This window comes from Herbivorax alkaliphila, from assembly GCF_030848475.1.
Classification (GTDB): Bacteria; Bacillota; Clostridia; order Acetivibrionales; family Acetivibrionaceae; genus Herbivorax.
The window spans coordinates 1-42,377 of the sequence record NZ_JAVDDS010000034.1 but is presented as its reverse complement, the minus strand read 5'-3'; the positions used below and the strand labels follow the sequence as shown (position 1 = coordinate 42,377).

Here is a 42,377-nt window from a genome sequence, read left to right as displayed (position 1 = left end):
TATCTTTTTAGAAATTATGCATATAACTAATATTCACCTTTATAAATTTGAACCTTTTTTTATAATCTGATATAATTGTAAATGTATTTAAAAGCACTACACGCTCTATTTCACATTGCTTTATATTAAAACTTCCAAATCTATTTTGTGTATTTTATTAAAAAAAGATATATTTTATTAATTTATATATTTTTTAACAATTTTAAGGAGGGATTTTTATATGAAAAAAATCTGTTTAACACTTACTATTTTCACAATGTTATTTGCATCAATTTTTTCTATTTTTAATGTATCTGCCACAGAAAATTTTGATTATTCTACTGCACTAGAGTATTCAATTTACTTTTATGATGCAAATAAATGTGGGCCTGAAGCAGGAGATGACAATTTCTTTGACTGGAGGGGGGCTTGTCATACAACAGATGGAAGCGAAGCTGGACTAGATCTTACAGGAGGTTTTCACGATGCAGGAGATCATCTAAAATTTGGTTTGCCTCAGGCATATTCAGCTTCCATTTTAGCTTGGTCACTATATGAATACAGGGATGTCTTTGATGCTACAGGAAATACTGAAAAACTTCTATCTACATTAAAGCATTTCACCGACTATTTTCTTAAGTGCTATCCTGAATCTGGAACTTTTTATTATCAAGTAGGCTCTGGAGAAATAGACCATACATACTGGGGTGCACCTGAAGAACAAACAGGCCCTCGACCTGTTCCCTATGTTGCAGATGAATCCAATCCAGCATCAGACGTTTTAGGACTTACATCAGCTGCCCTGTCAAAAATGTATTTAATTTATAAAGATGTTGATGCAGATTATGCAAATGAGTGCTTGCAAGTTGCAAAAGAACTATACGAAATGTGTAAAAATAATCCAGGTGAATACGAACTGGGGGCATATTACAGTTCAAGTTCATTTTGGGATGATTTGGCATGGGCTGCTACTTGGCTCTACGTTATAGAAAATGACGACTCATATCTTACAGAAATAGACTACTATCTTTCCCACAACACATTCCTAGGTGAAAGTCCTTTTGAAAACAAATGGACAATGTGCTGGGATGATATGTATATGGCAGTATTCTGTAAGCTGGCAGAATTGACAGGAGATCAAAAGTATATAGACGCAATGGACTATAATCTGGATTACTGGATGAATTCCCTTACAACAACACCTGATGGACTAAGACATTTAGATGTTTGGGGTGCATTAAGATATGCATCTGCCGAATCCATGCTTGCTATGTTGTACTATGAACAAACAGGGGATGAATCATTAAAAGAATTTGCCAAATCTCAAATAGATTATGCATTAGGAGATAATCAAAATAACATGTCCTACCTTATAGGTTTTGGAGAAAATTACCCTGAATGTCCCCACCACAGAGCCGCAAATGGTTATACATATGCAGGAGGAGAAAATTCAAATCCCGCCAAACACTTGCTTGTGGGAGCACTAGTTGGAGGGCCTGATGCACAGGGGAATTATGTTGATGATGTAAACCTCTTTCAACACACAGAAGTTGCAATTGACTACAATGCTGCCTTTGTTGGAGCTACCGCAGCTATAGTAAGATACTATGGCGATTTAACCCCTCCTGAGCCTACGCCTGAGCCCGACTTGGTAAGGTATGACGTTGGTGATATAAACCTTGACGGTAATATTGATACTACAGATTTAACTTTAATGAAAAGATATATTTTAGAAATAATTGATGAATTCCCTTATGAAGATGTTGATAACTTAAAAATTCCTATAGCAGATGTTAATGGGGATGGATTTATAGACACTACCGACTATATGTTAATGCAAAGATATGTACTAGAACTAATATCTGAGTTTCCAGTAGAATATGACATTTATGGCAATGTAGTTGAAAGATAAACACGTAAAAACGAGGTCAGGCTTGAATAATTACTTATTCAAGCCTGACCTCGTTTTTGAGCAAATCTATAAGCCGGGTTCTGTATCTGACAGTCATCTATCTAGGCCTTGCATTTCTGCAAAGCTCAAGCCACCTACCCGGGACTGGCGGGCAACCATAATGTCCCACTATACGGTGTTGCTCCAGATGGGGTTTACATAGCCGGCAAGTCGCCATGCCGCTGGTGAGCTCTTACCTCACCTTTCCACCCTTACCCTCCTGAAAGTTGGAAGTTAGAGGTTGGACGTTAGAAAAAACGCATCTTCCAACTTCTAACCTCCAACTTCCAACCTCCAAAAAGGCGGTATATCTCTGTTGCACTTTCCTTAAAGTCACCTTCACCGGGAGTTACCCGGCACCCTGCCCTATGGAGCCCGGACTTTCCTCATGTACGGTCTTTCGACACTGCACATGCAACCGTCTGACTTACTCAAATAAATCAGTATCCTTTATTATATATTCATTTTAAATACATGTCAATATATTATAAATGGATCTTCTTCCACACTATTACTCAAAATGTCCAGATTTTCAAATTGTTTTTTTAACATATCCACCAATTTGGGAACAATAATTCTTTCTGTACCAAAGTGACCTGCATCAATAACACACATTCCCATTTCAACCATATCTACAGCACTATGATATTTAACATCCCCAGTCACCAAAACATCAGCCTTTGACATTACAATTTTATTTAAGCTTTCATCGTAACTTCCACAAAAGACAGCTGCTTTTTCTATTTTTTTATCTACACTACCTATTACACGTACATTTTTTGTGTTAAGTTTTTCTTTTACAGTGTTTATAAAACCATCTAATGTTTTTGGATTTTTAAGAATCCCTATCTTTCCTAATCCATATTCTTTTCCCTCCATATTAAGAGGATATACATCATATGCCACTTCCTCATAAGGATGGGATTTAACCATTTTATCTATTACATTACGAAGTTTTTCCTGAGAAACTATGGTTTCAATTTTTACTTCATTAACATATTCAAGCTCCCCTGTAAATCCTATGTATGGGTTGGTTCCTTCTAGAGGCTTAAATGTTCCTGTACCCTTTGTCATAAAAGAACATTCACTGTAATTACCTATACATCCTGCTCCTTTACTGCTCATTGCCTCTCTTACCTTATCAACGCTTTCTTTCGGTACAAAAACTACAACCTTATAAAGCTTTAATGATTTATGCTTTTTTAAGTTTTGTAGGTTAATAAGATCTAAAGTCTCTGCAAGATGTTCATTTACTCCCCCGTCCACTACATCTAAATTTGTGTGGGCACTAAAAACGCCAATATCATTTTTAATCAGTTTGTATATAACTTTACCCTTTATATCCTCCTCATTTATCCTTTTAAGTCCTTTAAATATAGTTGGGTGGTGAGATATGATTAAGTCCACAGATTTGTTTACAGCCTCATCTACGACCTTTGAAGTAACATCAAGGCAAACCATTATACGCTTTACTTCACTTTTCTCATTTCCTACAATGAGCCCTACATTATCATAGCTCTCCGCAAGCCTTTCAGGTGCGATATTCTCCATATATTTTATGATTTCTCCAAGTCTAATGCACATGTTAAACTCAACTCCTTTTATAATTTTAAGACTGCTCATTCTATAAGTTGGAGCCTCTCTTATACTCTTTAACATTTAGCTTTAGCTAAACGAGTTCACGAGCTTTTTTATACTTTTCTTTAAGTATAATACACTCTTTTCTTTTTATTGAATCTCTTTGCTTCATATTTTCCATTTCATTTATAATTTTGTCAAGCTGTCTTATTTTATTTTCAATATGAGTTTTTAAAAGAGGGTCTTTTTTTTCAAATAGTTTTTCTCCAATATGGTAATATAAATTATCCTTTCTTTTAATTTTTCCTGTCCATTTCGCATTTATAACATCATATATTTTATAACCTTCTTTAGTCAACTCTTCATCATAAACTTCAAAACCATTATCACAAAGCCACTCATGGACAACCTCTATAGCATACATAGGTTGAATTATTAATGCTCTGGCTTTTTTAGCCTTACTTTTGCCTCTTTCTAAAATTTCTTTTATAATAAGGCCTCCCATACCTGCAATAATTATTACATCTGTTTCATTTTCTTTTATCGAATCAAGTCCATCTCCAACCCTTGTTTCAATGCTATCTAAAAGATTATACTCACCTATGTTTCTTTTTGCAATATGTATAGGCCCTAATCTAACATCAGATGCAATTGCTTTTTCACACTTTTTATTATTTATCAAATAAACAGGTATATATGCATGATCTGTTCCAATATCACAGACAATATTACACTCAGGCACCATTTGAGCAATCAACTTTAGACGCCCCGACAATTCCATCTTATTTTCCCCTTCCATTTTTCTTTAAAGAATATTAGTACAACAAATAGTATACACTAAATTGACTATAAAAAACAAACTACAAAAGCTACTTATTTTAAAGGAAATCAAAGGAACAAGAGCATGAAAATAACTTTGAAGCATCTCAAGAAAAAAAGTTTTAAAAAAACAAGAAGTCCAGTTAACTGGACTTCTTGTTTTTTGTGGTGGGCCTTCAGGGACTTGAACCCCGGACCTACCGGTTATGAGCCGGTTGCTCTAGCCAGCTGAGCTAAAAGCCCTCTTGGCTCCTCAAGTTGGACTCGAACCAACGACCCTGCGGTTAACAGCCGCATGCTCTACCAACTGAGCTATTGAGGATTATCGTGTCTTAGATATCTTGCATCAAACACAAGTAATATTATACATACCTACTCATAACAGGTCAAGAATAATATTAAGTGAATTATTAAATATTATCCTGCTATTTCATCAATTTTTATAAAAATGCTTCATTTTTCATGCCAATACTATATTTTTTATAGAAATATCATTTCATATGCATGCACTTATTAATTTGTATTTTTTAAAGTTTTATTTCTTATATTGCAAAAGTAATTCCCTAAGTTCTGTTGCATGCAATCCCTCTTCCTCTGCAAATCTTTTAAAAGTTTCCTTAACTTTTTCATCTTCAATCCTCTTTGAATACATTTCATAATCTCTTACCATTTCCATAGAATTTTCCCAAGCTCTTAACAATCGATCATAGGTAGTATATTCCACTGCATTATTATTCATTTCAGCCATTAATTATCATCTCCCATTTTATTTTTACTTTATTTTATAGTTTATCTAATTTGAATTATTTATTCACAAAATATACTATTTTTTGTCCAACATGCTGTATACTTTTAAGCTAATGTTTAAACATGTTAAACGTGAGTTTAAAATACTACCTCAAAACATATTGCTTTTTCTCTCTATTTATTTTAATATACAGTTAGTATATTTATTATACTCCCCTAGGTCCCGTAATTTAGCTTGCCGCTAAATGTACGGGATGCTTTTTATCCGTATGAACAGTATAAGACAGACATGTGGACGGTTTGGTTGTAAAGAGCAACCAAACCGTCCACATGTCTGTTTGTCACTAAAAAGATAAAATCAGCGAAAAGTGTCTTAATTCATAATAGATAAAAAACCCGATTTTAATCGAGTTTTAATCTAAATAATCCTTTAATTTTTTGCTTCTGCTTGGATGCCTTAATTTTCTCAATGCCTTAGCTTCTATCTGACGTATTCGCTCTCTGGTCACATTAAACTCTCTACCAACTTCTTCTAGAGTTCTTGCTCTTCCATCATCAAGACCAAACCTCAATCTTAAAACCTTTTCCTCCCTCGGTGTCAAAGTATCTAAAACATTTATAAGCTGCTCCTTTAATAGTGTAAATGCTGCCGCATCTGATGGTGCAGGAACATCATCATCAGGGATAAAGTCACCTAAATGACTGTCTTCCTCTTCTCCTATGGGAGTTTCCAGGGATACAGGTTCCTGAGAAATTTTCATAATATCTCGAACTTTGTCTACCGGCATATTCATCTCTCTTGCAATTTCCTCTGGCTGCGGCTCTTTACCAAGTTCCTGTAAAAGCTGTCTAGACACTCTTATAAGCTTATTAATTGTCTCTACCATGTGAACTGGTATTCTTATGGTTCTTGCCTGGTCTGCAATAGCCCTTGTAATTGCCTGTCTTATCCACCATGTTGCATATGTGCTAAACTTAAATCCTTTTCCGTAATCAAATTTCTCAACTGCTTTTATAAGACCTAAATTTCCTTCCTGTATCAAGTCTAAAAAAAGCATACCTCTCCCTACATATCTTTTAGCTATACTTACAACAAGCCTCAAATTTGCCTCTGCAAGCTTTCTTTTTGCCTCAGCATCTCCTTCTTCCATCCTTTGAGCCAAATTAATCTCTTCTTCAGCACTCAAAAGAGGAACCTTACCTATTTCCTTTAAATACATTCGAACAGGATCATCTATACTCACACCTTCCGGCACAGTAATTTCAAGATCCTCTTCTGTCAGCTGAATTTCTTCAAGCTCTTCTTCAATATCACCTACTACATCTACGCCCATATTCTCTAATGTCTCGTAAACTTTTTCTATATGCTCAGGCCCTATCTCAATTTCTTCAAAAGCATCCATTATTTCCTTATAGGTCAACATTCCCTTTTGTTTGCCTTTTTCAATCAACTCAAGTAAAATTGCTTTTTTAACATCATTATTGGGTTTCACTTACTGCCCCTCCGTTCATTAAAATGTACCTCTATATACTCTTCTTTTTGTATAATATTTGCTGCAACTCTAGCTTCATATTTTTCACTTCTTCAGCTGTTTGATTTTTTGAAGTAGATATTGCTTTCAAAATCTCTCTTTCTCTTTTTATTAGCTTAAATAGTTCCATTTTCTTAATTATATCCATTATTGCCTTTTTATTATCCTCAAAATTGCATTCCTCCTGTAATAATCTTGTAAATATATTTGAAATTTTATTATCAGCTAAATTTATAAGCTCCGCCGGCACCAATTCCTTTTTATTATCAAGTCTTTCAAAAATAACCTTTGCCAGCTCTCTATTATCCTCATCTTCAAAACTTTCCAGTGAAAGTTCGTCCTTAACCAAACTATACAGTGAGTTATCAATACTAATTAGTGAGAGTAAAATTCTCTCATAGGTTATAACTCGCTGATGTTCATCTTTATCCCTGCTCTTTTTAAACTTAGTCTTATTGTCAATACCAGTAACAACTGCCTTAAAACCTTTTTTTGGTTTTATCCTCTTTAAAACCTCTGCAAATATAGATTCCTGACTAATTTCATATTCCTTTGCTATCTTTTTGATGTACATCTCTCTTTCCATATCATTGTCCATTTTAGAAAGTACATCTGCAGTTTTGTTTAAAAAAAGAACTTTTCCCTCTGTATTATTTGTATCAATTTCACTTTTTAAAGCTTTTATTTTATATTCAACAAGTGAAAGTGATTTTTTTATCAAGCTATTAAAAGCCTCTGCTCCATTTTTTTTAATAAATTCGTCTGGATCTTTTCCATTTGGTATTTCCAATACCTTTACATTACATCCAATATTATTTAGCAAATCAAGTCCTCTCATAGTAGCTGCCTTGCCTGCTGTATCTGAATCAAATGAAATAACTATTTCTTCTGTGTACTTTTTAAGTAATTTCCCTTGACTTTGGGTTAATGCAGTGCCAAGAGATGCAACTGTATTTATTATCCCAAACTGGCAAAGAGATATTACGTCCATATAACCTTCAACTACTATTATTCTCCTATGGGATGAACTTTTAGCAAAGTTAAGACTGTATAAATGCTTTCTCTTGTTATAAACAATTGTTTCTGGAGAATTCATGTATTTAGGCTCTGAGTTATCTAACACTCTTCCACCAAACCCCAAAACATTTCCTCTTAAATCAAAAATAGGAAATATGATTCTCCCCCTGAATCTATCATAACAGGTATTGTTTTTACTTTTTAAAATCAATCCACTCTCTAAAAGAACCTCCTCATTATATCCTTTACTTTTCAAATACTTGTACAATACATCCCATTCATTTAGGGAATATCCTATTCCAAATTTTCTTGAAATATTTTTCTTTATTCCTCTTGATGCTAAGTATTCTCTTGCTTTGCTGTTTTTTTCATCCTTAAACTGCTCATAAAAAAATCTTGCCGCTTCTATATTAACTTTTAAAATCAGTTTTTTCTTTTTTGCTATTTCCTTGTATTCACCCTCTTTACCTTCAGGCAACAATATTTTTGCCTTGTCTGCTAAAAGTTTTATTGCCTCAACATAATCAAGATTTTCAACTCCCATTATAAACTGAATGACACTCCCACCATTACCACAACCAAAACAATAGTATAGTTGCTTTAAGGGATCAACATAAAATGATGGAGTCTTTTCATTATGAAAAGGACAAAGCCCAAAATATCCTTTACCCTTTCTTTTTAGTTGAATATACTCTCCAACAACACTTATAATGTCATTACTAATTCTTATTTCTTCAATCAATTCATCTGGATATAATCTCTCCATTTTATTATTCTCTTAAAACACAACTCCTTTTAAAATCAATTATGAAATTAATTTTCATACTCAATATTTCTAGCAACATTAAGTAGTTCTTCGACATATTTATCAATAATCCTTCTTTTATTCACTAAAATGATTTAATTTGTTTTAGCAACCTATGTATTTATAACTTAGATATAGTTCTACACAAAAATCAAATTTCCTTCTAAAATAAAACAAATATTTTTATCTGTTTGTTTTTCACATATATTTTTCTGTATAAAATCTCAAAAGTATTCTTTCATGTTTCTTGCCAATTTATACATCCTATTTTCATTAATGCCACGACTCAGGTATAAAAATTTCATGGAATTTTTTCACTGCATATCTATCTGTCATTCCTGCTATATAATCGCATACCACCCTGTCAACAGAAGAAACTTTAAGTTTTTTTTCAACTTCTTTGGATAAATATTCTGGTTCGTTTTTCAGGTAAATATAGAGTTCTTTTATTATATTCTTTGCTTTTATCTCCTCTTTTTTTGCTTTAGATCCTATATAAACATTTTTAAACATAAACTCTCTTAGTTCATTTTTTGCTTCTTGAAAACCTATGTCCATTTTTATAGTGTCTGAATTTTTACTTTCTTTAATTATATTTGTAATCATATTGTTTATTCTTTGACTTGAAGTTTGACCTAAAACTTTTACACATTCTTTAGGTAGACTTTCCTCACTAATTATCCCTCCTCTGATTGCATCATCAATATCATGATTAATATATGCAATTCTATCAGCAAATCTTATTATTTGTCCTTCTAAAGTTTTTGGTGTGGTGTCCCCAGTATGATTTTTTATACCATCTTTAACTTCCCATGTTAGATTTAAGCCATTCTCCCTTTCTAAAACATCTACCACTCTCAAACTCTGTTCATTGTGCTTAAAGCCAAATGGACAAATATCATCTAAAACCTTCTCTCCTGCATGACCAAATGGAGTATGACCTAAATCATGACCTAAAGAAATTGCTTCTGTAAGATCTTCATTTAGTCTGAGACTTCTTGCTATGGTTCTGGCAATCTGGGAAACTTCCAAAGTGTGAGTAAGTCTTGTTCTGTAATGATCACCTTCTGGAGAAATAAAAACCTGTGTTTTATGCTTTAGCCTTCTAAATGCTTTAGAGTATATAATCCTGTCCTTGTCTCTTTGAAAACAAGTTCTTACATCACATTGAGGCTCTAAAAACTTTCTTCCTTTTGATTTAGAACTAATTTTAGCATATGGGGAAAGTAGTCTTTCTTCAGTCAACTCATATTCCTGTCGAATTAACATTTTCGCCACTCCTTAAAGTAAGTTTCATATCACATACTTTATTTTTATATTTTTTTCTATTACTAAGTCAATATACTTTTCATCAACTTTTATAATTGGCTTTGATACATGCCTAGGATTAATATATACAATTTCAGCTATTTTACCATTATCCAGCTCTACATAGTCACCTACATAATAAGATGCTATGTTATTTAAAAAAGCAGAAACAACTTTTACATCTAATTGTCTTAAAGTCTTTTCTTCCATTAACTCAAAGACTTCAAATGGACTTTCTCTTTCCTTATATACCCTTTCTGAAGTCATAGCATCATAAATATCAGCAACAGCAATGATTTTTGCAAAATCATGAATAAGATTAGATTTTGCTCCTGTAGGATAGCCGCTTCCATCCTCTCTTTCATGGTGCAATAGTACACCTAAACAAACATCCTTACTAATAGCCTTTTCTTTTTCTAACATTCTATAACCATATATTGAATGTTTTTTTATCTCCTCATATTCTGAATCTGTCACTTTTCCCGGTTTATTAATTATCTCTGGTGGTACTTTTATTTTTCCAATATCGTGAAGTAATGCTGCCTGAACAAGCATTTGAAGCTTTTTATCATTATATCTAAGCCACCTACCTATAAGCATTGACAACATTGCTACATTCATACTATGAGTATATATATATTCATCTGAACTCTTTATTTGATTCATACATCTAATCAAGTCCATTTTTTCATCTGTCATAGAAATAACGGAATCAATAACATTTGCCACATTTTTTAGGTTAACACCTTTTTCAGATAAAAGATCTGATATAATTTCCTTTACTTCATAGATACCTCCATTGTAGGTGTTTTGAAAAGCGTCTTTGACTTTTGTGACAGGTATATCAATTTTTTCTTCTTTGCTTTTTTCTTTTTCTACAAAAATTCTAACTTTAAGAAGCTTTTGATTTTGAAGTTTTTTAATTAAGTGTTCATCTAGTATTGTGTTTTCTGATATAATTATGGAACCAAAGTCATTTAATATTGTTTGTGCTACTTTCATACCTGGTACTAAATTGCTTGGATTGACTACCTTTTTCATCACATTATCACCTGACTTTTTTTAGATTTTTTACTTGCTTAGAAATAATAAAAATCTCTAGCTTCAAAATGTATTTTTTATTATTGTATCATACCTTAATAAAATTATATCATATTTTAAATAAAAATGTATTTTTTTGATATAAATTTTTAGACTAAAGTGAACCTCCTTCACCTAAGCTTATTTAAAGCAAGTGAGGTTAGAAGTAAGTTTTTACATTGATGTGCTTTTTGTTTTATGTTAACATATGTGATAGTATCTTTTAAATTTTATATCCATTTTATAACCACTATACCTACAGCAACAGCATTTAACTAAATCAAACTACTATTTTTAAAAACTTCAATTTTTTAAAAATTCATTAATAGTTAGTATAATTTATTCAAAAACCAAATTAGAAAGGAATCTATAAAAAATGGAGACAAACAAAAACATCAAAAAAATAGCACAGGAATTTAACAAGATTAATAAATATTCAAAAGCAATTATTAAATATGGAACTCAAATATCATTAGGTTTACTTTTAGCAGGTACCCTTATAATTGTTTTAAACAACAGATTAATACCATATAATAGTAACTTAAGATTTATAGGTACACAGATAACAAGAAATAGTTTTATCATACTTGCACAGGTAATAATAGGAGGACTTTTAATGGATTATATATCTAAAAGAAAATAGGAATTGTTTTTAAATCAATTCCTATTTCCGTGTTTTTCTTTTGCTTTTACTTCAACAATTTTATTTTTATCATCCAAAAAAATAACTTTAGGAGTATGTTTTTTTGCCTCGTTCATTTCAAGCATTCCATAAGAAATTATAATAACTATATCACCAGGGTGAACAAGCCTTGCAGCGGCTCCATTTAAACATATAATTTTACTCCCTCTCTCTCCGGATATTACATAAGTCTCAAACCTTTTGCCATTATTGTTATTTACTATCTGAACTTTTTCATTTTCAATTATATCAGCAGCATCCATTAAGTCTTCATCTATTGTTATACTTCCTATATAGTTAAGATCAGCTTCTGTGACAACTGCTCTGTGAATTTTTGACTTTAAAACATTAATAAACAATTTTTACACCTCCTTATTCACAATCTAAAATTACATTGTCTATAAGTCTTGTTTCTCCAAATTTTGCAGCAATAGCTATTAACACTTCTTCTTCTAATACCTCTATAGCTTCTAAAGTATCAGCCTTAACTGCTTCTACATAATCAATTTTAGCATCAGTTTCAGATTTTATTCTATCTATAATATACTCAACTATTTTTCCTCTGTCTTTTTCTCCATTTTGTATCATCTCTTTAGCTTCAAACAAAGATTTAGATAAAATAACAGCTGATTTTCTGTCTTTCTCACTTAAATATACATTCCTTGAACTCATCGCAAGACCATCGTCCTCTCGAATAATAGGACAAATAACCACCTCTACATTTAAATTAAGGTCTTTCACCATTTTTTTTATAACCAGAGCCTGCTGAGCATCTTTTTGGCCAAAATAAGCTTTGTCAGGTTCAACTATATTAAACAATTTATTAACAATTGTGGTAACTCCTCTAAAATGACTTGGTCTAGATTTTCCGCAAAGTGAATCTGTCATATCTTCAACATCCACATAAGTCATGTATCCATTTGGATACATTTCTTCTTTTTGGGGAATAAATACAACATCAACACCCGCAGATTCAGCTTTCCTAAAGTCCCCTTCCATATCCCTAGGATACCTTTCAAAGTCCTCATCAGGACCAAACTGAGTTGGGTTTACAAATATACTCATAATTGTATAGTCATTATGACGTAATGATGTGTCTACTAATGATAGATGTCCTCTGTGAAGGTACCCCATAGTAGGAACAAAGCCAATAGTCTTTCCTTCTCTTTTTTGTGCTCTTATTATAGTTTTTAAATCTCCAATCTTTTCAACAACTCTCATAAATTTATTTCCCCTTTAGTCATTTTCCAAAGCTTCTATAACTTCATCATCAACAATAAATGAATTTTCCAAACTAGGAAAAACAGCTTTATCAACTTCATCTATATACTTGCTTACAATCTCTTTATATAAACTTCCTATATTAGAATATTTTTTTGCATGCTTAGGATTAAAATCTTCATCCAAGCCCAAAGCATCCTGTGTCACCAGCACCTGTCCATCACAATGAGATCCTGAACCTATGCCTATTACAGGAATATCAAGCTTCTTTGCAATAAAACCAGCTACTTTATAAGGAACACATTCTAAAACTATTGAAAATACTCCAGCCCTCTGCAATGCCAGTGCATCTTTATATATCTTTCTTGCCACTTCAAGTGTTTTCCCCTGTGCTTTGTGTCCTCCAAATATATTAATTGACTGAGGTGTGTATCCTAAATGCCCAATAACAGGTATACCTGCTTTTATAATAGCTTCTATATTTTCTGAAAATTCTTCTCCACCTTCAAGCTTTATTGCTTTGCATCCACCTTCCTGTACCAGTCGCCCAGCATTTTTAACACTGTCATTTATTCCTGTATGATAAGATAAAAAGGGCATATCTCCAATCAAAAATGATCTTTTAGTTGCTCTCTCCACAGCCTTTATATGATGTATCATATCTTCAATTGTAACTTTAATTGTGTCCTCATAACCTAAAACAACTGTTCCAAGAGAATCTCCTACAAGAATGGAATGAACTCCTGCATCATCTAAAATTTTAGCTGTAGGATAATCATATGCAGTCAGCATACTTATTTTTTTACCTTTTTCTTTAAATTCTTGAAAGCTTGATACTGTAAATTTTTTATTCATAAATCGGCACCTTCTTTATAATGATTTCTCCCTACTACTTTCAAAAAAACAAGTTTGTTTTAGTTAACAAACTTGTTTTTTAGACCTAAAATAAAATCTTTCGCTCCAAGACTTTATACAAAAGCTTAGGGACTTTTAAAAGCCCCTTAAGCTTTAAGTTCTATTTAGCACCTAAGCATTTGAAGGTTTTTGAGAAGCCTTCTTTCTCTGGTGAGCCTTGTTCCAATTTACCCATAGTGGACTTGCTATGAAAATGGAAGAGTAAGTTCCACTTGCAAGACCAATTATAAGAGGGAATGAAAATTCCTGTAATGAAGATATCCCATTTATTGATGCAAATATAAAAACAGTCGTAACACATGCCAATGTAGTTATTGAAGTGTTAATTGATCTTCTTAAAGACTGATTTATACTCTTGTTTACAAGTCCTTCTACAGTATCTTTTCTAGATGCCTTACTGTTTTCTCTTATCCTGTCATATATAACTATGGTGTCATTCATAGAATAACCCAGTATAGTCAACACCGCAGCAATAAAGGTTTCATTCAGCGGTATTCCAAAAACCACATATACCGATAACATTATAGCTGCATCGTGAATAAGTGCTACAACAGCAGTCAATCCTGCAAACAGACCTGACATTATATTAAATCTTATCCAGATATAAAGAAGCATTAATATTGACGCTAATATTACAGCTAAAATACCTTTACTTCTTAATTCTCTACTTATTGAAGTACTAACACTGTTCACATCCATTTGAGCATCTTCTTTAATGTTAAACTCGTCTCTTAATTCAGAAACTAAATCTCTTTGCTCAGAATCACTTAGCATCTCTTCACCTGTTGCAACGCCGATAACTAAAAAATCCATCCTTCCATCGCCTTCTGCTGAACCCAGACTATGTGTGTGCCTAACCATAATTCTTCTGTCTACAGTATTTAATGCAACTTCTTCAGCTCTAATTATATCATCATTAGGATCTTCAACATTAAAGTCAGAATCGTTTACTTCAAGTTGTATTTCTGTACCACCTTGAAATTGAATGTCCAGAGCAAATCCACCATTAACAAAAAAGAATATCAAGCCTGTTAAAATTAACAATAGCGACATTGTAAAAAATATTTTTCTCTTACCATAAAAATCAAGCATTTGATGACCCTCCTTTAACTCCATATAACCAATGGGATTTTTTAGGGCCTGTACCTGCAACTGTACGAAGCAGAACTCTAGTTATAAACACTGCTGTAAGAAAGTTAAATATAACTCCTGCTCCCAGTGTAAAAGCAAAGGACTTGATAGTACCTGTTCCAAGCATAAAAAGAACCACTGCTGCAATTAACGTAGTAATATTTCCGTCTAATACTGCTGTAATTGCCCTTTTAAATCCAATGTCGATAGAAGCCTGCATAGTCTTACCAGCTCTTATCTCTTCTTTTATTCTTTCAAAAATTATTACATTAGCGTCTACACTCATACCAACGGTCAGTATAATACCTCCAATACCTGCAATAGTCAAAGGTATATTTGAGGCTGCTACAATTAAGAGTAAAAATACAACCTGACCTAAAAGAGCTATGCTAGATATAACTCCAGGAATTCTATATACTAAAATCATAAATAACCATATAAAAAGTATAGCAAACATTCCTGCTGTAACACTTACCTCTAAGGCTCTTTCACCTAATTCAGGACTTATTGACCTTACTTCACCTTGATCAGTAGTTAAACTAAATGGAAGGGCACCAGCTGAAATTAAAGCTGAAAGCCTGTTAGCCTCTTCTCTAGTCTCTTCTCTAAAACCGCTTAATGTAATTCTTGCCTCAGTACCTGCTGGAATTACAGAACCAACCACAGGAGCACTAATAAACTCGTCATCTAAAAATATGGCTATAGGCTCATTCATAAGTCTTTCTGTTGCTTCTTGAAACGCTTCTCCTGCTTCCCTATTCAATTCCAAAGCAACATCCATTCTACCATCTTCCCCAAAGGCAGGTCTTGCTCCTTCAACATCATCTCCCTCGATTACAATTCTTCCAGTAGGAAGATAGTCTCCTGTCTCTGGATCAACTGAGTCCTCATCAACTTCCTGAAATGTCAAAAGTGCTGTGTCCCCAAGTTCTTCCACTGCACTGTGAGGATCAAAACTAGTTTCACCTCTACTCCAAGGAATCTCAACAATAACTCTCCCTGTAGCTCTTTCAGTGGTAACTGTCCTATCTAAGATTTGCCTATTATCCAACCTTAGTTCCATAATTCTTACTACGCTGTCCATCTCTTCATCTGTTGGCACAACATCCTCAGGTGGAACAAGAATGGCACGAACACCACCCCTAATATCAATACCAAATCTCATACTTTCTTCAACATTATCCAATTTAAGATTAAGTGCCGGAATAGAAATTCCCGCAACTGCTATATAAGTTAAAAGAACGATTACTATAACAATCAAGACACTTTTAACTTTATCGCCTGCTTTCATCTGTAAAATTCCCCCTTTTTAATCTTGTCCACATGAAGTTATTATATAACCATACCAATGTATAAGTCAATATATATAATAAGTTATGTGTGTAGCATTTTAAGGCTTTATAGTAAATGTATTCCATTTATTAAAAGCTTAAATTTTAACTTCAAAAACTCTGCTGCCCTTCTATTCATAGTCATTCTACCTAAAAATATTTCAAAATAATCCATTACAGGACATATATCTGTATCTATCTGAAGCTCTAATATTGCGTGCATTTTACACTTGTCAACATAAATCTTTGAGTTCTCTACAGCATAATTTACCCTGTCATGAATATCAAACGTTGGAATATCCTTATTTCTCACTCTTGTGCGATGAACATCAGATTTATCTGCTAAAATTAAAGCAGCTGATATTACACTTACAGCAGTACCAGTATTTTCATCATGATTGCCTATAGCAAGCATAATTTCTCCTGCTTCACGATAATTCATCCCCATCTTAGTCAGGATATTATATGCAAGTATGGCTCCTGAATGGGCATGATCAATTCTATTTACTGCATTTCCAATATCATGAAGATACCCTGCAATTCTTGCAAGTTCAACTTTTCTTTCTTCAAAACCTAGAGTTTTCAATATTTCCCCTGCAGCACAAGCTACAAGTCCAACATGCCTGTATGAGTGCTCTGTATAGCCTAAGCCTTCCAGCTGCTTATCTGCTATTTCAAGAAAAGTAATAACCTCTTCACATTTTTTTATTTCTTCTAACGTCAAAAACCCCATAAACCCTCCTTTTTGAAGTGATGTTATTTTCTTCAGATAAACCAACTCCTTCCAAAAGCTTATACATCCCTATTCCTACTCCATAATTTCCTGAGCTTTTATCCAAAGAGCACATTCAACCCTTTTTTTCTCAAGCTCGCATCCTATTTTGTAGGGAATATTTATATCACTGTGAAACTGATATGAATTAGCAGCACATCCACCGCTACAGTAAAACTTTGCCCAGCAATTTTTACACTCATCTTTTGTATAGACATTAGAGCTTTTAAAATATTTTTGAATGGTGTTATTGTAAATTTTTTCATTTTTTACATTGCCAATTTTAAACTCTTCATTTCCTACAAATTGATGACATGGATATATATCTCCTGTAGGGGTTATTGCTAAGTATTCATGCCCTGCTCCACAGCCAGTAATCCTTTTTATTATACATGGTCCTTGAGATAAATCTATCATAAAGTGAAAAAAGTTAAACCATCTGCCATCTTTTCTTCTCTTTACATACTCAAAGGCTAATTTTTCATATTCAGAAAAAGCTTTAGACAAGTGTTTTTCTTTTAAATCTAAACCTGTCTCTTTCCCTGCAACTACAGGCTCTATAGATATCTGCTCAAAACCTTCATCTGCTAAATGCAAAACATCATTTGAAAAGTCAATGTTTTCACTTGTAAAAGTTCCTCTTACATAGTAATTATCCTGTTTTCGCATTTTTGCAAGCTTTTTAAAACTTGGCATTATATCATCATAACAGCCAGTACCATCGACTCTTAAACGCATTTTATCATTAACTTCTTTTCTTCCATCAACACTTAAAACAACATTATGCATATTTTCATCTATATATTGCATATTATTCTCATCTAGTGTAAGACCATTTGTTGTCAGGGTAAATCTGAAATTTTTATTATACTCTTTTTCCTTTTTTCTTCCATAAGCCACAATTTCTTTAACAACGTCAAAATTAATCATTGGCTCCCCACCAAAAAAATCAACTTCAAGATTTTTTCGATTCTTTGAATTTTTAATCAAAAAATCAATGGCCTTTATACCAACTTCTTTGCTCATCATACTTCGATCTCCACCAAAATCTCCAGTAGAAGCAAAACAATACTTACACCTTAAATTACAGTCATGGCTTATATGAAGGCACAGAGCCTTTACAACAGACTCACTATCAAAAGAAGGTGCATACTTTTCATATGGATCTTTTGAATAGAGAAGTCCATTAGACTTTAGCTCATCAACTTCATATAAAGCTTCTTTAATTTCTTTTTCATCATACTTATGTGATAGCTTTTCAACAATCTCATTACTTAAACATTCATTATAATAATCTAAAATATCAAATGAAATATCATCAAAAACATGTACTGCACCACTGTTAACGTCAAGAACCATGTTGCTGCCATGCATTTTATATTTGTGAATCATATCTTTTTTATCTCCCTCTAATATACCTTGTCCCCTAAAAACAACATATAGAAAAATATTTTATGAATGCTTAGTAATTGCTAAGCACCCTCTCTTAAAATATTGAACCCACAATACCAATTAAATAATTTGCGGGTTCAATACAGTGTCTATGGAAAATTTAAATTTTTACAAAAAAAATTATCTTTTTTCACAACTTTGATTTGCCACTGTACATGATGTTTTACAAGCTGATTGACAGGATGTCTGGCACTCGCCACATCCTCCCTTTTTCATGCTCTCTTTCAATATACCTTTGTTTATAACTTTAATATGTTTCATTTTATACCTCCTATATTTTTAATTAACAGTATTTACTCTAATTTTAGTACACTTAAATACCTATGTAAGTTCATACTGTGACACATTTACAGATAGCATTATAGCATAAATTCTAACTCTTGAAAAGAATTATAATATAAGTTTTACAACAAATTCATAAACTAATTTTTTCTTTTGTAAGATTTTTCGAGATGTGTATGAATATTATAAAAAAGTCGGCTTCACCGATTTAAGGCTAGGGCAATTTTTTAAAGTACAGCCTTTCGGTAGACTTTTTTAATGGATAAGAAAGCAATTCACTTTCTTATCCATTAAAAAAATTAGATGAATAAAAAATTACTATTCATCTAATTCATCGTCTAATTCAGCTATTTCTTCAATAGGATATTTGTCACCACGTATGTCAAAATACTCCATTCTTCTATCCTCTACAGTTATTTCAAACAAAGCTTCCATTGGCTCTTCTGCACTAAATAAAATTTCAATACCTTCATCTTGTATTGGTCTTATATTAGTTCCTCTATGATTTCCTTCAAAAATTCCATTTATATAAACATAATAAACTGTTGTTTTACGATCTTCTACATTTTTTATTAAATATATATTTCCTTCTTCTTTTAAGTCAAGAGACTCTATCCACCTCTTTAAACTTTCATCAGCCTCATTAATATCAATTTTATTTGTTGAGTATTGAATAAGTGGTCTAAAAGGGTTGCAACTCATTAAGGTGAAAAGAAAAATTGATATTAATACTATTGTTATTATTTGTTTGTATTTAATCATAATAAACCTAGTCACTCCTAACAAAAAATTATTTAAAATATACAATAAATATCTTAGAATTTATTATATAATAAATTCTAAGATATTTATATGTTTTATTTAATTTAATTATTTAAATTTACGTATAAATCATCTTCTCCCGCTTCTTGCATTGTCATGGAAAAAGAAATTCCAATTGCAGGTGATTGTGAAAAAGTAACACTAGGTGATATAGTTATTGTTGAGTGACCATATTTAGCTAAAACAGCTATTTCAGGCACATAAGCTTGTTTATGGATTCTCAAAAGCATCGCTCCGTTTTTTAAATAATGAAAGTCTTCAGGCTTAGGATTCCATACGCTCCCTGTGTTTTTGGATATTTTTTCTCTAACATATGCACCAGCATTTAATTCTGCAGTAAGTTCTTTAGTTGAATAATCCATATATACATCATCAATTTCTCTATGCCAATAAAACCATTCTCTGGTATTATTTGTATTTGATGTATCACAATACATACCATCACTCCAACTTACTGCTATTATATCTGTAAATCCCCACAGTGGAGTAGAATCCCAAGTCCAATAAACCCCTAAATCAACAAAAGAAAAATTACTTGAGCTATACGAATTTTCTTCATAAAGAACAAAAGTTAATTGGGCACTTCCACTCCTGATGCTTGCTTCTGTGCCATCAAAACTTTTTATAGCATCAATCCTATCACTTGAATATCCTAAAGATTTTAGTTCTTTTTCGTCAAGCTGTGCTTTCTTTTCTATTTCTTCAGAATAATCAAATTCTCTAAGACTTTTTATTTGATCAGTTGTATATCCAGCTTCCCTTAACTCTGAATCAGTTTTTTCTACTAAATCCAAATACAAATCATACTCTGAAACTGTTGCCACATCTTCACTATTGAGCCTTGTTTCTATCCTATCTTTAATCAATAAAGCTTCTTTTTGTTCCTCTAAGTCTATACTATTTGTAAAGGTATAACCACTCATTAAAGAAGTACACAATATCATTGCTGTAACTAAAAGTACTTTAATAGTTTTCATTATATGACCTCCATTTTTTAAATTTACAATTCTCACAAAAATGCCCGGGAATCTTCATTAGAGATTGTTATATGAAAAGACTCTTTGATAACTATTTAATATAAAGTTATCATTTAGCCTTTAGCACAGAATAATTTTTAAATTGTTTAGTATTTAAAACCTTTAATGGTTACAATTATATATATATAATTAATGTCAATAGTTTTTTATCTTTTTTTGTCAAAACTATCTTGGATTTTAGATTTTTCACAGCTAAATAATATATAAATTTTGCAGAAGCCTTAAAAACAGGGCTTTTTTATTTTAAAAATCAATACATCAACAGAAAATGTTTTTTAAGGTTGAGAAATTTTGAACTGTTGCTGAGTTTTAAACACAAACTTTTTAAAAAAATCAATTAAAAAACTATCTAAAAATAAAAATTTATTGCTTCACAAATTTATCCTTTAATTTTTTCTATCAATTGACTAAAATAAGGCGGCAGTGGAGCTTCAAACTCCATGTATTTATTTTTTGAAGGATGTACAAACCCCAATACTTTTGCATGAAGTGTCTGACCCTCTATTTCATATTTTTCATTTTTCTTTCCATAAACCCTGTCACCTATAATTGGATACCCGACATGGGACATATGTACACGTATCTGATGTGTCCTTCCAGTTTCTAATGTAACCTGAATATAAGTTGACTCTTTAAATCTCTCTAAAACCTTAAAATGCGTAATAGCACCTCTACCATTTTTAGTGTTTACAGCCATCTTTTTTCTGTCAACAGGATGTCTTCCAATAGGTGCATCTATTCTTCCTTTATCTTCTCTTATGATTCCATGTACAACTGCTTCATAAACTCTTTTTATGTCATGGTTTTTTAGCTTTTCTGAAAGCATTTCATGGGACTTATTATTTTTAGCCACAACAAGAACCCCGGAGGTTTCCTTGTCAATTCTATGAACTATCCCCGGGCGTATCACTCCGTTAATATCAGATAAATCATCTCCACAATGAGCCATCAATGCATTGACCAGTGTACCCGAGTAATTTCCCGCTGCTGGATGAACAACCATACCCTTTGGTTTGTTAACAACAAGTATATCTTCATCCTCATACAATACTTGAATGTCTATATCCTCTGCCACAACGTCAAGAACCTGAGGTTTGGGGATTTTTAGTATTATATGGTCACCTTCTGCTATCTTATAATTTGGCTTTACAGCATTTCCGTTTACCAAAACATTTTTATCTTTCAAAAGTTTTTGAATATATGACCTTGAATACTCACTCAGATTCTTAGAGAGCCAAGCATCAATTCTTATTCCATTTTCTTGTGAATCAAAAATTATTTCTTTCATAACACTCCATTCCAAAGCTATAAGTTGTTACGCTTCAACTTCTTTATAGATAAAAAGTATATAAATTCCCAAAATAATAGTTCCAACAGTAATGAAAGTATCTGCTACATTAAATGCAGGAAAATTATATGAAAAAATATAGAAATTTAAAAAATCAACTACACCTTCTGGCCTCAACACTCTGTCAATAAGATTTCCAATCGCCCCTCCAAGTATCATAGAAAGGGAAATTCTCAATACTTTATTATTATTTTTGTACATGTAAAACACCAAAAATATTGAGATAAGTATAGTCATTACGATTAAAATAATGGTTCTATCCTGCATAATTCCCCATGCAGCACCTTTATTTCTCCAATGTACAAGATAGAAAAATTTCTCTATCATTGTAATGCTAGCTCCTATTTCAATATTGTTTATTACCAGATACTTTGTAAATTGATCAAGTGCAATAACAAATATAATTATTAAAATCCAAGTCATATCATCCATATCCTCTCTTTAGTGTCATTAAGATTATATATGTCCAAAGGCTCTATGTCAATGCTAAGACATTGCTAAATTATAATATCAATTTAAAAAGGTATATACCATTTAGAATAATCCTCATATTTTGTCCATATGCTTGGATTTAAATTTCCTCGTATTCTTCTATTATATAAAGCTGCATCATTATAAAAATATAATCCTAAATAAGGCACGTCCTGATTTATTACGTTTCTCAAATTTATAAAAAACGCTTTCTTTCTGGAATAATCACTCTCTTTTAAAATCAGTTCTAAATAACTATCCACAGCTTCCCTACTGTATCCTGCTATATTTAAACCATCTTCTATTTCTTCAGATGAGTACAAAAAAGAAAGATCTGCTACCGGCGTTATATTACAGCCAATAAAAACCATATCAAAATTCCCATTTTCAATTCGTTTATTTAACTCATCCCACTTTACTCTATTTATTTCGATAATAATGCCTGCATTTTTAAGTTGATTTTTTATTTCCTCTGCTACTTTTAGCCTAGTATCATTATCATCATTTACAAGAAGTTCTAGCTCTAAAGGAGTATCCCTCCATCCTATTGTTTTTGAAAAAAAACCATCATCATTTTCTTCCCATCCACTTTCTAAAATAAGCTCTCTAGCTTTTTTTACATTTACTTCATTAGAAATAACATTTGAATCATACATCCACGTATCGGGTATAACAGGAAATTCTGAAGCTACAGCCTCTCCTAGCATAATATCATTTATTATCTTAGCTCTATCTACTGTATAAGATATTGCCTTTCTTATTTTAGCTTCCTCTAAGATATCATTTGAAAGGTTAAAAGCAATAAATTCAAATTCATTACTAGGATACCTTTTAAGTGATATATCCATTCTACCATTATATCTAATCCACGCATTTCTGTTCATATGAACAACGTCAACCTGATTAGATTGAAATGCATCACCTACCGAGCTGTTTTTTTCAAATATTTTTATGTTAACTTGTGAAATATATGGAAGATCTTCCCCATCTTCACCTTTCTCTATTCCCATCCACCACTTTTCATTGTTTTCTAACAATATGTGGTCATTTTTTTTGTACTCAGAAAAAACATATGGTCCTGTACCTATTGGACTGAAATTTTTATCAGTTGTCAATATATCCTCTTCATAGTAATAATGCTTTGGTATAATAGGAAAGGACATCCTTTCTGGTGTAAATGAATCAGGCTTATACAGTTTTACTTTAAAAGTTTTGAAATCCTCAGCATAATAGGACTCTACATTCTCAAGATTGTTTTTGTAGTGACTGTCAACATCATCGTCTAAAATTACACTAAACGTGAATTCCACATCATCTGCCGTAAAAGGTATGTTGTCATGCCAACGTACATCATCTCTTAAATAAAACGTCCACATAAGCCCATCTTCTGATACTTCCCAGTTTTCTGCCAATAAAGGAGTCGGCTTTTGTTTCTTGTCTAAATCCACTAAACTTTCAAAAACAAACTCCGAGTAATCAACGATGTAGGCATTTTTTGTTAATATTGGATTTAATGTATCAGGAGGAGTAGAAAATAAATTTATTTGCCCCCCTTTAACAGGTCCTTCATCTACTACATCATCTACAACAAAGTCCAATTGCTCATCACTGTCTAAATCTTCATAAAAACCATCCATATAAAAATCACATGATGTAAACTGTATATTTAATATAATCAATATAATAACAAGCATCGTCTTTTTCAATAGTACCACCCTTTTACTTTTAATTTATCTGCATCATAGCTGTTAATGTTCCTGTTTTACCTTTATCTCCTCTATGGGAAAAAAATAAATCTTTATTACATTTTGTACACACACCACTGTTTAAAATATTTTCCTCTCTTATTCCTTCTAGAATCAAAGAATTTTTCACAACAGCTTGAAGATTTATATACCACTTTGATTTAACCTTTTTAGAATATAAAGTACTCCAACTAATCTCTTTTTCAAACTCTTCAAACACCTTTTGGTCAACCTCAAAACAACACTTTGCTATGGAAGGTCCAATAACCACTTCAATATCTTCATAATTGCTTTCAAAATATTGTCTCATTTTTTTCACTGCCACTTTGGATATTTCTCTCACTGTACCACGCCATCCTGAATGAACCAATGCAATTACACTTTTTACAGGATCATATAAGAACACTGGAACACAGTCTGCAAAAAAAGTAACCAATGCTACATTTTTTACATTTGTAATAAGACCATCAAATCCAATAATATCACTTTCCCTTGCTATTCCCTTACCTCTGTCTTTTTCATTAACTATTTTTATTTTACTATCATGAACTTGATTTGAAAACACCATATTTTCAATATCAATATCAATTGCTTCTGACACCCTTTTAAAATTTTCTAGCACATATTTTTTATTATCATTTTTATTAAATGCCATATTTAAAGATTTGTATTCATTTTTACTTACTCCCCCATTTCTTGTTGTAAAGCAATGGGTAATGTTCTTATGTTTTAGAAGATTTTTAAACTGTATCAGTTCAACTCCATTTTTTTCTTTATAAATAATGCTGTCATTTTTGCTAAATCTATTATCCACTCTAATCTCCTCCATACACAAATCAAAGGTACAACTATTTTTTATCTTATTCTAAAACTCCACCTGAAGCCTCGATGCTTAGCTTTAGCTAAACCAGTTCATTAAAACTCACATCAGAGAAAGGTTAATACTTTCTTCTTTTATACACAAACCACCTATTTTTGCATATATTTTTCGTTATCCTAAAGCTTCATGACAATCTTTAAGCTGCTTTCTAATTTGTATTTTTTGTGGACATTTAGTTTCACATGCACCACACTGATTACATGCATCAGCTCTTTTTCCTTCAATCCAAGGATTTGTTCCTATCTTTGCATACTCATCTTTTGAATAGTCTATAATTCCATAGACTCTATAGTAATTCATCATCTTAAAAATATGAGGTATATTTACGCCTTTAGGACATGGCATACAATACCCACACCCAGTACAGTAAAGCTTTGAAAGCTTTTCATTTTCTTTCATCATTTTATTTATGGCATCCACTTCATCTTTTGACAAAGTCTCTGCATTAGATGCAGTGGTTGCATTTTCTTCAACCATGTTAATATCACCCATTCCTGATAGGGCACAATGGATGTTGTCATTTGCAAAAACAAATCTTAATGCTAATTCTGCATTACTGTTGACTTTAAGTCCAAGCTTATGTGCAACATTTTTAGGAAGTCCTGATACTCTCCCTCCTCCTACTGGACTCATTACAACCACTCCAAGTCCTTTTTCCTTTGCATATCGTATAGAATCTTCACAACTTCTATCAATTACATTATACTGACACAAAACAGATTCAAATACATTTAAATCAATAAGTTTTTTCATTTCTTCCGGCTTGTCATGAAAAGAAAAAGAAATATGTTTTATCAATCCCTCTTGTTTTGCTTTAATTGCTTCATCTAGCCAGTTTGATTTTTTATCTATTTCAATAAAACTTTGATACCCTATTCCGTGAAAATGATAAAAATCAATAACTTCCACATCAAGTTTTCTAAGCTGTTCTTCGAGCATTCTTCTATAGTCACCCTCTTTTTTTATAAGGTGACTTGGACTTTTAGAGGATAAATAAATTTTATCACGTATTCCTTTTAAGGCTCTTCCTAAAGCATTCTCTCCTAAATTATTGCAATAAAAATAGGCTGTATCATAATAATTCACACCTAATTCATACGCTCTTTTAATCATTTCTATCGTTTTATCTTCATCAACTACATCTTTATCATTAATCTTTATCATGGGAAATCTCATACATCCAAATCCCAATTTAGAAATATTTACTCCGGTATCTCCAAATTTAGTGTATCTCACTATAGAGCCCTCCCTATTTTAATTTCACAAAACCATTTTAGCACTTTCTACTCTATAAGTAAAATAACATAAATTACCACCACTAATAATACTCTAAAAAAATTGACACTTAAAACTTTAGGTGAACCCTAAGGGTTCACCTAAATCATTATCTTACCTGATATTAAAACCTCCATAATAACGGTTGTATTTCATTAATTACTTTCTACAGGAAATTCGCCTATTATTTCTAGCAGATACCTACTTAGAAGCATTTGATCGGTAGAATTTATTTCACCATCACCATTTAAATCAGCTACTTCTATTGGAACAGAAAGTTGATCACTTATTTCAAGAATATATCTTGACAACAAAACAGCATCTGTTGAATCTACAATACCATCACCATTTAAATCTCCATATATAAACTCTGGTTCATCTAAATCTTCATCTTCATCCTCATCCTCATCCTCTGGATCTGTTCCTTCAGGAGTGGTTCCATCTGGTTCAATACCTCCTACAAGAACGCCATCATCATAAACACAGATATAGTCTGTTCTCTCCGGTACGCCTTCAAAATTACAATCTTCAATTTTTAAGTCTTGATAACTCCAGTCATTAGTTGGATCCCAATAATTTCCCCATGCATAGGTGCCAAGAGCAAACTGGAATATTTTATTTGAATTTGCAATTACAAAACCATCCCAAACTGCTTCCACATAATATATATCCCCATCATAATGATGTGGTCCTGTAAACTCAGCTTCATAATTTGTTTCTGCTGCTGTCTGATCATAAAGTATTCTCATTTCAATATCATTTTGCTCAAGAGAGGTCATTTCACTGGCATCAAAATAATATCTAACTGAAATACTGTCAGAAGTCTGTCTTGCATTTGTACCAACATAGAAAGAAACTTCCGTAGCCTTCGGTCCATCATCCTGTACTATTTCAGTTGCAAATGCATCTACCCAGTATTCTGTACCACCACCACCATCTTCATCATCATATAAATCTTCGTCTGGCGGAAAATCAGGCTCAACTTCCATTAATTCATCTCCAAAGAATGTGTAAATACCAGCAGCAGCACCTACAAATGCTGCGTTATAGTCTATAGTTACCTCATTGTAGATATAATCTGCTGTCTCATCAATATGTTGATCTTCCTCACCAGGACCTCCAACTAATGCACCGTATAGTACAAATCTATGAGGAGATGGGTCTTCACAATACGGCAAACCTGATGCAGCTCTATGATGTGGAAACTTTACAGCATTTTCACTAAAACCTACAACATAACAAAGATCATTTGGGTTATCTCCTAATAAATAATCCATCTGCGATTTAGCCCATTCACTGTATTCAGATGGACCTCCATTATTATGCTTGTCAAACACTAAGGCTGCAAATTGAGTAGCAGTATTATATCTAGCAGATCCCCACTCATTTAAAAATGTATATCCACCTGGTGTTATGGTAATATTTATACCATTCATCCAATTGTATACTAGTTTTTCTACCTCACCCCAAAAATTTATCTCCTCGTAAGGACTTCTGTTTGTAGCTTCTTTATATCTGTCTTCAAATTCTTCACTATCTTTATCATACAAATCATTTATGTAAGCTAAAGTACATGCTACACCTACCCACACATCATTCCAACAATGTGTCCAGCAAGAAGGTGCATAGTAGTCATAGTATTTAAATGCTTCATCTAAGTAAAACTCATCTTCTGTGGCAAGGAAAAGCCATGCTGCAGCCCAACAGTAATTATCTTCCCATCTAGTTGAAGTATAATATCCCTTTGGTCCATCATCATTAACTTCTCGTTCATTAGAATATGCAAAGTCAAATAAAGCTATTGCATAATCTAGATTCTTTTGTGCATATTCTGGATCAGTGTCTTTAAAATTAAAATAGTTTATTGCAAGTGATGTAGCAGCCCCAGAAATACAGTCCGTTGAAGGTAATTCTTCAGTTGCAAACCACCCTCTTCTAAACATATCATCAACTTCAGGAGCATTCCAGTAAGCATGGTCAATATCACCATCAGCTACTTGATAACAAAATGCAACTACATCTCCGTCATCATCTAAAAATGTAACCTTCATATAATAATCATGAAAATATCTTAAAATTGTTTCTATATGATCATCTCTTCCTGTTTCTTCAAAAGCATCTCTAAATTCATAATAACTCCAACCAACAGTGGCAGAAGAGTACACCTGAGGCATTCCAAATTTAACATGGTCACCTGCATCGTGGTATCCTCCCGCAACATCAACTGTTCCTGTTCCATCAGGATCAAGTATGTCTATATGTTCTTCTATAAAGCTCTCTGACATATTTGTGTTTGTAGAATCAAGTGGAAGCTCTGCATCATAAACATGACAATTACTTCTCCAGTTATACAAACTATTTTCATCTACACCTGTTCCACACATGTTTGCATCATACATAAATAAAGAATACTGCAAAGCTCTTGCATAATTATAATCCGACTGTGCTAAAGTATTTCCCATATTTCCAATAGGACTAACTGCTACAGCAAGCATAATAACAGCAATAATCAAGGCATTTGCTTTTTTTGAAAAAAAATTCCCCTTTTTCATTTCATCTCTCCCTTTCTAATTTTTCTCAGCTAAAAGCTGTTTTCTTTTGGTTTTTAAAAAAAAAATTTCAACACATCAAAGGAAAAACCACTGTTAAAATAGCAGCTTTCACGTAAAATATGTTTTTAAACCATAAAACTCTCCTCCTTTAATTAAAAATTATTGTAATAATTCTCTTTTATTGCACACATCAAAATGTTATAACATCATTTTTAAATGTAACGCAATAAAAGTTGATTTTTAATATAATAAATTGAAAATAAACTTTGTACATAGAACATGATTAACGATAAAGATTTCTTGATTTATTAGCATTGTCTAAAAATTACATTTAGTTATTTTATACAAAGGTTGAATATCATTTTTATTTAACTACTTACTATTTTAAATTTTAGCCTATATATTTATATTACTACATTTTAATTCATCTTACAATTATTTAATTTCACTTTCTCCCAACATTTTTATAAAATTAAATCCCCAAAACTCTACCATAAGTAAAGATAGAATTTTGGGAAAGTTTGGGGATGTATTTATATAAAATTCAGAGCAATATTGAATTACTCTAAATTTAATTTTTTCTTTAAAATAAAATTTATCACCAAAAACTGTACGACTGCTATAATTAGAGGATATAAAGAGAAAAGTAACGCAGTAATATTTGTCTTTAGATGCATTGATGTTGAATAGTCCAAAAGATTTGAAAGAATTTCAAAATCAATTGCTATTCCAAATACCAGAAAAACCAATGTGTAAATAATGGAATTAATAAAATATAAAGCACAAAACATTCCAAAAGATGCTATAAGTTTGTGCTTAGTAAACTGGTGTCCTAGAGCGATAGCAGTATAAAACATAAGAATAGCCGAAGAAATGCTTATGATAAAAAATGCTGGTATCGAAACAAATCCTGCTATTCCAAACCCATAATTTATATCATTAATAATTTTAATTAAATTCTCAAATATATTTTCAACATTACTTATAATTATAACAGAAATTATTGTTACAAAAACACTTGATAATGTCCAAAAAACTGCTGTGACAAGCTTACTCAAAACATTCTCCCAGGTTTTAACCGGAAGAGTAAACATGAGATATCCTTCGTCACCTAACAAACTTTTATAAAACCTTTGAATCATAATAACTAAAGTCATTACACCAATTCCAGCAATTAAACCAATGTTTCCAATCATGCTTACAATACTTAGCATAAGTTTAATGTTTATTTCAACTGTATTATCAATAATGTCAATAATATTAAACATTCTATTAATTAATGTAAATACCAGCAGTGCAACATACAAGGGTATAAATAATCTAGCCGTTGCTTTAAATTCATATTTCAAAAGTTTTGCTAACATTTAAACACCTCCCTAAATAGTGCATCCACAGACTTTCTACTTTCTTCTCGTATCTCATCAACTGTTTTTGTAAGAATTATTTCACCATTCTTTATAAAAACAATGTAATCAAGAATTTTTTCTATATCTGAAATTAGATGAGTTGATATGATAATTGTTGACTCTTCATTGTAGTTGCTAAGTATAGTGTCTAGTATATAGTCTCTAGCTGCAGGATCAACTCCGCCAATAGGCTCATCTAACATGTACAGTCGGGCTTCACGACTCATAACCAATATAAGTTGAACCTTTTCCTTTGTTCCTTTTGACATTGTTTTTAATTTGTCATTAGAATCTATGTTAAGTCTTTTTAACATATCATAGGCTTTTTCCCTTTTGAAATCTTTATAAAAATCTTCAAAAAAATCAATAATGTCCTTAACCCTCATCCAGTCATTTAAATATGTTCTTTCTGGAAGATATGAAATGATTTTTTTGCTTTCTATTCCAGGTTTGCATCCATCAATCAATACTTCTCCACTTGTTGGTGTCAAAAGTTCATTGCAAATTTTAATAAAAGTACTTTTTCCACTTGCATTAGGTCCTAAAAGTCCAACTATTTTTCCTTTAGGAATGTTAACACTAATATTATTTAAAGCTGTTTTAGCTCCAAATTGTTTAGTCAATTTGCTACACTCTAAAATATTACTCATTCTTTCATCTCCTTTGCCATTTTTAATAAACTGGACACAACGTCCTCACTATCGAAACCCAGTTCTGCCATCTTGTTCAAAAAATCTTCAATGTGTTTTTTAGCAAGTCTGTTTTTAATCTGTTCAACCATTTTTCTATCCTCCGTTACAAATCTTCCGCTTGTGCGGTTGGTATACAAAAGACCATCTTCTTCAAGCTTTGCAAGAGCTCTTTGCATGGTATTTGGATTTACCCCAGCTTCCTTTGCAAGGTCTCGAACTGATGGAAGTTTTGAACCTGATGGGTATTCCCCTGAACAAATCATTAATTCAATTTGTTCAACCAACTGGGCATAAATCGGGCGATCTGATTTAAGATCCCAAGCCATTTCATCACTCCTTGTATTATTGTATTAAGCACTTAATACAATAATACAAGGAAAATTCCCTTTTGTCAATATTTTTTTGATTATTATAATAAAAAGATCCCTAAAAGGTACTGATAAAAAAGTAAAAAAACTTAATGAATTGTTTAATGTATCACATCAGCTACTTACATATAAATTAAGGTAAACTCGTTTAGATAAAGTTAAACATCGGAACTTCATGTGCAAACTCTAACCCACCTGAGGTTTATAAGATGAAAAAGGCTCTTATAAATTGAAGCTATTTTCTACAATGATGTAAGGCATTCTAGAAAAATAGCTTCTTAAGTTCTTAGTTTAAAACAATTTATATTATGCTATTATTTTTAGGTAAAGGTGACAATAGATAAAAAGTAGATTAGACTAGTTTTTCCCCAACATCATTGTTGTGCAAAAGACTCAGCAAATGGAAGAAAAAAACCTTGGGGATGTTGACAAACACTACATACCTTAGGAGCTTCTTTTCCAACGTGAATATGCCCACAATTTGTACACATCCATGCTATCTCTTCATCTCTTCTAAAAATAGTTCCATTTTCAACTTCATCAGCTAGTCTTCCAAATCTATCAGCATGAGTTTTTTCAATATTTGCAATACCTTCAAAAACATAAGCTATTGATGTAAAACCCTCTTCTTTTGCTATTTTACCAAATTCCTTATATACTTTATCCCATTCTTCTAGTTCATTGTGTTGAGCTGCTCTTAAGGCTTTAGCCGTGCTGTCATACAAATCAACAGGATATCCTCCACTAATATTTATATTATCTCCAGCAACTTCTTTAAGTTTTTCATAAAACACCTTAGCATGTGCTCTTTCTTGGTCTGCAGTGTAATTAAATACAGCTTCAACAACCTGAAAACCTTCCTTTTTAGCGGCGGATGCAGCGATATTATATCGATTTCTCGCCTGACTCTCCCCTGCAAATGCTCTCATTAAATTTTCATATGTTTTACTTCCTCTTAAATTCATATACACATCTCCCTACATAAATTTGAAATTTAAACTTCTTTTCTATATTATCCAAATATATATTTATCTATCCTTAACCATCATTATTCTAGACAACTGAAGACATCCAGTCTATAGATTTCTGTAGATGTTGGAATAGGTATCCATGTTTTTCACATTAACCTAACAAATATTACCTTATTTCAAAAGGTGATTCTGCTGAGAGACTGCCATCAGCATCTACATCTATTGTAAGTCTTATGTTGTAGTCACCTGTTTTTGCCCAGCTCTTTTCAATCTCTATCTCTGAATTTGTGTAGTGTTCTACAGATTTTTTAGAAAGAACAATTTCCCCCTCTGAATTTATAATATAAATAAAAGGTGCCCTTATATCATATGGAACTTCTATATATTCTTTTTCTTTTACATCAAAAACCTGATATTTTCCATTGTCTTGTTTTATTTTATTTTCTCCCTTTGATTGCTTTATAGCATCAAATATAAAATAAAAGTAATTTAAAGAACCTGCACTGATAAGCTTATTCCCAAATCGATCCATAATTGAATGCTTGCTACTTAATATATCGTTCTTTTTATAGTATGTCTTGTCTGGATTAACTGATATGCTAAACTTTGTTCCAAAACCAATTTGGGTACTATCCTTAGAAAAATCCCTTTGAGAACTTAAAGTATATGAATATGCATTTCCATATTCTATCTTTTCACATATAAGCTCTATGTCATAGAATCCCTTTGAAATTTTAAAAGAGTTGTTTTTTTCCAAAAACACAAAGGCACTTAATCCTGTTTTTGGATCACTAATTGTCATAATAGCTTCATCACCATCAGACCTGCTATCCAAACTTACTTCTGTAAGATTATCCATTTTAAACTCAATGGTTTGTTGACTATTCTTCACATCACTTTCCTTCTTACTTCTCCATCTATTTCTCCATCTATTTCTCGATCTACTTCTCCATCCACTTTTAGTCTCATTCTCATTATTAGCATCATCACCAATAAAAACTTCTTCTTTTAATATAATACACTCTGTATTATAAGTATCATAAGACAAAACTTCTGCAACTATGTTGTAGACTCCCTTTGTAATAAAGTATTCAGCTTCTCCCTCACCATGATAACTGGATAAATAAAAGTTTAATGGAACTTCACTATCTGGAAATACCACTTTAAAATCAACAATACCTTCAATATCATTCTCATTTTCATCTTTTACTGAGAATTTAACATTTTCAAGCTGGTCAGGATATAAATTATATTCACCTGGAGAATCTATATCCTCTAAATACATCACCTGATCTCCATCAGAAGTAAGAGAATAAACAGCTGCTTTATAGGTTCCCTCTGGCAGTGAAAGAAACATCTCTCCATCTAAAAGATCATCTCCCCATTGATAAAAACTTTCTCCAGTTTCTATATTTATTGCTTCGATAGTAGCCATTGTTGCTTTTTTTTCTCCAGGAAGTTCTATATTAAACTTAACTGCATCTTCTTTTGCTTCTCTTTTAACACTTATATCTGTCTCATCTTGAATTAGATATGGAAGTTCAACAATCATTTTTAATCTATAGTCCCCACTTAAAATATTTTGGTCTAAGTCAAAATCCATCCAGCTAATAGAATGCTTTGGAATACTTTTCACAACATTATTTTTGCTGTCAATAAGTTCAATTGTCGCAGGATCTTTAAACTCGTACTCTATAGGCTCTGCTGGAACTTCAAATAAACTATTTTTAAGTTTTAATCCTACTTTCTTATTATCTTTTCTGTAAAACACAGACTTTTGGTTTCTAAATACAAAAAATGGATCAAAATTCATATAATCTGCATATATAATTTTATTTCCCTGACTATCAGTTAAAGATGCATCAATATCAATATATTCTCCTGGTATATATTCAGTTTTATCCGTTTGGATTTTTCCCGTAAATATTCCTCCAACGGCCAATAGTTTTTCTTCTCCCTCTTTTAAAGAAACCGCCTCTCCTTCTAAAAACATAAAAATTTCATCGGTTCCCTTACTTCCCATAATATCATATTCAAAAATGTACTCTCCCGGTGTTACATATATTTCTGGAATGTTATAAACATCTTCTAAAACAACTCCTTTACTCAACATGACATCTTTATCTCTCATAGAAATAAACATTTGAGAAGGCATAAATCCATATATGCTATTATAACTGTTATTAATTTTAGCAAGCTTGCTTTTATCACTTTCCATATTTACAACGGTATCTTTTCCGTCAATTAATACATTTTTTTCACTTAACATAAATATAGCTTCAGAAGATTCCTTATTACTCTCAGTTTTATGTGTAACCACCTCAAAAGAATATATTCCTTTACTTAAGAAAGCTTTAAACTCACCTGAGGTATTTGGTAATATGCTAAACTGAATTGAATTTTCTGCCTCTGGAAACTTATACGACCCAAAAACAGATTGCTCATCATCAAGCCCTGTATTAACAGTAACTGGCACAAGGTCTTTTCCATCTATTTCTACTATGTCAGGTGCAATTGCCTCTTCTAGTATAATTGCATTTGAATAATCTCCTTCACTTTCTAGGGCATAATCTGCAACAATCACATATGTATTACCATTAGGGGCATCAGTGCCTGGTACAACAGCTACACCATTTTTTGCTGTAACCCCATGGTGAACAAAATCATAGAAAGTTTCACCATCAACTGTTGTATATTTATTCCACACTTTAATAAAGCCATTAGAAACAGGCTCTCCATCATGAGTTAATTTAACCCTCAATCCTGTATAAACAGTGTTTCTAACACGTACTTCCACTTCTTTTTGATAGATTTTTTCCTCTTCATAAGCTACTACCTTTATATTAAGTGCCCCATCTCTACAGTTGTACGTATCAATCTCAAAGCTATTTAACATATCTGTTTTTTCAAAAACCGTCTCCACTAGTTCATCATTAACATACAATTCTGTCTTTTCTATATTTTCAGGATATGTAAATCTTGTGTTCACATCAATAATATCATAAACAACTTCTCCATCAATTAAATTCATAATTTCAAGTCTTGGTTTAACTTCCTCTACCATAAGAGCACCGTTAATATCTAAAAGTCCATGTCCAAATTTTTTATCTTTTCCTGCATCACCAATTTCCTTTGCTGAATCTGCAAGAATATGTTCTATTTCAACACTGGTAAGTGAAGGATTTTTAGAAAGCAAAAGAGCACATGCTCCACTTACAAAGGCAGCTGACATAGAAGTACCTTCATAATAATCATACAAATCTTCTGGTATTGTACTTAAAATATCCTGACCAGGTGCTGCCAAATCTATAACAGAACCATAGTTTGAAAAAGAAGTCAAATCATCTGTTTCGTCTGTAGCTGATACAGCTATAACTCCTGGAAATGCTGCAGGGTATTCATTTAATGCATCCATAGCATTATTTCCTGCTGCCGCTACCATTACAACATTTTCCGAAAGAGCATATTCTAGAGCTTCATTAAGTGCAACACTCTCTATAGGCCCTCCAAAGCTCATATTTATTACATCAGCACCATTGTCAACAGCATAATAAATGGATTCAATTATATTAAAATCTTCTCCCCATGCACCTTCAAATGCCCTTATCGGCATTATTTTAACAGGTGCCTGTCCAACGGTACCAGAAATTCCAACACCATTATTTGTTTTTGCTGCAATAATCCCTGCCACATGAGATGCATGTTCTTCATCAATAGGTCCATAAATTGGATTATCATCCATATCTACAAAATCATATCCCTCTACCACTACATCTTTTAAATCCTCATGAAACATATCTATTCCTGTATCAATAACAGCTACTGTTACTTCACTTAAATCTTCTGAATCATCAATGGTAACCCATCCATCTTGAGCATTTATATTAACAAGCCCCCATTGATTTTCAAATTCAGGATCATTTGGATTCTCTATAGGAAATCGGGAAATTTTTCTCATATAATTTGGAACAACATACTCAACATTTCCGTCCTTTTTTAAAGATTCTATTTTCTTGGTAACTTCATTTTCCTCAACTTCGATAAGAGTTAAACCATTATCGCTGGACTTTATTACTTTTTCCTCTTTTTGCATATTTGACATGGATCTAAAGGAAGAACTTTCCTTATACTTTACGATTAACTGACCTGGTTTTTTAGTTTTTGTTTCCTCAATATTTGCTGTGTCATTTGTTTTGTTCTCCTTGTCCTCAGTATTTTGAGCAAAACCTGTAATTACAGTAGACACCATAACACAAATTACAACTAATATTGATATGCCTTTTTTGAACATATTAGTACCCCCTTGTAAATTTACTAAAGTAGTTTGTTGTAATATAAAGCCTTAATTGCATAAATCAAACTAAATAAATACACCTCACATTTTGTATTTACAATTAAAACTAAATAGTATTAACTAATGATATAATAAATTTTAAAACTTTTCAATATATTTTATTAATATCCTACCAATACATTTTTTTATATACTAATATTCTACTCTCAAAAATGACACAAACCCAGTAAAATCCATCTAAATTGACATACCAAAATTTAGATGGTGCAATATAAAAAAATTATAAAAAAGGGGATTTAAGTAAATGATTCACAAAAACCTGAAGAGTTCATAAGCAAAATTTAGATTTTACTGTAAATTACACAACATATGAAGTTTGGGTTGCTGAATAAGAATTAACAGCATTAAAACGTGCTTTAAATTAACCAGATATATTTTAGGTGTTATTGATAATTTCCACCATTTTCATCTCTTTAACTCTAATATTTGTTGTAAAAAGATGACTACACTGTGACAAGGGAGCATGGTTGCTGTCACATGTCAAACCTATTGGCATTCTCCACTATTTCATCAGGAAAGCCTATATGTTTTAGTAGTTTTATTGCATTTTTATAAGTGGAAGATCCATTATATATTTTATAATCAAAAGCAATATCTTTATCTTGCATTTGTTCACGAAAATGATAATTGTCGCAAATTCCAGCTAATATTTTAGTTAACTCAATATCATGAGATGCAACAATTGCAATACAATTCTTCTTGTGCAAAAATCTTAGTATTGAAACAGAGGCTGCTATTCTCTCTTCAGTATTTGTTCCACGTAAAATCTCATCAATTAAACAAATAACCAATCTCTCTTTACTTAAGCTTTGAATTATCCGATTAAGATACTTAATCTCTTTAATATAGTAACTTTCTCCTGCCATCAAATCATCTCTTACTGCCATAGATGTAATAATTTTTGCATATGGTAAAGACATTTTTTTTGCCATACATGTGTGTAAGCTATGTGCTAAAATTACATTTACTGCAACAGCTTTTATAAATGTAGATTTACCTGATGCATTTGAACCTGTAATAATACAGTTTTTATCTATAGTAACTGTATTGCAAACAGGGTCATTAATTAGAGGATGATATATTTCCTCCATTTTTAATACATGTTCTTGATGAAAATGAGGTACAGTAAATAGTGAAAGACTTTTTCTAAAAGATGCTATTGTTATTGCCATATCAATTTGTCCAATTTTTTCATATAATTTCATATATTCTTTTTGTCTTTTCTTTAAAAACTCTATAATACTATGATAGCCTGTAAAGTCCACTAAAGTAGCTCCAATTAGATAATCAGTTATTATAGATATAATATCTCCAGATAAGGAAGCATCTTTTTTATTTTTTAAAATATTGACACGCTTTAATATTTTTTTAAATAATGATACTTCTTTTTTTAAATTTTGAAATTTACTTTCATAATACAAGTTTTTATTATAAGCAATCTTTTTTCCTGCAATAACCACATCTACAACACTAGATAAAGAATTAAGATTAAGCTCATACTTAATTTTATCTTTTTGATAAATAATTAAATTAATCGCAAAGACTGCCCCTGCAAAAAATAGAAAACCTGTGCTCTGGAAAATAATAGATATTAACAGCAACGCCACTAATAAAATTTGCATTATCCTGTATCCTAAAATCCCTCCAATGCCATAATCATCTAAATTAGACATGAATTTAGGCAAAAAATAACTTTCCTCTTCTTTTTTTAACCTGCATAAAATCAATTCAGTTTCTTCTCTTTCTAAATCATTACTTTCATAGAAATTAATTTTTTCTTCTAGTAATTCCATATTAAAGTTGTTTTTGTGCATACAATGAAGTGAAGCATACAAAATTTGTTCACCAACAAAAGAACATGAACTATTAATTCTAGCAAATACTTTGTTCATTTCTAGGTCGCTCCATGTAACATCATCTATTCTCTCATCTTCAGGTATTACTTTTTTATACTCATCCCAAAAATAGGTTATTTTTTCAAAGTCATATTTTTTTATTATTGGTTTTTGGCCATACTCTTCTTTTATTGCGTCCTTAAGCTCTCTAATCCTTTTAAAACGCCTATATATATCTGTGATAAAGATAAACGCCAGTATACCGACTACTATTAACATTTTCTCCATAATCTCTCCTCTCCAAGTTATATTAGTAAACTTTTTCTTTCTAGATAGTTTCCTTTGTTTTATTATTGATTTATTATAGTATTTATCAAAATTCAAAGCACGATTACTTCTAATTAACGTAATTTTATTTTGTGATATCATAATGGTACGTAAATTTCCTTTTATAATTTCCCTAGTAAACATCAATCTTCACCTTTTTGAGATTTTTTATCATTTTTCTTTGAGTTTAACAATCTTTTTTCTCTCTCCAACAATTCACATTCTGATTCTATTTCTCTCCTCAATTCATCTTCTGTAGGAAGATACAACTTATACTTCGAAGCAAATATCTGGTTATTTTCTTCTGAAAGTGTATATTTAACAATTGAGTCACTCTTATCAGCACACATAACAATTCCAATAGGGGGATTATCTCCTTCATTTTTCATTTCCCTAGTATAGTAATTTACATACATTTGCATCTGCCCCAAGTCTTGATGGGTTAAATCCCCAATTTTTAAATCAATCAAAACAAAACATTTTAAAATATAATTATAGAACACCAAGTCAATAAAAAAATGTCTTCCATCAAAAGTAATTCGTTTTTGCCTCGCAACAAATGAAAATCCTCTTCCCAATTCAAGCAAAAACTTCTGGAGGTGATCAATAAGGGCTTGTTCAAGATCTTTTTCAAATAAACTTGTCGTGTGCTCAAGCCCTAAAAACTCAAGAACATATGGGTCACGAATAATATCTTCTGGAATCTTACCTTTTTCCAGTAATAAAATCTCATTTCTAACAGGTTCTTTATTCTTACTTGATAATAACCTTTCATAAAAAAAAGAATTTATTTGTCTTTCAAGCTGTCTTGTACTCCAATTAGCTTTTGAACATTCTTCAAGATAAAATTGTCGTGCCTTTTCATTTTCAACCTTCAACAAATTTCTGTAATGTGTCCAGCTCAAATTATCACGCAGTGCGTGATAATTTGGAAATGACAAGTAAAACTGACGCATATAGCTTAAATTCGTTACTGTATAACCTTTCCCAAATTCTTCAGACAGTTTTTTTGACAGCTTCTTTAAAAGATTTGAACCATAATCTGCTCTTTGGTCACCACCCTGCTTTTCAACAATAAGTTTTCCAATATTCCAGTATGCTTCAACCATTGCAAAATTTACAGCAGAATAAGCTTTTGCTCTTGTCTTTTCCAAAATTCGTTTTATATCTTCATATATATCCTTATTTAAAGTCATCTTATCACCTTCTCATTTAAGTATTACTCTAATATTTGTTGCTGTATTAGAAAAACTTAACTACTTAATATTAGTTTTTCATACCGCACATCGACACCTCCACGAACATATTTCTCATAGAGCTGTTCGTCATCCTTTGCTTTCTCACTTTCATAATGCCGAAATGCCTTATTCATACGTTCATCAAAATCTGGCTCATTATCTTTATCCAATTCTTGTTTTATCGAATGCTGACAGTGGAGCATCCATAACTAATGGGTATGGCTCAGAAACTAACATATCACTGTCAGTATTTCTACTTTCTCTAGCCATTTTAATTACCTTATTGTGTTAGTAAAATTTTACTACCTTTTTATTAAAAATTCAAATTATGCTCTAATCAATTAAAAAGTTAGCCATTTGTACTCATATAAAATATAACTCGCATAAATAGTATTAATATAGTTGTTCTATGTGTAATAACACCATATGCAATAGAAGACCTAAGTAAGTCCATAAATAATGATACAATAATTACACAATAAATTGATTTACTTTAATTTATATCAAATTATTACAGTTTCTTTTATCTTTACATATCTCTAGCTACTACTTCAAATAAAAACTTTTTGAATTCTCCCCTACTTTTTGTATTGATTATTTTTAGATTCCAGTTATTTATCCAACCTTTTCCTTCTTCCTTGCAAACACTCCCTATCACTTATACTTTTTGTAAGCCTTTGGAAAACTCACTTCTTTACACAACAAATAATCTGTACTCACTCCAAAATAAGTTCCCCTCTTCTCAAACATTTCTATTTATGCCCTATTAAAACCATTTTCATAATTAGCAATTGTTGTACGTCCGATACTTAATTACTGCCCTAGCTCTTCTTTGGAAACATCAAAAGTCTTTCTCAACTAATTTAATCTAAATGCAAATGTCTCTCCCGTTTTCCCCAGTTGGAAATAATAAATGAACTACCTTGAACTTCAGTCAATTCAACTCTAATTGTCCCATCAAATTTACTGTTTATAATAAACTTAGAAATATAAAGTCCAAGGCCTGCACCTTCTTTACCTTTGGTTATGACCTTACGCTTAAACAACTTATTTTTAACTTTATCTCTAATGCCTTTTCCATAGTCTTTTACTACAATATTAATTTTACCAGTTGAGTTATACATAATCAATACTTCTCTTCTGGTTTTTATACGAATCTATTGCATTAGAAATTAAGTTGTTTAGTACTTGAATTAAATAATTTATATTTCTTTTAATTTTAATTTTATCATGGGTCTTTGACAGTTGCATAGATAAAAAATCTTTAAAAAACTTTATATAGGATTATTTAGTACCATAAAAGTGTAAGAGTTGAAGCATGTAATAAATTATACTTAAACATTTGCACTTATTTTTTCATAATAATGGATGTGGTTGGTCTGGCGTGGCTTATTTTGGATTAATCACATCCGTCAAAAAAACCTAACTCCCCCTTATTATGAACACTCGATTAAGCAGGTTGAAACTCTTTAAAGAGCTTTCGTGTAACGAACTAAAATGAATTGTAATAAGATCGGATGGAAACAATTACAAACTATTTTTATGAAAGGAAAGTAATAATTTATGATAAGTGTCGGTATTGATATTCTAAAAGAAAAAAGTAATATATGTATTTTAAAGCCATACAGTGAAATAGTTTGTTCTCCATTTGATATTAAACATATTGAAAAATAATTTCTGAATATTTTTCAAGAGCTTTTGATACAGTTCCAGAGCCCTTTTTATATTGGTCAGCTTTTAATTTTCATCCTGTATTCAACCTCATTCTAACTGTTTTTATGAAATTTCTCTAAATACTCTAGATCATATCCCCTTTGGTCAAAGTTCCTTGAATCTAAAGGTTTATTTTCCTCAGCTTTGACAGTAAACCCATTTAGAGTAATTATTCAAGAATTCAGGCACTCCATTTTTTTATTTCAAGTAGCAAAGAAATTCAGAAGAAAAATCAGCTCAAAAAAGTTCGGTAGTAAAATGGTAGTAAAATAACCTCAAAACAAAAACCAAGGATTTCAGTCAATGGCTGAAACCCTTGGTTTTCTTGGTGCCGAAGGTCGGACTCGAACCGACACGGAGTCTCCCCCGCTGGATTTTGAATCCAGTGCGTCTGCCAGTTTCACCACTTCGGCTTAAGTTATTAACTCGATGCTTAAAAATTATAACATCTTTATTTTGATTTGGCAAGTAGTTTTAATACAATTTTTTAGCTTTTTTAAGTAGTAAAACTACCTAGATATGTTGTATTTTACAATATTACAACTATACCTAACGTAACCAATATTAATATGACTAAAATAACCATACTGCACCCTAAACATCCTGAACTCACTGATTACACCTCCATGAAATTTAAATAACTTATCTAGAAACAATAATAGCATATTTTTCTGAATTTTTCTATATTATTTTTTTATATTGTATAAAATTAAACCAAATGGTTTGACATTCTCCTCTCCT

Annotated in this window: 33 protein-coding genes, 3 tRNA genes and 1 other RNA gene; 2 read left to right on the top strand and 35 right to left on the bottom strand. The window is 31.7% G+C overall.

All coding sequences use genetic code 11. From position 1 onward, the window contains the following. Positions 1-220: 220 nt before the first annotated feature. Positions 221-1,891, top strand: a complete 1,671-nt coding sequence (locus RBH29_RS12490; protein ID WP_306697219.1) for a glycoside hydrolase family 9 protein — start codon at positions 221-223, stop codon at positions 1,889-1,891. 53 nt (positions 1,892-1,944) lie between these two features. Here RBH29_RS12490 and rnpB read toward each other — a convergent pair. From rnpB to RBH29_RS12440, 10 genes are all read right to left on the bottom strand, one after another. Then, an RNA gene (rnpB, locus tag RBH29_RS12485) (RNase P RNA component class A) lies at positions 1,945-2,364 on the bottom strand. A gap of 43 nt (positions 2,365-2,407) precedes the next feature. Beyond that, positions 2,408-3,589, bottom strand: a complete 1,182-nt coding sequence (locus RBH29_RS12480) for a Nif3-like dinuclear metal center hexameric protein (protein ID WP_306697218.1) — start codon at positions 3,587-3,589, stop codon at positions 2,408-2,410. 10 nt (positions 3,590-3,599) lie between these two features. Further along, positions 3,600-4,289, bottom strand: a complete 690-nt coding sequence (locus tag RBH29_RS12475) for a tRNA (adenine(22)-N(1))-methyltransferase (RefSeq protein WP_306697217.1) — start codon at positions 4,287-4,289, stop codon at positions 3,600-3,602. A 204-nt stretch (positions 4,290-4,493) separates the two neighbouring features. Next, positions 4,494-4,570 (bottom strand) — tRNA-Ile (locus RBH29_RS12470). A gap of 3 nt (positions 4,571-4,573) precedes the next feature. Further along, positions 4,574-4,649: transfer RNA gene (locus RBH29_RS12465), tRNA-Asn, on the bottom strand. Between the two features lie 213 nt (positions 4,650-4,862). After that, positions 4,863-5,075, bottom strand: a complete 213-nt coding sequence (locus tag RBH29_RS12460) for a rubrerythrin (RefSeq protein WP_306697215.1) — start codon at positions 5,073-5,075, stop codon at positions 4,863-4,865. Between the two features lie 412 nt (positions 5,076-5,487). Beyond that, entirely contained in the window at positions 5,488-6,567 is a 1,080-nt protein-coding gene (gene rpoD, locus RBH29_RS12455) for an RNA polymerase sigma factor RpoD (RefSeq protein WP_306697213.1), read from the bottom strand. 31 nt (positions 6,568-6,598) lie between these two features. Continuing rightward, the gene (dnaG, locus tag RBH29_RS12450; RefSeq protein WP_306697211.1) at positions 6,599-8,389 is read right to left on the bottom strand and encodes a DNA primase; all 1,791 of its coding nucleotides are present in this window, start codon (positions 8,387-8,389) and stop codon (positions 6,599-6,601) included. Between the two features lie 312 nt (positions 8,390-8,701). Then, positions 8,702-9,697 carry a deoxyguanosinetriphosphate triphosphohydrolase gene (locus RBH29_RS12445; RefSeq protein ID WP_306697210.1) on the bottom strand — a complete coding sequence of 332 codons (996 nt, stop codon included), beginning with the start codon at positions 9,695-9,697 and terminating at the stop codon, positions 8,702-8,704. A gap of 24 nt (positions 9,698-9,721) precedes the next feature. Beyond that, positions 9,722-10,777 carry an HD-GYP domain-containing protein gene (locus RBH29_RS12440; RefSeq protein WP_306697208.1) on the bottom strand — a complete coding sequence of 352 codons (1,056 nt, stop codon included), beginning with the start codon at positions 10,775-10,777 and terminating at the stop codon, positions 9,722-9,724. A 415-nt stretch (positions 10,778-11,192) separates the two neighbouring features. Between RBH29_RS12440 and RBH29_RS12435 the strand changes: the two genes are divergently transcribed. Then, positions 11,193-11,459, top strand: a complete 267-nt coding sequence (locus RBH29_RS12435; RefSeq protein ID WP_306697207.1) for a hypothetical protein — start codon at positions 11,193-11,195, stop codon at positions 11,457-11,459. A gap of 14 nt (positions 11,460-11,473) precedes the next feature. On the opposite strand, the gene panD is transcribed toward RBH29_RS12435, so the two are convergent. From panD to RBH29_RS12310, 25 genes are all read right to left on the bottom strand, one after another. Continuing rightward, positions 11,474-11,857 (bottom strand): aspartate 1-decarboxylase, encoded by a 384-nt coding sequence (gene panD, locus RBH29_RS12430; protein ID WP_306697205.1) that lies wholly within the window; start codon positions 11,855-11,857, stop codon positions 11,474-11,476. 13 nt (positions 11,858-11,870) lie between these two features. Then, positions 11,871-12,719, bottom strand: a complete 849-nt coding sequence (gene panC, locus RBH29_RS12425; protein ID WP_306697204.1) for a pantoate--beta-alanine ligase — start codon at positions 12,717-12,719, stop codon at positions 11,871-11,873. A gap of 15 nt (positions 12,720-12,734) precedes the next feature. Further along, the gene (gene panB / locus RBH29_RS12420; protein WP_306697203.1) at positions 12,735-13,574 is read right to left on the bottom strand and encodes a 3-methyl-2-oxobutanoate hydroxymethyltransferase; all 840 of its coding nucleotides are present in this window, start codon (positions 13,572-13,574) and stop codon (positions 12,735-12,737) included. Between the two features lie 171 nt (positions 13,575-13,745). Further along, positions 13,746-14,726 carry a protein translocase subunit SecF gene (secF, locus tag RBH29_RS12415; RefSeq protein ID WP_306697201.1) on the bottom strand — a complete coding sequence of 327 codons (981 nt, stop codon included), beginning with the start codon at positions 14,724-14,726 and terminating at the stop codon, positions 13,746-13,748. Then, positions 14,719-16,056, bottom strand: a complete 1,338-nt coding sequence (gene secD / locus RBH29_RS12410) for a protein translocase subunit SecD (RefSeq protein ID WP_306697199.1) — start codon at positions 16,054-16,056, stop codon at positions 14,719-14,721. Before secD ends, secF begins: the two co-directional genes overlap by 8 nt. A 107-nt stretch (positions 16,057-16,163) precedes the next feature. Next, complete coding sequence (locus RBH29_RS12405; protein ID WP_306697198.1) at positions 16,164-16,829, bottom strand: HD domain-containing protein; 666 nt, start codon at positions 16,827-16,829, stop codon at positions 16,164-16,166. A gap of 75 nt (positions 16,830-16,904) precedes the next feature. Then, the gene (gene scfB, locus RBH29_RS12400) at positions 16,905-18,260 is read right to left on the bottom strand and encodes a thioether cross-link-forming SCIFF peptide maturase (RefSeq protein WP_306697197.1); all 1,356 of its coding nucleotides are present in this window, start codon (positions 18,258-18,260) and stop codon (positions 16,905-16,907) included. A gap of 180 nt (positions 18,261-18,440) precedes the next feature. Next, on the bottom strand, positions 18,441-18,581 hold the full coding sequence (gene scfA, locus RBH29_RS12395; RefSeq protein WP_306697196.1) for a six-cysteine ranthipeptide SCIFF: 141 nt from the start codon (positions 18,579-18,581) through the stop codon (positions 18,441-18,443). Between the two features lie 339 nt (positions 18,582-18,920). Then, on the bottom strand, positions 18,921-19,364 hold the full coding sequence (locus RBH29_RS12390) for a hypothetical protein (RefSeq protein WP_306697194.1): 444 nt from the start codon (positions 19,362-19,364) through the stop codon (positions 18,921-18,923). A 104-nt stretch (positions 19,365-19,468) separates the two neighbouring features. Further along, positions 19,469-20,401 carry a hypothetical protein gene (locus tag RBH29_RS12385; RefSeq protein ID WP_306697192.1) on the bottom strand — a complete coding sequence of 311 codons (933 nt, stop codon included), beginning with the start codon at positions 20,399-20,401 and terminating at the stop codon, positions 19,469-19,471. 439 nt (positions 20,402-20,840) lie between these two features. Further along, on the bottom strand, positions 20,841-21,749 hold the full coding sequence (locus tag RBH29_RS12380; protein ID WP_306697191.1) for an RluA family pseudouridine synthase: 909 nt from the start codon (positions 21,747-21,749) through the stop codon (positions 20,841-20,843). Between the two features lie 27 nt (positions 21,750-21,776). Continuing rightward, positions 21,777-22,241: a signal peptidase II gene (gene lspA, locus RBH29_RS12375; RefSeq protein WP_459076781.1), complete on the bottom strand. Its 465-nt coding sequence runs from the start codon at positions 22,239-22,241 to the stop codon at positions 21,777-21,779. 83 nt (positions 22,242-22,324) lie between these two features. Next, entirely contained in the window at positions 22,325-23,986 is a 1,662-nt protein-coding gene (locus RBH29_RS12370) for a peptide ABC transporter substrate-binding protein (protein ID WP_459076780.1), read from the bottom strand. Between the two features lie 19 nt (positions 23,987-24,005). Continuing rightward, complete coding sequence (pgeF, locus tag RBH29_RS12365) at positions 24,006-24,839, bottom strand: peptidoglycan editing factor PgeF (protein WP_306697188.1); 834 nt, start codon at positions 24,837-24,839, stop codon at positions 24,006-24,008. 177 nt (positions 24,840-25,016) lie between these two features. Next, positions 25,017-26,141, bottom strand: a complete 1,125-nt coding sequence (locus tag RBH29_RS12360) for an aldo/keto reductase (protein WP_306697187.1) — start codon at positions 26,139-26,141, stop codon at positions 25,017-25,019. Between the two features lie 194 nt (positions 26,142-26,335). Then, positions 26,336-28,732 (bottom strand): glycoside hydrolase family 9 protein, encoded by a 2,397-nt coding sequence (locus RBH29_RS12355; protein ID WP_306697186.1) that lies wholly within the window; start codon positions 28,730-28,732, stop codon positions 26,336-26,338. Between the two features lie 560 nt (positions 28,733-29,292). Beyond that, positions 29,293-30,096, bottom strand: a complete 804-nt coding sequence (locus tag RBH29_RS12350) for an ABC transporter permease (RefSeq protein ID WP_306697185.1) — start codon at positions 30,094-30,096, stop codon at positions 29,293-29,295. Next, positions 30,090-30,788, bottom strand: coding sequence for an ABC transporter ATP-binding protein (locus tag RBH29_RS12345; RefSeq protein WP_306697183.1), 699 nt, complete (start codon positions 30,786-30,788; stop codon positions 30,090-30,092). The genes RBH29_RS12350 and RBH29_RS12345 overlap by 7 nt, the downstream gene beginning before the upstream one ends. Beyond that, positions 30,785-31,156: a GntR family transcriptional regulator gene (locus RBH29_RS12340; RefSeq protein WP_306697182.1), complete on the bottom strand. Its 372-nt coding sequence runs from the start codon at positions 31,154-31,156 to the stop codon at positions 30,785-30,787. The genes RBH29_RS12345 and RBH29_RS12340 overlap by 4 nt, the downstream gene beginning before the upstream one ends. A gap of 416 nt (positions 31,157-31,572) precedes the next feature. Beyond that, entirely contained in the window at positions 31,573-32,163 is a 591-nt protein-coding gene (gene rbr, locus RBH29_RS12335; RefSeq protein WP_306697181.1) for a rubrerythrin, read from the bottom strand. Between the two features lie 172 nt (positions 32,164-32,335). Then, positions 32,336-36,460 carry a S8 family peptidase gene (locus RBH29_RS12330; RefSeq protein WP_306697179.1) on the bottom strand — a complete coding sequence of 1,375 codons (4,125 nt, stop codon included), beginning with the start codon at positions 36,458-36,460 and terminating at the stop codon, positions 32,336-32,338. Between the two features lie 536 nt (positions 36,461-36,996). Beyond that, entirely contained in the window at positions 36,997-38,646 is a 1,650-nt protein-coding gene (locus RBH29_RS12325) for a MutS-related protein (protein WP_306697178.1), read from the bottom strand. A 182-nt stretch (positions 38,647-38,828) separates the two neighbouring features. After that, positions 38,829-39,881 (bottom strand): PDDEXK nuclease domain-containing protein, encoded by a 1,053-nt coding sequence (locus RBH29_RS12320; protein ID WP_306697177.1) that lies wholly within the window; start codon positions 39,879-39,881, stop codon positions 38,829-38,831. A 905-nt stretch (positions 39,882-40,786) separates the two neighbouring features. After that, entirely contained in the window at positions 40,787-41,047 is a 261-nt protein-coding gene (locus tag RBH29_RS12315; protein WP_306697220.1) for an ATP-binding protein, read from the bottom strand. 915 nt (positions 41,048-41,962) lie between these two features. Further along, a tRNA-Leu gene (locus RBH29_RS12310) sits at positions 41,963-42,049 on the bottom strand. Between the last annotated feature and the right edge of the window lie 328 nt (positions 42,050-42,377).

Coding starts and splice junctions, on each gene's coding strand:
- RBH29_RS12330 (WP_306697179.1), bottom strand. CDS start 36,460: ATGTTCAAAAAAGGCATATCAATATTAGTTGTAATTTGTGTTATGGTG.
- RBH29_RS12320 (WP_306697177.1), bottom strand. CDS start 39,881: ATGACTTTAAATAAGGATATATATGAAGATATAAAACGAATTTTGGAA.
- scfA (WP_306697196.1), bottom strand. CDS start 18,581: ATGAAACATATTAAAGTTATAAACAAAGGTATATTGAAAGAGAGCATG.
- RBH29_RS12490 (WP_306697219.1), top strand. CDS start 221: ATGAAAAAAATCTGTTTAACACTTACTATTTTCACAATGTTATTTGCA.
- lspA (WP_459076781.1), bottom strand. CDS start 22,241: ATGGATGATATGACTTGGATTTTAATAATTATATTTGTTATTGCACTT.
- RBH29_RS12325 (WP_306697178.1), bottom strand. CDS start 38,646: ATGGAGAAAATGTTAATAGTAGTCGGTATACTGGCGTTTATCTTTATC.
- RBH29_RS12340 (WP_306697182.1), bottom strand. CDS start 31,156: ATGGCTTGGGATCTTAAATCAGATCGCCCGATTTATGCCCAGTTGGTT.
- RBH29_RS12380 (WP_306697191.1), bottom strand. CDS start 21,749: ATGAAAGAAATAATTTTTGATTCACAAGAAAATGGAATAAGAATTGAT.
- RBH29_RS12445 (WP_306697210.1), bottom strand. CDS start 9,697: ATGTTAATTCGACAGGAATATGAGTTGACTGAAGAAAGACTACTTTCC.
- RBH29_RS12385 (WP_306697192.1), bottom strand. CDS start 20,401: ATGAAAACTATTAAAGTACTTTTAGTTACAGCAATGATATTGTGTACT.
- RBH29_RS12435 (WP_306697207.1), top strand. CDS start 11,193: ATGGAGACAAACAAAAACATCAAAAAAATAGCACAGGAATTTAACAAG.
- RBH29_RS12350 (WP_306697185.1), bottom strand. CDS start 30,096: ATGTTAGCAAAACTTTTGAAATATGAATTTAAAGCAACGGCTAGATTA.
- secD (WP_306697199.1), bottom strand. CDS start 16,056: ATGAAAGCAGGCGATAAAGTTAAAAGTGTCTTGATTGTTATAGTAATC.
- RBH29_RS12480 (WP_306697218.1), bottom strand. CDS start 3,589: ATGTTAAAGAGTATAAGAGAGGCTCCAACTTATAGAATGAGCAGTCTT.
- scfB (WP_306697197.1), bottom strand. CDS start 18,260: ATGATTCACAAATATAAAATGCATGGCAGCAACATGGTTCTTGACGTT.
- panB (WP_306697203.1), bottom strand. CDS start 13,574: ATGAATAAAAAATTTACAGTATCAAGCTTTCAAGAATTTAAAGAAAAA.
- panC (WP_306697204.1), bottom strand. CDS start 12,719: ATGAGAGTTGTTGAAAAGATTGGAGATTTAAAAACTATAATAAGAGCA.
- RBH29_RS12440 (WP_306697208.1), bottom strand. CDS start 10,777: ATGAAAAAGGTAGTCAATCCAAGCAATTTAGTACCAGGTATGAAAGTA.
- RBH29_RS12475 (WP_306697217.1), bottom strand. CDS start 4,289: ATGGAATTGTCGGGGCGTCTAAAGTTGATTGCTCAAATGGTGCCTGAG.
- RBH29_RS12315 (WP_306697220.1), bottom strand. CDS start 41,047: ATGTATAACTCAACTGGTAAAATTAATATTGTAGTAAAAGACTATGGA.
- secF (WP_306697201.1), bottom strand. CDS start 14,726: ATGCTTGATTTTTATGGTAAGAGAAAAATATTTTTTACAATGTCGCTA.
- RBH29_RS12345 (WP_306697183.1), bottom strand. CDS start 30,788: ATGAGTAATATTTTAGAGTGTAGCAAATTGACTAAACAATTTGGAGCT.
- RBH29_RS12390 (WP_306697194.1), bottom strand. CDS start 19,364: ATGATTAAATACAAACAAATAATAACAATAGTATTAATATCAATTTTT.
- rbr (WP_306697181.1), bottom strand. CDS start 32,163: ATGAATTTAAGAGGAAGTAAAACATATGAAAATTTAATGAGAGCATTT.
- RBH29_RS12460 (WP_306697215.1), bottom strand. CDS start 5,075: ATGGCTGAAATGAATAATAATGCAGTGGAATATACTACCTATGATCGA.
- RBH29_RS12405 (WP_306697198.1), bottom strand. CDS start 16,829: ATGGGGTTTTTGACGTTAGAAGAAATAAAAAAATGTGAAGAGGTTATT.
- RBH29_RS12355 (WP_306697186.1), bottom strand. CDS start 28,732: ATGAAAAAGGGGAATTTTTTTTCAAAAAAAGCAAATGCCTTGATTATT.
- dnaG (WP_306697211.1), bottom strand. CDS start 8,389: ATGGAGAGATTATATCCAGATGAATTGATTGAAGAAATAAGAATTAGT.